The organism is Pseudomonas flavocrustae (genome assembly GCF_029872515.1).
Taxonomy (GTDB): Bacteria; Pseudomonadota; Gammaproteobacteria; order Pseudomonadales; family Pseudomonadaceae; genus Chryseomonas; species Chryseomonas aestiva.
On the sequence record NZ_JAPDIQ010000008.1, the window covers coordinates 112,568 to 167,290 of the forward strand.

Annotated in this window: 55 protein-coding genes and 1 pseudogene (2 of these 56 only partly in view); 27 read left to right on the forward strand and 29 right to left on the reverse strand. The window is 66.1% G+C overall.

Annotated elements, in window-relative coordinates; translation table 11 throughout:
- From glmU to glmS, 3 genes are all read left to right on the forward strand, one after another.
- A protein-coding gene (glmU, locus tag OMP44_RS18000; protein ID WP_187980750.1) for a bifunctional UDP-N-acetylglucosamine diphosphorylase/glucosamine-1-phosphate N-acetyltransferase GlmU crosses the window boundary here: on the forward strand, positions 1-37 show its final stretch. 1,331 nt of this gene lie to the left of the window's left edge; 37 of the gene's 1,368 nt are visible here — the last part of the coding sequence; the start codon falls outside the window, past its left edge; it ends in the stop codon at positions 35-37.
- A gap of 54 nt (positions 38-91) precedes the next feature.
- Entirely contained in the window at positions 92-862 is a 771-nt protein-coding gene (locus OMP44_RS18005; RefSeq protein WP_187980749.1) for a DeoR/GlpR family DNA-binding transcription regulator, read from the forward strand.
- 66 nt (positions 863-928) lie between these two features.
- The gene (gene glmS / locus OMP44_RS18010) at positions 929-2,764 is read left to right on the forward strand and encodes a glutamine--fructose-6-phosphate transaminase (isomerizing) (protein WP_280310128.1); all 1,836 of its coding nucleotides are present in this window, start codon (positions 929-931) and stop codon (positions 2,762-2,764) included.
- Positions 2,765-2,782: 18 nt separating this feature from the next.
- Here the strand turns inward: glmS and OMP44_RS18015 are convergent, their stop codons facing one another.
- Positions 2,783-3,133 carry an NADH:ubiquinone oxidoreductase gene (locus OMP44_RS18015; protein ID WP_158890705.1) on the reverse strand — a complete coding sequence of 117 codons (351 nt, stop codon included), beginning with the start codon at positions 3,131-3,133 and terminating at the stop codon, positions 2,783-2,785.
- 51 nt (positions 3,134-3,184) lie between these two features.
- Here OMP44_RS18015 and OMP44_RS18020 point away from each other — a divergent pair, with 51 nt between their 5' ends.
- The gene (locus OMP44_RS18020) at positions 3,185-4,141 is read left to right on the forward strand and encodes a GTP-binding protein (protein ID WP_280310130.1); all 957 of its coding nucleotides are present in this window, start codon (positions 3,185-3,187) and stop codon (positions 4,139-4,141) included.
- A gap of 131 nt (positions 4,142-4,272) precedes the next feature.
- Positions 4,273-5,235 carry an energy transducer TonB gene (locus tag OMP44_RS18025; protein WP_280310132.1) on the forward strand — a complete coding sequence of 321 codons (963 nt, stop codon included), beginning with the start codon at positions 4,273-4,275 and terminating at the stop codon, positions 5,233-5,235.
- 133 nt (positions 5,236-5,368) lie between these two features.
- Here the strand turns inward: OMP44_RS18025 and OMP44_RS18030 are convergent, their stop codons facing one another.
- The 4 genes from OMP44_RS18030 to OMP44_RS18045 form a co-directional block, all read right to left on the reverse strand.
- Complete coding sequence (locus OMP44_RS18030; protein WP_133860207.1) at positions 5,369-5,851, reverse strand: acyl-CoA thioesterase; 483 nt, start codon at positions 5,849-5,851, stop codon at positions 5,369-5,371.
- A gap of 59 nt (positions 5,852-5,910) precedes the next feature.
- The gene (locus OMP44_RS18035; protein WP_027598710.1) at positions 5,911-6,669 is read right to left on the reverse strand and encodes an SDR family NAD(P)-dependent oxidoreductase; all 759 of its coding nucleotides are present in this window, start codon (positions 6,667-6,669) and stop codon (positions 5,911-5,913) included.
- A gap of 68 nt (positions 6,670-6,737) precedes the next feature.
- A complete protein-coding gene (locus OMP44_RS18040) occupies positions 6,738-7,139 on the reverse strand; it encodes an SMI1/KNR4 family protein (protein WP_133860206.1) in 402 nt (133 codons plus the stop codon).
- 180 nt (positions 7,140-7,319) lie between these two features.
- On the reverse strand, positions 7,320-8,177 hold the full coding sequence (locus tag OMP44_RS18045) for a Tim44 domain-containing protein (protein ID WP_280310137.1): 858 nt from the start codon (positions 8,175-8,177) through the stop codon (positions 7,320-7,322).
- Positions 8,178-8,448: 271 nt separating this feature from the next.
- Between OMP44_RS18045 and OMP44_RS18050 the strand changes: the two genes are divergently transcribed.
- Entirely contained in the window at positions 8,449-10,209 is a 1,761-nt protein-coding gene (locus tag OMP44_RS18050; protein ID WP_280310139.1) for a cation:proton antiporter, read from the forward strand.
- A gap of 180 nt (positions 10,210-10,389) precedes the next feature.
- Here OMP44_RS18050 and OMP44_RS18055 read toward each other — a convergent pair whose 3' ends face one another.
- The 3 genes from OMP44_RS18055 to OMP44_RS18065 all read right to left on the reverse strand — a co-directional run bounded on the left by OMP44_RS18055 (position 10,390) and on the right by OMP44_RS18065 (position 13,641).
- On the reverse strand, positions 10,390-10,818 hold the full coding sequence (locus OMP44_RS18055; RefSeq protein WP_273860988.1) for an EamA family transporter: 429 nt from the start codon (positions 10,816-10,818) through the stop codon (positions 10,390-10,392).
- Positions 10,819-10,820: 2 nt separating this feature from the next.
- Positions 10,821-12,989, reverse strand: a complete 2,169-nt coding sequence (gene uvrD, locus OMP44_RS18060) for a DNA helicase II (RefSeq protein ID WP_273860989.1) — start codon at positions 12,987-12,989, stop codon at positions 10,821-10,823.
- A 133-nt stretch (positions 12,990-13,122) separates the two neighbouring features.
- Positions 13,123-13,641, reverse strand: coding sequence for an Hcp family type VI secretion system effector (locus tag OMP44_RS18065; RefSeq protein WP_017639168.1), 519 nt, complete (start codon positions 13,639-13,641; stop codon positions 13,123-13,125).
- A 340-nt stretch (positions 13,642-13,981) separates the two neighbouring features.
- Here OMP44_RS18065 and hexR point away from each other — a divergent pair, with 340 nt between their 5' ends.
- Both hexR and OMP44_RS18075 read left to right on the forward strand, forming a co-directional pair.
- The gene (gene hexR, locus OMP44_RS18070) at positions 13,982-14,851 is read left to right on the forward strand and encodes a transcriptional regulator HexR (protein ID WP_017639169.1); all 870 of its coding nucleotides are present in this window, start codon (positions 13,982-13,984) and stop codon (positions 14,849-14,851) included.
- Between the two features lie 74 nt (positions 14,852-14,925).
- Positions 14,926-15,147, forward strand: coding sequence for a PA3496 family putative envelope integrity protein (locus OMP44_RS18075; protein WP_081594569.1), 222 nt, complete (start codon positions 14,926-14,928; stop codon positions 15,145-15,147).
- Here OMP44_RS18075 and OMP44_RS18080 read toward each other — a convergent pair.
- Positions 15,077-16,051 carry a LysR family transcriptional regulator gene (locus OMP44_RS18080; RefSeq protein WP_280310339.1) on the reverse strand — a complete coding sequence of 325 codons (975 nt, stop codon included), beginning with the start codon at positions 16,049-16,051 and terminating at the stop codon, positions 15,077-15,079. The genes OMP44_RS18075 and OMP44_RS18080 overlap by 71 nt on opposite strands.
- Positions 16,052-16,189: 138 nt before the next feature.
- On the opposite strand from OMP44_RS18080, the gene OMP44_RS18085 reads away from it, so the two are divergent.
- Together OMP44_RS18085 and oadA are read left to right on the forward strand one after the other, a co-directional pair.
- Positions 16,190-17,605 carry an acetyl-CoA carboxylase biotin carboxylase subunit gene (locus tag OMP44_RS18085; protein WP_158890719.1) on the forward strand — a complete coding sequence of 472 codons (1,416 nt, stop codon included), beginning with the start codon at positions 16,190-16,192 and terminating at the stop codon, positions 17,603-17,605.
- A gap of 13 nt (positions 17,606-17,618) precedes the next feature.
- The gene (oadA, locus tag OMP44_RS18090; protein ID WP_280310147.1) at positions 17,619-19,424 is read left to right on the forward strand and encodes a sodium-extruding oxaloacetate decarboxylase subunit alpha; all 1,806 of its coding nucleotides are present in this window, start codon (positions 17,619-17,621) and stop codon (positions 19,422-19,424) included.
- Between the two features lie 57 nt (positions 19,425-19,481).
- Here oadA and OMP44_RS18095 read toward each other — a convergent pair whose 3' ends face one another.
- The 3 genes and pseudogenes from OMP44_RS18095 to OMP44_RS18105 all read right to left on the reverse strand — a co-directional run bounded on the left by OMP44_RS18095 (position 19,482) and on the right by OMP44_RS18105 (position 20,919).
- A complete protein-coding gene (locus tag OMP44_RS18095) occupies positions 19,482-19,796 on the reverse strand; it encodes an SDR family oxidoreductase (protein WP_280310348.1) in 315 nt (104 codons plus the stop codon).
- A gap of 103 nt (positions 19,797-19,899) precedes the next feature.
- Positions 19,900-20,349: pseudogene (locus OMP44_RS18100) on the reverse strand (SDR family oxidoreductase); the annotation flags it as partial.
- 12 nt (positions 20,350-20,361) lie between these two features.
- Entirely contained in the window at positions 20,362-20,919 is a 558-nt protein-coding gene (locus OMP44_RS18105; protein ID WP_280310149.1) for an NAD(P)/FAD-dependent oxidoreductase, read from the reverse strand.
- Between the two features lie 135 nt (positions 20,920-21,054).
- Between OMP44_RS18105 and OMP44_RS18110 the strand changes: the two genes are divergently transcribed.
- The 6 genes from OMP44_RS18110 (at position 21,055) to OMP44_RS18135 (ending at position 25,235) form a co-directional block, all read left to right on the forward strand.
- Positions 21,055-21,186, forward strand: a complete 132-nt coding sequence (locus tag OMP44_RS18110; protein WP_256664437.1) for a hypothetical protein — start codon at positions 21,055-21,057, stop codon at positions 21,184-21,186.
- 197 nt (positions 21,187-21,383) lie between these two features.
- Positions 21,384-22,277, forward strand: a complete 894-nt coding sequence (locus OMP44_RS18115) for a metal ABC transporter substrate-binding protein (RefSeq protein ID WP_280310152.1) — start codon at positions 21,384-21,386, stop codon at positions 22,275-22,277.
- A complete protein-coding gene (locus OMP44_RS18120; RefSeq protein WP_187980738.1) occupies positions 22,274-23,035 on the forward strand; it encodes a metal ABC transporter ATP-binding protein in 762 nt (253 codons plus the stop codon). Before OMP44_RS18115 ends, OMP44_RS18120 begins: the two co-directional genes overlap by 4 nt.
- A complete protein-coding gene (locus tag OMP44_RS18125) occupies positions 23,035-23,889 on the forward strand; it encodes a metal ABC transporter permease (protein ID WP_187980737.1) in 855 nt (284 codons plus the stop codon). Before OMP44_RS18120 ends, OMP44_RS18125 begins: the two co-directional genes overlap by 1 nt.
- Entirely contained in the window at positions 23,889-24,734 is an 846-nt protein-coding gene (locus tag OMP44_RS18130; protein ID WP_280310155.1) for a metal ABC transporter permease, read from the forward strand. The genes OMP44_RS18125 and OMP44_RS18130 overlap by 1 nt, the downstream gene beginning before the upstream one ends.
- 66 nt (positions 24,735-24,800) lie before the next feature.
- Positions 24,801-25,235 carry a CBS domain-containing protein gene (locus OMP44_RS18135; RefSeq protein WP_007160094.1) on the forward strand — a complete coding sequence of 145 codons (435 nt, stop codon included), beginning with the start codon at positions 24,801-24,803 and terminating at the stop codon, positions 25,233-25,235.
- A 4-nt stretch (positions 25,236-25,239) separates the two neighbouring features.
- Here OMP44_RS18135 and OMP44_RS18140 read toward each other — a convergent pair whose 3' ends face one another.
- The 3 genes from OMP44_RS18140 to OMP44_RS18150 are packed head-to-tail and all read right to left on the reverse strand — an operon-like array spanning position 25,240 to position 27,004.
- Entirely contained in the window at positions 25,240-25,911 is a 672-nt protein-coding gene (locus OMP44_RS18140) for a GNAT family N-acetyltransferase (protein ID WP_273860997.1), read from the reverse strand.
- A complete protein-coding gene (locus OMP44_RS18145; RefSeq protein WP_280310159.1) occupies positions 25,908-26,357 on the reverse strand; it encodes a GNAT family N-acetyltransferase in 450 nt (149 codons plus the stop codon). The genes OMP44_RS18140 and OMP44_RS18145 overlap by 4 nt, the downstream gene beginning before the upstream one ends.
- 14 nt (positions 26,358-26,371) lie before the next feature.
- Positions 26,372-27,004, reverse strand: a complete 633-nt coding sequence (locus tag OMP44_RS18150; RefSeq protein WP_273860998.1) for an FMN-binding negative transcriptional regulator — start codon at positions 27,002-27,004, stop codon at positions 26,372-26,374.
- A gap of 90 nt (positions 27,005-27,094) precedes the next feature.
- Between OMP44_RS18150 and pdxR the strand changes: the two genes are divergently transcribed.
- The 4 genes from pdxR (at position 27,095) to OMP44_RS18170 (ending at position 32,747) form a co-directional block, all read left to right on the forward strand.
- Positions 27,095-28,513, forward strand: a complete 1,419-nt coding sequence (gene pdxR, locus OMP44_RS18155; RefSeq protein WP_280310161.1) for a MocR-like pyridoxine biosynthesis transcription factor PdxR — start codon at positions 27,095-27,097, stop codon at positions 28,511-28,513.
- Between the two features lie 231 nt (positions 28,514-28,744).
- Positions 28,745-30,214, forward strand: a complete 1,470-nt coding sequence (locus OMP44_RS18160; RefSeq protein WP_280310163.1) for an OmpA family protein — start codon at positions 28,745-28,747, stop codon at positions 30,212-30,214.
- Between the two features lie 15 nt (positions 30,215-30,229).
- Entirely contained in the window at positions 30,230-31,912 is a 1,683-nt protein-coding gene (locus OMP44_RS18165; RefSeq protein WP_280310164.1) for a hypothetical protein, read from the forward strand.
- A gap of 1 nt (position 31,913) precedes the next feature.
- Positions 31,914-32,747, forward strand: coding sequence for a hypothetical protein (locus OMP44_RS18170; RefSeq protein ID WP_280310166.1), 834 nt, complete (start codon positions 31,914-31,916; stop codon positions 32,745-32,747).
- Positions 32,748-32,862: 115 nt separating this feature from the next.
- Here the strand turns inward: OMP44_RS18170 and OMP44_RS18175 are convergent, their stop codons facing one another.
- The 4 genes from OMP44_RS18175 to OMP44_RS18190 form a co-directional block, all read right to left on the reverse strand.
- Positions 32,863-33,180 carry a hypothetical protein gene (locus tag OMP44_RS18175; protein ID WP_273861003.1) on the reverse strand — a complete coding sequence of 106 codons (318 nt, stop codon included), beginning with the start codon at positions 33,178-33,180 and terminating at the stop codon, positions 32,863-32,865.
- A 61-nt stretch (positions 33,181-33,241) separates the two neighbouring features.
- Positions 33,242-33,415, reverse strand: coding sequence for a DUF6434 domain-containing protein (locus OMP44_RS18180; protein ID WP_348529684.1), 174 nt, complete (start codon positions 33,413-33,415; stop codon positions 33,242-33,244).
- 72 nt (positions 33,416-33,487) lie between these two features.
- Positions 33,488-34,294: an amino acid ABC transporter permease gene (locus OMP44_RS18185; RefSeq protein WP_017639191.1), complete on the reverse strand. Its 807-nt coding sequence runs from the start codon at positions 34,292-34,294 to the stop codon at positions 33,488-33,490.
- Entirely contained in the window at positions 34,291-35,112 is an 822-nt protein-coding gene (locus OMP44_RS18190) for a transporter substrate-binding domain-containing protein (protein WP_280310170.1), read from the reverse strand. The genes OMP44_RS18185 and OMP44_RS18190 overlap by 4 nt, the downstream gene beginning before the upstream one ends.
- Positions 35,113-35,211: 99 nt before the next feature.
- On the opposite strand from OMP44_RS18190, the gene OMP44_RS18195 reads away from it, so the two are divergent.
- Positions 35,212-36,114, forward strand: coding sequence for a homocysteine S-methyltransferase family protein (locus OMP44_RS18195; RefSeq protein WP_273861005.1), 903 nt, complete (start codon positions 35,212-35,214; stop codon positions 36,112-36,114).
- Between the two features lie 77 nt (positions 36,115-36,191).
- Here the strand turns inward: OMP44_RS18195 and OMP44_RS18200 are convergent, their stop codons facing one another.
- Positions 36,192-36,944, reverse strand: a complete 753-nt coding sequence (locus OMP44_RS18200; RefSeq protein WP_133860179.1) for an SDR family oxidoreductase — start codon at positions 36,942-36,944, stop codon at positions 36,192-36,194.
- A gap of 100 nt (positions 36,945-37,044) precedes the next feature.
- Between OMP44_RS18200 and OMP44_RS18205 the strand changes: the two genes are divergently transcribed.
- The 4 genes from OMP44_RS18205 (at position 37,045) to OMP44_RS18220 (ending at position 42,267) form a co-directional block, all read left to right on the forward strand.
- Positions 37,045-37,986, forward strand: a complete 942-nt coding sequence (locus OMP44_RS18205; RefSeq protein WP_280310173.1) for a LysR family transcriptional regulator — start codon at positions 37,045-37,047, stop codon at positions 37,984-37,986.
- Positions 37,987-38,228: 242 nt separating this feature from the next.
- A complete protein-coding gene (locus OMP44_RS18210; protein ID WP_133860177.1) occupies positions 38,229-39,563 on the forward strand; it encodes a CitMHS family transporter in 1,335 nt (444 codons plus the stop codon).
- A gap of 116 nt (positions 39,564-39,679) precedes the next feature.
- A complete protein-coding gene (locus OMP44_RS18215; protein WP_133860176.1) occupies positions 39,680-40,432 on the forward strand; it encodes a TerC family protein in 753 nt (250 codons plus the stop codon).
- Positions 40,433-40,596: 164 nt separating this feature from the next.
- On the forward strand, positions 40,597-42,267 hold the full coding sequence (locus tag OMP44_RS18220; RefSeq protein ID WP_027600470.1) for a Na/Pi cotransporter family protein: 1,671 nt from the start codon (positions 40,597-40,599) through the stop codon (positions 42,265-42,267).
- Positions 42,268-42,569: 302 nt separating this feature from the next.
- On the opposite strand, the gene ampC is transcribed toward OMP44_RS18220, so the two are convergent.
- Positions 42,570-43,724 carry a class C beta-lactamase gene (gene ampC, locus OMP44_RS18225; RefSeq protein ID WP_187980725.1) on the reverse strand — a complete coding sequence of 385 codons (1,155 nt, stop codon included), beginning with the start codon at positions 43,722-43,724 and terminating at the stop codon, positions 42,570-42,572.
- 171 nt (positions 43,725-43,895) lie between these two features.
- Between ampC and OMP44_RS18230 the strand changes: the two genes are divergently transcribed.
- A complete protein-coding gene (locus tag OMP44_RS18230; RefSeq protein WP_187980724.1) occupies positions 43,896-44,798 on the forward strand; it encodes a D-hexose-6-phosphate mutarotase in 903 nt (300 codons plus the stop codon).
- A gap of 425 nt (positions 44,799-45,223) precedes the next feature.
- Here the strand turns inward: OMP44_RS18230 and OMP44_RS18235 are convergent, their stop codons facing one another.
- Together OMP44_RS18235 and OMP44_RS18240 are read right to left on the reverse strand one after the other, a co-directional pair.
- Entirely contained in the window at positions 45,224-46,207 is a 984-nt protein-coding gene (locus OMP44_RS18235; protein WP_280310180.1) for an asparaginase, read from the reverse strand.
- A gap of 87 nt (positions 46,208-46,294) precedes the next feature.
- Positions 46,295-47,749, reverse strand: a complete 1,455-nt coding sequence (locus tag OMP44_RS18240) for an alanine/glycine:cation symporter family protein (protein WP_158890251.1) — start codon at positions 47,747-47,749, stop codon at positions 46,295-46,297.
- A 271-nt stretch (positions 47,750-48,020) separates the two neighbouring features.
- Here OMP44_RS18240 and OMP44_RS18245 point away from each other — a divergent pair, with 271 nt between their 5' ends.
- The gene (locus OMP44_RS18245) at positions 48,021-48,809 is read left to right on the forward strand and encodes a helix-turn-helix domain-containing protein (RefSeq protein ID WP_183632252.1); all 789 of its coding nucleotides are present in this window, start codon (positions 48,021-48,023) and stop codon (positions 48,807-48,809) included.
- On the opposite strand, the gene OMP44_RS18250 is transcribed toward OMP44_RS18245, so the two are convergent.
- The 6 genes from OMP44_RS18250 to aspA all read right to left on the reverse strand — a co-directional run.
- Positions 48,806-50,011: a GGDEF domain-containing protein gene (locus OMP44_RS18250; protein WP_280310187.1), complete on the reverse strand. Its 1,206-nt coding sequence runs from the start codon at positions 50,009-50,011 to the stop codon at positions 48,806-48,808. The genes OMP44_RS18245 and OMP44_RS18250 overlap by 4 nt on opposite strands.
- A 144-nt stretch (positions 50,012-50,155) precedes the next feature.
- A complete protein-coding gene (locus OMP44_RS18255; protein WP_280310189.1) occupies positions 50,156-51,256 on the reverse strand; it encodes a polyamine ABC transporter substrate-binding protein in 1,101 nt (366 codons plus the stop codon).
- Between the two features lie 23 nt (positions 51,257-51,279).
- A complete protein-coding gene (locus OMP44_RS18260) occupies positions 51,280-52,311 on the reverse strand; it encodes a histone deacetylase family protein (RefSeq protein ID WP_280310190.1) in 1,032 nt (343 codons plus the stop codon).
- A 114-nt stretch (positions 52,312-52,425) separates the two neighbouring features.
- Positions 52,426-52,785, reverse strand: coding sequence for a cupin domain-containing protein (locus OMP44_RS18265; RefSeq protein ID WP_280310192.1), 360 nt, complete (start codon positions 52,783-52,785; stop codon positions 52,426-52,428).
- A gap of 46 nt (positions 52,786-52,831) precedes the next feature.
- Positions 52,832-53,833, reverse strand: coding sequence for an AraC family transcriptional regulator (locus OMP44_RS18270; protein ID WP_273861016.1), 1,002 nt, complete (start codon positions 53,831-53,833; stop codon positions 52,832-52,834).
- Positions 53,834-53,932: 99 nt separating this feature from the next.
- Positions 53,933-54,723, reverse strand: the 3' portion of a protein-coding gene (aspA, locus tag OMP44_RS18275) for an aspartate ammonia-lyase (protein ID WP_133860164.1). 643 nt of this gene lie beyond the right edge of the window; the window shows 791 of its 1,434 coding nt (coding positions 644-1,434); its start codon lies beyond the right edge, outside the window; its stop codon occupies positions 53,933-53,935.

A 54,723-nucleotide genomic window follows, 5' to 3' on the forward strand; every position in this document is an offset into this window, starting at 1 on the left:
CGGCTGGCAGCGACCGAAGAAGGCCCCCAAGACTTGACGGCCGCTCGCTATTAGGTTTTGATTCGATCAATTATATTTCGAATCGAAATTTATGACCCGTCGCAATACCGCGCAGCGCCGTCATGCCATCCTCGCCCAGCTTCAGGAGCAGGGCGAGGTCAGCGTGGACGGGCTGGCCCGTCAGCTGGAGACCTCCGAGGTCACCATCCGCAAGGATCTGGCCGCCCTTGAGCGCAATGGCCTGCTCCTGCGTCGCTACGGCGGCGCGGTGGCCATGCCCCAGGAACTGCTGGTCGAGGCACCGCCTCAGGCGTCGCCCTTCAAGCAGGCCATCGCCCGGGCTGCGGCCCAGCGCCTGCGCGAACATGCACGGATCATCATCGACTGCGGCAGCACCACGGCGGCGCTGATTCCCCAGCTCGATCGCCGCCCCGGGCTGGTGGTCATGACCAATTCCCTGCAGGTGGCCATGGCGCTGCGCGAGCTGGAGCAGGAACCCATGCTGCTGATGACCGGCGGCACCTGGGATCCGCATTCGGAATCCTTCCAGGGCCAGGTCGCCGAGCAGGTGCTCAGATCCTACGACTTCGACCAGCTGTTCATCGGCGCCGACGGTCTCGATCCGGAGCGCGGTACCACCACCTTCAACGAGCATCTGTCGCTGTCGCGAGTGATGGCCGAGGTAGCGCGGGAAGTGGTGGTCATGGCCGAAGCGAGCAAGCTGGGCAGGCGAATTCCCAATCTGGAACTACCTTGGGAAAGGGTGGACGTGCTCATCACCGATGAGCGCCTGCCCGCCGAGGCAGCCCGGGCAATCGAAACCCGGGGGGTGCAGGTGGTCTGCGCCCCTGTGGAAAACTAGACAATCAGGTCATCCACAGGCGGCCCTGCCGGGTCGCTGTGGATAAGACGGCAACGGGAGGTAAGCATGTGTGGAATCGTCGGCGCCATTGCCGAGCGTAACATCACCGCCATTCTGGTCGAGGGTCTCAAGCGCCTGGAATACCGTGGCTACGACAGCGCCGGCTTGGCCCTGCTGGATGGCCAGGGCGAGTTGCAGCGCCTGCGCCGCATCGGCAAGGTCAGCGAGCTGGAAGCGGCGCTGCTGGCCGATCCCCTGGCCGGTCGCCTGGGCATCGCCCACACCCGCTGGGCTACCCATGGTGCGCCCACCGAGGCCAATGCCCACCCGCATTTCTCTCAGGGTGACGTGGCCGTGGTGCACAACGGCATCATCGAAAACCACGAAGCCCTGCGCGCCCAGCTCAAGGCTCAGGGCTATGTCTTCACCTCCCAGACCGACACCGAGGTCATCGTCCACCTGCTGCACCTCAGGCTGCAGGACAGCGGCGACTTGACCACGGCGCTCAAGGCAGCGGTCAAGGAGCTGCACGGTGCCTACGGCCTGGCGGCGGTCTGGCGCCAGCAGCCGGATCGCCTGGTGGCGACCCGCAGCGGCAGTCCCCTGGTGATCGGCCTCGGCCTCGGCGAGAACTACCTGGCCTCCGACCAGCTGGCGCTGCGTCAGGTCACCGACCGTTTCGTCTATCTGGAAGAAGGCGACGTGGCCGAGATCCGCCTGGATCAGGTCCACCTCTGGGACGTGAACGGCGTGCCGGTCCAGCGCGAGACGGTGCAGTACCACGAAGGCAGCGAGGCGGCCGACAAGGGCGCCTATCGCCACTTCATGCTCAAGGAGATCCACGAGCAGCCCAGCGTGGTCCAGCGCACCCTGGAAGGGCGGCTGGGTGATGGGCAGGTGCTGCCCGAGGCCTTTGGTCCCTCGGCGTCCGCGTTGTTTGCCAAGGTGCGCCAGGTGCAGATCGTCGCCTGTGGCACCAGCTTCCACGCCGGTTCGGTGGCGCGCTACTGGATCGAGGAATACGTAGGGATTCCCTGCCAAGTGGAGGTGGCCAGCGAATTCCGCTATCGCCGCGTCGCCGTCAGCCCGGATACCCTGTTCGTCACCATCTCCCAGTCCGGCGAGACCGCCGATACCCTGGCCGCGCTGCGCATGGCCAAGCAATCCGGCTATCTGAGCAGTCTGGCGATCTGCAACGTGGCGACCAGCTCCCTGGTGCGCGAATCCCAGCTGAGCTTCCTGACCCAGGCCGGTCCGGAGATCGGCGTGGCCTCGACCAAGGCCTTCACCACCCAGCTGGTCTCCCTGCTGTTGCTGACCCTGAGTCTGGGACGCTGCCAGCAACGCCTGGATGCCGGTGTCGAGGCCGAGCTGGTGGCCGAGCTGCGCCGGCTGCCGGCGCGTCTGGATGAGGCGCTGGCCATGGACAAGACCGTCGAGAAGCTCGCCGAGTCCTTTGCCGAGAAGCACCACACCCTGTTCCTGGGGCGCGGCGAGCAGTATCCCGTGGCGATGGAAGGCGCACTCAAGCTCAAGGAGATCTCCTACATCCACGCCGAGGCCTATCCGGCCGGCGAACTCAAGCACGGTCCGCTGGCGCTGGTGGATGCCGATATGCCGGTGGTGACGGTGGCGCCCAACAACGAGCTGCTGGAAAAGCTCAAGTCCAACCTGCAGGAGGTGCGGGCGCGGGGTGGTCAGCTGATCGTCTTCGCCGACGAGCGCGCCGCTTTCGAGGAAGGCGAGGGCACCCGCATCGTGCCCATGCCGCACATCCACGATGCCCTGTCGCCGATCCTCTACACCATCCCGCTGCAGCTGCTGTCCTACCACGTGGCCGTGTTCAAGGGCACCGATGTGGATCAGCCGCGCAACCTGGCCAAGTCGGTAACCGTGGAATAAGCGGTTCCACGTGGAACCTCAGGGTACGCGCCAGCTGCCCTGATTCTGCTGACTGCAGGCGACGGCCAGGAAGCGGCCGTCGCCGGGCTCACCGTAATAGTGGATGTCCTGCCGATAGGGCACACCCGGGCTACGCGCACCCTGGCAGATCCCGATCTCGCCCACCGGGCAGCGGTCGACGAAGCGCACCTCGGTCTGCTGACCCTTGAGCTGCGGCTGGCAGAAGCCGTCACGAAACAGCTGGGCGGGGATATCGATGTTGCTCTGGCAGATCTGCACGTCCACACTGGCCTGACGACTGCGGATCACGCAGGCATCGGCGAGTGCCAGTGACGGCAACAGCAGCAGCGGGATCAGCGATCGCCACATTCCAGCCCCTCTCCTCGATCAAATCGCCACTCTAGCATTCGACCTACCGCCATGCGCCTCGCCGATATCAAGACCCATGTGATCGCCGGTCCTCTGGGGGCCGGCAAGACCACCCTGATCCGCCAGCTGTTCGCCCAGCGTCCCGCCCATGAACGGTGGGCGATCCTGGTCAATGAATTCGGCCAGGTCGGACTCGATGCGGCGCTGATGACCCCGGACGACGAGGGCCTGAGTATCGCCGAGGTCCCGGGTGGTTGCCTGTGCTGCGTCCAGGGCGTACCCCTGCAGGTGGCCCTCACACGGCTGTTGCGACGCGCTCGGCCGCAGCGGCTGTTCATCGAGCCCTCCGGTCTCGGCCATCCCGCCAGCCTCTATCGGCAACTCCAGGCCTCGCCCTGGGCCGGGGTGCTGAGCCTGCAACCCCTGATCTGGGTAGTGGATGCCCGGCAGGTGCTGCAAGGCCAGCCCCTGCCGGAGGCCCAGCAACAGGCGCTGGAGCAGGCCGGTCTGGTCGTGCTCAACAAGAGCGCCGGTCTGGACCGGACACTCCTGCCTGCGCAACTGGGCGACACACCGCTGTACTGGACCGAGGGCGGGCGGATCCCCCTGGCCGAACTGCCCCTGGCAAGTGCCGAGCCATCGGCTGGCGGCGAGCTGCCCGAGCCTGGCGCCGTCATCAGCCCGCAGGCACTGCTGCTGCCGGGGCGTCCGCTGCGCTTCAGCCATATCCAGGAGGGACACCAGGCCGTCGGTTGGCGCTGGCATTCCAGTCACAGCTTCGATGGGCCGGCGCTGCTGACCCTGCTGGGTGGGCTTCCTGGCCTGCTCAGATTGAAGGCGGTCCTGCAACTGGCGGACGGCTGGCAGGCCTACAATGGTCTCGCCGGAGAAGGGCGCTGGGAACCGACGCCATGGCGGCGTGACAACCGGCTGGAGCTGATCCTGAAGGAGAGGCCGGATCTAGAGGCTCTCGAAAAGGCGCTGCGCGGGACCATTCGCGACATTTGAGGTTGCCAAATTTCTTCAGTTAATGATAATGATTATTAAATTTACTTCCTCTGCGTATTGTTCCCATGGCTCCGACGTCGCTTGCCAAGCCTGACCCCCTCGTAATCGCTGCACGTTTCGACGGCGATGAGGTGGAATCCGTCCAGGGACCCGTCAGGGCCGCCCTGACCGGCGACGTGGAGCCGGTGGCAGGGGTCAATGCCGAGCGAAGCGAGCCTTCGGCCACCATCCTGTCGTTCCGCATGCCCGAGCGTAACGAAGAGATCCTGACACCGGTACTGACCCCGGTCGGTGCGGCCGAGCCGGGCGAGCAGCCACCGCGTGGCCGTGGCTGGGGCGCCGCCTCGGCGCTGTCGCTGATCATGCATGCCAGCATGGCAGCGGCGCTGTTCATGGTGGTCCAGGCGCCGCCGGAGTTGAAGATCGCCAAGGGTGACGAACCCATGCAGGTCAGCTTCATCCAGTTGCCCAAACCGGTTCCTGAACCCCCGGCGCAAACCCCGGCACCGCCCGCGCCGCCGCCGCCACAACCCGAACCGCCGCCCCCGGAGCCTCCCAAGCCCGTGGAACCACCGAAGCCGGTGGAGCCGCCCAAGCCAGTGGTGGAAAAGCCCAAACCCAAGCCGAAGCCCAAGCCGGTCGAACACAGCCAGCAGAAGCCGCTGCCGAAAAAGGTCGAGCCTGCACCGGAGCCCGTCGCCCAGGCCGCGCCGTCACCGGCACCCGCGCCTGCGGCCACCGCTGCACCCAGTCAGCCGGCGCCGGCCGCGGCGCCTTCCGGCCCGCCAAAGACCGCGGGTCTGCCTACCGGCAGCATCGACGACGCCGATATCCGGCCGGTCAAGATGACACCGCCGGAATACCCGGAAATGCTCCGTCGTCGCGGTGTGGGTGGCGAGGTGCGGGTGATGTTCACCGTGACCGCTGACGGTCGACTGGCCGACATCCAGGTGCTGGAAGCCTCCAACAAGCAACTGGAGCGCGCCGTGCTCGAGGTGCTGGGCGAGTGGCGCTTCGCCCCGCGGGTCTCCGGTGGTCAGATCGTGCCGCGCAAGGCGACCAAGACCTTCAACTTCAAGATCCAGCGCCGCTAGGTCGTCAGATCGCGCAGTCCCTGTTCGCTGGACCGCTCCAGGTCTGGATAACGGGACGCGCCATGGTCGAGCATTGCCCGAGCCCGAGCCCGAGCCCGATGCCGTCGAACGACGGCGATCTAACCGGCAAAACTCAAAAGGTTTCCTTGAGCGCCTGATAGCGCTCTTGAAGTTCCCGGCGGATCTGCCGGCGCTGCTGGGCCTGCACACAGCGTCGCTTCTCGTCCGTCGTCGCCGGTTCGAGTTGGGGAACCGGGCAGGATTTGCCGTCTTCGTCCACGGCGACCATGGTGAAGAAACAGCTGTTGGTATGGCGTACCGAGCGTTGCTGGATGTTCTCGGTGATGACCTTGATGCCGATCTCCATGGAGGTGGTCCCGGTGTAGTTCACCGAGGCGAGAAAGGTCACCAACTCGCCGACATGGATAGGTTCGCGAAAGATCACCTGGTCCACCGATAGCGTGACCACGTAGCGCCCGGCATAGCGGCTGGCGCAGGCATAGGCCACTTCGTCGAGATACTTGAGAAGCGCGCCCCCGTGGACCTTGCCGGAAAAGTTGGCCAGGTCCGGGGTCATCAGGATGGTCATGCTCAACTGGTGGTTGCCGGCTTCCATGGGCGAATCCTCGAGGGGAAATCCTGTAGACGGCGCAGCGGCGCCGTCTGTCACAGCCATCAACGGCCGGCGGAGAGACCGAAGTCGATGGGCAGGTCGGCGCCGGAAATGGCTGCCGCCTGGGGCTGACAGAGGAAATAGACGAACTCGGCCACCTCTTCCGGCTGGATGAAACGCGCGGTTTCGCCCTGCGGATAGCGATTGAGCAGGTTGCGACGATAGCCCGCCGGATCGCCGCTGCCGTAGTGGGCAGCCTGGAAGTCCAGCATGGGGGTGTCGATGTCGCCTGGCGAGACGGCGTTGACCCGTACGCCATCGCGCGCCAGCTCCACCGCCAGATTCTGGCTGAAGAAGCGCACCGCCGCCTTGGCGGCACCATAGGCTGCCGCACCGGCGATGGGCTGACGCCCGGCGCCGCTGGCGACATTGATGATGACGCCGCGATTTTCCTTGAGGAAGGGGATGGCCGCCGAGCACATGAAGAAGGTGGCCTTGAGATTGACCGCCATCACCAGGTCGTAGTCGTCCTCGGTAAAGGTCTCCACCTCGCCTTCGCGCCAGATGCCCGCGGCATTGATCAGGGCATCCAGGCGCCCGGTACGGGCCATGACCTTGCTGACCAGGGAGCGGCAGCCCTCGGCGCTGGAGATATCGGCGGTCACGCTGGAATCCAGGCCGACGATGCCGTTCAGCCCATGCAGGCCCTCGGCATCGCGGTCGGCGGCGGCAACGCGCCAGCGACTCTGGGCGAAGCGTTGCGCCAGGGCGCGGCCGAGGCCGCCCGCAGCGCCGGTGATCAGGACGACGGGAGTGCTCATGACGCTTCCTCCGGAGTGATGGCCTTATCCAGACCCGTGTCGGGCGGGGTCGTTCAGTACCGGCCCGGTCAGCCTTCCAGCCAGACGTCGCGCGCCCAGATCCACACCGAATCCCAGGATTCGTCGGTCAGGTCGCCGTCTTCCCACAACAGTACCTCGCCTTCCTGACTGACGCAGTAGTAGCCGTCGTCGCTGGCGCAGAGGGGAATGTACTCCCGTGGCAGGCCTTCGTCCCAGGCAGTGGCGGCCACTTCCGGCAGATAGGTGTGGGACTGCGGATCGGTGACGGTCACCGGCTCGATACGGCCATAGACCACGTCGCTGACGGTCAGCAGGAATTCACGGAATTCCGGCGGCAGACTGATGAGCAGTTCTTCCTCGATCTCGACCAGCAGGTCTTCGTCGGGCAGCTCCAGGGGTACGGGAACGGGTTCGTTTTCTTCACGCAGGCGTTCGATGACGTCTTCCATAGCAGGCCTCTCTCGAAATGCGCACCGGATAAAGGGAAAAGAGGCGCGCAAGGTTAGCAGTTCAGTCTGGGATAACGGCAGCTTCCGTGCGGACTTGATAGCGGTTTCGAGAGATGTTCGGCAGGCGGCGCCCATGAAAAAGCCCGGCGTAGAGCCGGGCTTTTCGGTAAAGCGCCGTTATCAGGCGTTCTGGCGGATACCGGCCAGCAGCCAGGGCTGGTTCTCGCCGGCCACGCGCTCCATGCGCCAGCTTTCGCTGAACGGCTGGCCCTGGTCGAAGCGCGATTCCTTGGATACACCGTTGAAGGTGATGGTGGCGATGGTCTTACCTTGCAGATCCTCGACACCGTCCAGGGTAGCGTTCAGGTTCTCGATGTAGGTGGACTGGAAGCCTTCGCCCAGCGCAGCGCGCTCGTCACGCAGCCACTGCAGCATCTGCGGGGTGACGAACTCGGAGATCTTGTCCATCTCGTTGGCGTCCCAGTGCTGCTGCAGGCTCATGAAGTGATCACGACCGGCTGCCACGAAGCGCTCGGCATTGAACCAGCTCGGTGCGTTGATCACCGGCGCGGCACCGGTAGCGGCACCCCCGAACATACCGCCATTGCTGGGCTGGTTGGGCATCTCGCGCTGCATGGGCGCATGACCGGCCACGGCGGGCTGCGGACCGGCCTGCTGCTTGCGACGGGCGATCAGGCGGAAGATCACGAAGGCGATGAGGGCCAGGATCAGGAAGTCGAAGAACTGGAAGCCTTCGAAGCCGTCACCCATGAACATGGAGGCCAGCAGACCACCGGCGGCGATACCGGCCAGCGGGCCGAGCCAGCGCGAGGCGCCACTGGGACGGGCAGCGGCGGCGGCGCCAGCACCGGCGGCAGGAGCGGCCATGCCCGGCTGCTGGGTCGGCGCGGCCTGGCGGGTCTGGTGGATGGGCGCGGCGCCAGCGGACTTGCCGGCGCCCATGCGTTTGGCATTGGCATCCAGGCTGAGCGTGAGGCCCAGGCACAGGATCATGAAGATGCTCATCAGGCGTTGCATGTGGTGTTCTCTCTGTGAAGAGTCTGGTGTTGGATACATCTTGCGCTGCCCGGTCAAGTACAGCCAGCGTGAATTGTTTCGGTATTTTGCCCTGTCGGCGTTCCCTGGAAGCAGGCCGCCAAGTGCCTGCGACCGTTGAAAATTTCCAAGCACATCAATCTATTACAGATTTTTGCAAAATCCGTCACAAGAGTTTGCAGATGCTAGTCTTGGTCTCCAGTCAGCGCAGGTGTCGGGAGAGTGCCCGGCCCGTCAGAGGAGGGCCCGGCCGATGCATGCTCTAGCTTTTATCCAGGACATGGCCGTCATCATGCTGGTGGCCGGCGTGGTGACCATCCTCTTCCATCGCCTCAAGCAGCCCGTGGTCCTGGGCTATATCCTCGCCGGCTTCATCATCGGACCCCACACCCCGCCATTCGGTCTGATCCACGACGAAGAAAGCATCAAGACCCTCGCCGAGGTGGGGGTCATCTTCCTGATGTTCAGCCTCGGTCTGGAATTCTCGCTGCGCAAGCTGTTCCGGGTGGGCGCCACGGCCTTCATCGCCGCCTTCCTAGAAATCAGCCTGATGCTCTGGCTGGGTTACCAGGTGGGGCAGATGTTCGGCTGGTCGCACATGGATTCGCTGTTCCTCGGCGCCATCCTGGCCATCTCCTCGACCACCATCATCGTCAAGGCGCTCAACGAGCTGAAGATGAAGCACGAGCGCTTCGCCCAGCAGATCTTTGGCGTGCTGATCGTCGAGGACATCCTCGGCATCGGCATCATCGCCCTGCTGTCGGGCCTGGCGGTGAGCGGCTCGGTGGAGCCGGGCGCGGTGGCCTCGACCCTGGGCAAGCTGAGTCTGTTCATGATCGTGGCCCTGGTCATCGGCATCCTGCTGGTGCCGCGCCTGCTGGCCTACGTGGCCACCTTCGAAAGCAACGAGATGCTGCTGATCACGGTGCTGGGACTCTGCTTCGGCTTCTGCCTGCTGGTGGCCAAGCTGGAGTACAGCGTGGTGCTGGGTGCCTTCCTGATCGGCGCCATCATGGCCGAGTCGCGCCAGCTGCTGCAGATCGAAAAGCTGGTGGAGCCGCTGCGCGACATGTTCAGCGCCATCTTCTTCGTCGCCATCGGCCTGCTGCTCGACCCCAAGGTGCTGGTGGAATACGCCTGGCCGATCACCGTGATCAGCGTCGCCGTGGTCCTGGGCAAGATCCTCGCCTGCAGCCTGGGGACCCTGATCGCCGGCAACGACGGCCGGACTTCGCTGCGGGTCGGCATGGGTCTGGCGCAGATCGGCGAGTTCTCCTTCATCATCGCCACCCTGGGGATCACCCTGGGCGTCACCAGCCATTTCCTCTATCCGGTGGCGGTGGCCGTGTCGGCGGTCACCACGCTGCTCACCCCCTATCTGATCAGGGCCGCCGATCCGCTGGCGTTGTGGATCGGCCGCTGGCTGCCGCAGCCCCTGCAGCGGGTACTGGGCATCTATGGCGAATGGCTGCGCAGCATCCAGCCCCAGGGCGAGAAGGCGGTTTTGGCCGGCATGATGAGGCGCATCCTGCTGCAGATCGGCATCAACCTGTCGCTGGTCATCGCCATCTTCCTCGGCGGGGGCTATTTCGCCGGCGGCCTGGCGAGCTGGCTCAGCGCCTGGATCGCCGATCCCGATCTGCAGAAGGCCTGCATCTGGGGTGGCGCGTTGCTGCTGTCGCTGCCCTGCCTGATCGCCGCCTATCGCAAGCTCAAGGCCCTGGCCATGCTGATGGCCGAACTCAGCGTCAGGCAGAACCAGGCCGGGCGCTATACGCAGCCGGTGCGGCGACTGGTCAGCGAGTTGATCCCGCTGCTGTCGCTGGCCGGCATCCTGGTGCTGCTGGCGGCCCTGAGCAGCAGCATCCTGCCGCGCGGCGAGCTGTTGCTGCTGATCGGCCTGGTCGCGGTGGTGGTGATCGCGGTGCTGTGGCGCTGGTTCATCCGCGTCCATTCGCGGCTGCAGATCGCCTTCATCGAGACCCTGGAACAGGACAAGGGCGGACAGCATTAGGCCGCTTTTGCGCAATCCTGCCATTGCCGGCTGGGGATCGACGCGGCAGAATCGCTCTAAGTCGCCCGTTTGAATGAACGGGGCGATGGCAAGGGAATGCGCAATGCAGGAAATCGGCTTGGCCGCTTTCTGCCGTCCGGCAATCTCCCACCGGCGGTCAGGCCCTTTTCCTGCGCCCCTTCAAGGTCGCCAGGCGAGCAGCAGCACGCCCCCGCCGATGGCGGCGATGCCGCACCACTGGCGCAGGTCCAGGCGCTCACCCAGCAGCGCCACGCCAAAGATCGCCACCAGCACCACGCTCAGCTTGTCCACTGGCGCCACCAGCGACGCCGGGCCCAGCTTGAGCGCCCGGTAGTAGCACAGCCAGGACAGGCCGGTGGCCACGCCCGAGAGCAGCAGGAACAGATAGCTGCGCCCGGCGATGCCGGCCAGGGGTTGCGCCTGCCCGGTGGCCAGGACGATGGCCGCCAGGACAACCACGACCACCAGGGTGCGCAGCAGGGTGGCAAAATCGGCGTTGACGTGTTCCACGCCCAGCTTGCCGAAGATGGCCGTGAGGGCGGCGAAGGCCGCTGCCAGGAGCGCCCAGAACAGCCAGGAGGCGGTCATCGCTAGAGGGGTTCGAGCTTGGCGTAGCTCACCATCAGCCACTTGCTGCCTTCGGACTTGAAGTTGACCTGCACCCGGGCATGGGCGCCGGAGCCCTCGTAGTTGAGGATGACGCCTTCGCCAAACAGGGCATGACGCACCGGCTGACCGAGGCTGAAGGTGGTTTCCGGCACCGGCGCCTGGGCGAAGAGGTTGGGACGACTACCGGCGAAGGGCTGCTTGACCGCATTGGACAGGCGCACCTCCTGGATCAGGCCGTCCGGTACCTCGCGGACGAAGCGCGACACCTTGTTGTAGGTCTCGCTGCCGTAGAGACGGCGGGTCTCCGCATAGCTCATCACCAGGCGGCGCATGGCGCGGGTGATACCCACATAGGCCAGGCGACGTTCCTCTTCCAGACGGCCGGGTTCCTCCAGGCTCATCTTGTGCGGAAACAGCCCTTCCTCCATGCCGGCGAGGAACACCAGGGGGAATTCCAGGCCCTTGGCGCTGTGCAGGGTCATCAGCTGGACGCTGTCTTCGTGGCTGTCGGCCTGGGTGTCCCCGGATTCCAGGGCCGCGTGGTCGAGGAAAGCCGCCAGGGGCGTCATCTCCTCGTCACCGCTGAAATCGAAGGAACGCGCGGCGCTGACCAGTTCTTCCAGGTTTTCCACCCGTGCCTGGCCTTTCTCGCCCTTTTCTTCCTTGTGGAAGGTGACCAGGCCGGTCTGCTCGATGATCTGCTGCACCAGGTTGTGCAGGGACAGGTCCTCGGCCTTGAGGGCCAGGGTATCAACCAGCTCGACGAAGACGTTGAGCGCCGAGGCGGCGCGACCCGACACCGCGCGGGCGCCGACCAGGTCGTGCAGCGCCTGCCACAGTGAGGTGTTCTGCGCCCGGGCCGCGCTGCGCAGCGCCTCCACGGTCTTCTCGCCGATGCCCCGCGGCGGCACGTTGATCACCCGCTCCAGAGCCGCGTCGTCATGGCGATGCTGGATCAGCCGCAGGTAGGCCATGGCGTTCTTGATCTCGGCGCGCTCGAAGAATCTCAGACCGCCATAGATGCGATAGGGGATCTTCTCGCGCAGCAGCGCCTCTTCCAGCACCCGCGACTGGGCGTTGGAGCGGTAGAGGATCGCCATCTCGCTGCGCCGGCTGCCCTTCTTGAACTCGCTCTCGATGGTTTCGACGATGTAGCGGGCTTCGTCGTGCTCGTTGAAGCTGGCATAGAGGGTGATGGCCTCGCCTTCGCCGGTATCGGTCCACAGCTCCTTGCCGAGACGGCCGAAGTTGTGGGCGATCAGGCCGTTGGCGGCCTTGAGAATGGTATCGGTGGAACGGTAGTTCTGCTCCAGGCGGATGATCTCGGCCGAGAAGTCCTCGTTGAACTGCTGGATGTTCTCGATCTTGGCGCCGCGCCAGCCATAGATGGACTGGTCGTCGTCGCCCACCACCATGAGGCTGGCGCCGTTCTGGGCGAGGTGCTTGAGCCAGGCGTACTGGACGGCGTTGGTGTCCTGGAATTCGTCGACTAGGAGATGCTGGAAACGCCGCTGGTAGTGTTCCAGCAGGCTGGGATTGTTGCGCCACAGATCCAGTGCGCGCAGCAGCAGCTCGGAGAAGTCGATCACTCCAGCACGGGCGCAGGCCGCCTCGTAGGCTTCGTAGATGCTGCGCATGGTGCTGAGGAAGAGATCGCCGGCGGCCTGGATATGCTGCGGCCGCAGGCCTTCGTCCTTCTGACCGTTGATGAACCACTGCGCCTGGCGTGCCGGCCAGCGCTGCTCGTCGAGGCCCAGCTCGCGGATCACCCGCTTGACGATGCGCTGCTGGTCGTCGCTGTCGAGGATCTGGAAATTCTGCGACAGCCCCGCTTCCTGCCAGTGGGCCCGCAGCAGACGGTGCGCGAGGCCGTGGAAGGTGCCGACCCACATGCCCTGGGGACTCATGCCGAGCAATTGCTCGATGCGGTGGCGCATCTCGGCGGCGGCCTTGTTGGTGAAGGTCACCGAAAGGATGGAGTGCGGCGAGGCGCGCTCGACCTGGATCAGCCAGGCGATGCGGTGCACCAGCACCCGGGTCTTGCCCGAGCCGGCACCGGCCAGGACCAGTTGGCGACCCAGGGGCGCGGCCACGGCCTGACGCTGGGCATCGTTGAGGGAATTGAGCAGCAGGGAGATGTCGTCATTCATCGCCGCATTCTACCGATGCGGTAGAAGGAGCGCCAAACCGGACGGATGGGAGGCGAGGCGGGTGGCGCGGGGCAGCCGAACCCCCGGCCAGCAGGGCTGGCCGGGGATAAGGGGAAGGCTTGGGAGCGGCGCGTCAGGCGGCGATCGGCGAGCGCCAGTCATCGGAACCGGAGGTGCCGGAGACCTCGTGGGTCCAGACGATCTTTCGGTAGGTGAAGTAGACGTCTTCCAGGTGGGTGAAGTGCGCCATGCTCGGGTCCTGGCAGTTGGGCATGCGCGACTGGACATCGACGATGATGGCGTCCTCCAGCTCGATGGTGAAGTAGTGCTCCTGGGTGCCGGTGGCCGAGGTGCGGTACCACTCCAGGCGGCACTTGCCGAGGCGTTCGCCGGAGGTGAGGGCGTTGAAGATCAGCGGCGAGGCCTTGTCGAAGACCTTGGTGATCATCAGCGGCTTGTGCACGCGCTGGCCGGTGGGCTGACCCGACTGGGGATCGCGGGGAATGATCACCTGGTGATTGAAGGCCTGGACCAGGATCTGGTCTTCGTGGCCTTCCTGGAAGATGTTGCCGACCGAGTCTTCGGTAAAGGTGCCGGCGGTGATCAGGCCTTGCTTGGTGCCTTCGAGGGACAGATACGCGGGGGTTGGCATGGTGCTCTCCTTGCCTGGTGATAGGGCTTCATGGCCCGGGTACCAGGTCTTAACAAGGGCCGTGCCATAACCGAAAAGTCCTTTCTGATCAGTGACTTGTAAAAGGACTACAAGACATGGGCCGGACTACTGTGCGCCACTGCTCGGGAATCTGCGCAAGGCCTTGCGCAGAGCGGTTCGAAAGCTGCTAGGGCTCAGGTAGTTGCCTGTCCGGGCGACTACCTGGTGCTGGCGGGAGGGCGAAAAAGACCCTGCTGAATCGTAATGACCAAGAGCCTTGGCGACCGTTATGTAGTATAAGTGCGACGCACTACATCCGCCCGCTAGACGAGATACGCCTGTGAACCTCATGCAACACATTGCTCAATCCCGCCACCTGCTGCGCAAGTCGGAGCTCAAGGTCGCCGAGCAGGTCATGGTGGATCCGGCTGCCGTCATGCACAGCTCCATGGCCGATCTCGCCCACAACGTTGGCGTGAGCGAGCCCACCATCGTGCGTTTCTGCCGGGCCATCGGTTGCGATGGCTTCCAGGATCTCAAGCTGCGCCTGGCGCAGAGCCTGGCGGCGGGGGCCAGTTTCGGCCAGTTCGCCATCCACGAGAACGACGCGGTGGAAGACTTCAGCCTGAAGATCTTCGACACCACCCTGCACACCCTCATGGACGTGCGCGAGCGCCTGGACATGCGGGCGCTGGAAACGGCCATCGAGGCGATCGCCAAGGCCCAGCGGGTGATGTTCTACGGCTTCGGCGCCTCGGGTTCGGTGGCCAACGACGCCCAGCACAAGTTCTTTCGCCTGCAGCTCAGCGCCACCGCCTATTCCGATCCGCACATGCAGGCCATGTCGGCGGCGACCCTGACGCCGTCCGACGCCGCCATCTGCATCTCCCAGTCGGGGCGTTCCAAGGACCTGCTGATCACCGCCAATCTGGTGCGCGACAACGGCGCCGCGCTGATCACCATCTGCCCGGGACAGACGCCGCTGGCCGACCTGTCCACGGTCAACATCGCCATCGACGTGCATGAAGACACCGACATCTATGTGCCCCTGACTTCGCGCATCGCCCACCTGGTGGTGATCGATGTGCTGGCCATGGGCGTGGCCATGTCCCGTGGTCCGGCGCTGGTCGAGCATCTCAAGAGCGTGAAGCGCAGCCTGCGCAGTCTGCGGCTGTCGTCGAAGTCGACCAAGCACAGCGACACCCAATAGTCGTCTCGCTGTCGCCAAACCGTCACCTGATGGGGTGAAGCTGCCCATTCCGATCCCAGCCCGGAGGAATTGGCATGACCGCTCTCATCCAGCAATCCAGCGTTCGTCTCGACAGCAAGACTCGCAGAAAGCTACAGGATCAACGGCGGATGAAATTCCGCCGTGCCATCGAGGCCCGAGCCGAAGAACAGCGGCTTGCCGTGGAACTCGATGAACTGCTGTTTCTCAATCAGCTGCTGGACGAACGCCAGGCCCAGCGCCGGCAGCAGGCTCCAGGGCAATACCTAACGCATTGATCAGGCTGCGCTGGCCGCGCAGATAGTCGACGAAGGCCTGGGCCACTGGCGACAGCGGCTTGCCGCGTACCTGGACCACGCACCAGGACCGGCGCAACGGCAGCTCGGCGACGTCCAGCTCGACCAGGCTGCCGGCGGCGAGATCGCTGCGAATGGCCTGGCGCGGCAGCAGCGCCAGCCCGAGTCCGGCGCGGACCGCCTCGCGTTGCGCTTCGAAGGCACCGATCTCCAGCTGTTCGGCGAAGTGCGCGCGCTTCTGCTTGAGATAGTCCTCGCAGGCCTGGCGCGTGCCTGAACCGACCTCTCGCACCAGCAGCGGATAGGCCGTCAGATCGCGCAGGCTGAGGCCGTTGCGTTCGGCCAGGGCATGGCCGGGACGCGCCACGGCGACGATGGCATTGTCCAGCAGTGGCAGGAAATCCAGGTCCGCGTTGCTCGGCACCCCGGACATCAGTGCCACGTCTTCGCGATTCTCCGTCAATCGACGCAACACCCGGGCATGGTTGCCCACGGTCAGCGCCAGGTCGACCTGGGGATGGCTGCTGCGGAACTGGCTGAACAGGTGCGGCGCCAGGTACTGGGCACTGCTTTCCACTCCCAGGCGCAGCTGGCCGTGCAGGGCGCCGCGCAGATTCGACAGCTGCATGTCCAGGCTGCCCAGCCGGGCGAAGAGATCGCGACCGGTCTGGCGCAGGGCCTCGCCCGCCTCGGTGAGGTAGAGGGTGCGATTGAGGTAGTTGAACAGCGGTGCGCCCACCACCTCTTCGAGCTGACGCACCTGCAGGCTCACCGCCGGCTGGGTCAGCGCCATGATGTCGGCCGCCCGGCTGTAGGAGCGAGCCTCGCAGACGGCCTCGAACACCTGCAACTGGCGAAAGGTGAGTCGCATCAATGGCTTGCGCATAGGCATCGGCGAGATCCATAAGGAATGACTTATGGAGTATCCAACAATTATTTATTTTCCATAAGAGAAGCCCTGGCGTAGCTTCAGGTCACCGGCAATAACAAGCGGCTGCACGCTGCAGCAGACAAGGAGCCAGGTGTGATCAAGAAGATACTTATCGCCAATCGGGGCGAGATCGCCGTGCGCATCGTGCGTGCCTGTGCCGAGATGGGCATTCGCTCGGTGGCGGTCTACTCCGACGCCGATCGCCAAGCGCTCCACGTGAAACGTGCCGACGAAGCCCATGGGATCGGCAGCGATCCGCTGGAGGGTTATCTCAATCCGCGCAAGCTGGTGAACCTTGCCGTGGAAACCGGCTGCGATGCCTTGCATCCCGGTTACGGCTTCCTTTCCGAGAATGCCGAACTGGCGGAAATCTGCGCCCAGCGCGGCATTCGCTTCATCGGACCGTCCGCCGAGGTCATCCGCCGCATGGGCGACAAGACCGAGGCGCGGCGCAGCATGATCGCCGCCGGCGTGCCCTGCACCCCTGGCACCGAGGGCAACGTGGCGGACATCGCCGAGGCCCTGCGCGAAGGCGATCGTATCGGTTACCCGGTGATGCTCAAGGCTACCTCCGGCGGCGGCGGTCGCGGTATCCGCCGCTGCAACTCCCGCGAGGAACTGGAGCAGGCCTATCCGCGGGTGATCTCCGAGGCGACCAAGGCCTTTGGCTCGGCCGAGGTGTTTCTCGAGAAGTGCATCGTCAATCCCAAGCACATCGAGGCGCAGATCCTCGCCGATAGCCACGGCAATACCGTGCACCTGTTCGAGCGTGACTGCTCCATCCAGCGGCGCAACCAGAAGCTGATCGAGATCGCGCCCAGCCCTCAGCTGACCCCCGAGCAGCGCGCCTATATCGGCGACCTGGCGGTACGCGCGGCCAAGGCGGTGGGTTACGAGAACGCCGGTACCGTGGAATTCCTGCTCGCCGAGGGCGAGGTGTATTTCATGGAGATGAACACCCGGGTGCAGGTGGAGCACACCATCACCGAGGAAATCACCGGCATCGACATCGTTCGCGAGCAGATCCGCATCGCCTCGGGGCTGCCGCTGTCCTTCGCCCAGGAAGACGTCCTGCACCGCGGTTTCGCCCTGCAGTTCCGCATCAATGCCGAGGACCCGAAGAACAACTTCCTGCCGAGCTTCGGCAAGATCACCCGCTACTACGCGCCGGGGGGACCGGGGGTGCGCACCGACACGGCCATCTACACCGGCTACGTGATCCCGCCGTACTACGACTCCATGTGCCTCAAGCTGATCGTCTGGGCGCTGACCTGGGAAGAGGCCATGGATCGCGGCCTGCGCGCGCTGGACGACATGCGCGTGCAGGGGGTGAAGACCACCGCACCCTATTACCAGGCCATCCTGCGCGATCCGGAATTTCGCAGCGGGCGCTTTAACACCAGCTTCGTGGAAAGCCATCCGGAGCTGACCCAGTACTCGATCAAGCGCAACCCGACGCACCTGGCCATCGCCATCGCCGCCGCCATCGCCGCCCACGCCGGTCTGTAAGGACGACAGAACAATGAAAAGCATCCAGATCACCGACACCATCCTGCGCGACGCCCACCAATCGCTGCTGGCGACCCGCATGCGCACCGAAGACATGCTGCCGATCTGCGCCAAGCTCGACCAGGTCGGCTACTGGTCGCTGGAAGTCTGGGGCGGCGCCACCTTCGACGCCTGCGTGCGCTTCCTCAAGGAAGATCCCTGGGAGCGCCTGCGCCAGTTGCGCCAGGCCCTGCCCAACACCCGGCTCCAGATGCTGCTGCGCGGCCAGAACCTGCTCGGCTACCGGCACTACAGCGATGACGTGGTCGAGGCCTTCGTCGAGCGCGCCGCGGCCAATGGCACCGACGTCTTCCGCATCTTCGATGCCATGAACGATGTGCGTAACCTGGAAACCGCCATCCGCGCGGTCAAGGCCAGCGGCAAGCATGCCCAGGGCACCCTCTGCTACACCACCAGCCCGGTGCACACGGTGGCGGCCTTCGTCGAGCAGGCGCGGCGCATGGCCGACCTGGGCGTGGACTCCATCGCCATCAAGGACATGGCCGGTCTGCTGACGCCCTATGCCACCGGCGAACTGGTCAAGGCGCTCAAGGCGGCCCTGAGCCTGGACGTGGTGGTGCACTCCCACGACACCGCCGGGGTGGCCGCCATGTGCCAGCTCAAGGCGGTGGAAAACGGCGCCGATCGCATCGACACGGCGATCTCCAGCCTGGCCTGGGGCACCAGCCACCCGGGGACCGAGTCCATGGTCGCGGCCCTGCGCGACACGCCCTACGACACCGGCCTGAACCTGGAACTGCTGCAGGAGATCGGCCTGTACTTCCATGCGGTGCGCAAGAAGTACCACCAGTTCGAGAGTGAATTCACCGGGGTCGACACCCGGGTACAGGTCAACCAGGTACCGGGCGGCATGATCTCCAACCTGGCCAACCAGTTGCGCGAGCAGGGCGCCCTCAATCGCATGAACGAGGTGCTGGAAGAGATCCCGCGGGTACGCAAGGACCTGGGCTACCCGCCCCTGGTGACCCCGACCTCGCAGATCGTCGGCACCCAGGCCTTCTTCAACGTGCTGGCCGGCGAGCGCTACAAGACCATCACCAACGAGGTGAAGCTCTATCTGCAGGGCCGCTACGGCAAGGCACCGGGCGCCATCTGCGAGCAGCTGCGCAAGCAGGCCATTGGCCAGGAAGAGGTGATCGAGGTGCGTCCGGCCGATCTGCTCAGCCCCGAGCTGGCGCGACTGCGTGCCGAGATCGGCGACTTGGCCAAGAGCGAAGAGGACGTGATGACCTTCGCCATGTTCCCCGACATCGGGCGCAAGTTCCTCGAGGAGCGCGCCGCCGGGATCCTGGTGCCGGAAGCCCTGCTGCCCATGCCGTCGGCCGATGGCGTGGCCGCGGTGGGTGGCCAGGGCGTGCCGACCGCGTTCAGCGTCGACGTGCATGGCGAGACCTATCAGGTGGACATCACCGGTATCGGCCTCAAGAGCGAGGGCAAGCGGCACTTCTACCTGTCCATCGACGGGGTGCCGGAAGAGGTGGTGTTCGAAGCCAGCGGTGAGTTCGTCGCCGAGGGCGGCCAACGACGCCGTCAGGCGGAGCGTCCGGGCGACGTCAGCACCACCATGCCGGGCAACATCGTCGAGGTGCTGGTCAAGGAGGGTGATCAGGTCAAGGCCGGGCAGGGCGTGCTGGTCACCGAAGCCATGAAGATGGAAACCGAGATCCAGTCCCCCATCGCCGGCACCGTCACCGCGGTACGGGTGGCCAAGGGCGACCGGGTCAATCCGGGCGAGGTGTTGATCGAAATCGAAGGCTGAGATCACTTCGATTTCCCTTGGGGCCCTCGGGCCCCTTTTTTTGTTTCCGCCGGCGGGCTAGTCGGGCCGGTCGTCCGGGCGCAGGCGCCAGGCGCCCTCGTGGCGTTCGGCCAGGCCGCGCTGCTCCAGGTCGCTGAGATAGCGGCGCAGACCGCGTTCGCCGCGACGCTGAAAGAACGGCAAGACGCGCGGCAGCAGGTCGGGGACCAGCATCGCCAGCCGGCTCAGCCAGAGTTCGCCGGCGCGCGGGGCGCTTTCCAGCCGCGGTCGATCCAGCACCCGGACCAGCAGCCGCGCCACCGTCTCGGGCGACTGGGGCGGATCCATGAATTGCAGGGCATTGCCGCCGGCGATGGCTTCGTGGCGCAGCATCGGGGTGTCGGTGGCCGACGGCAGGACACAGCAGACGCGGATGCCCCTGGGGCGCGAGATCCTGGGCCAGGGCGAGCATGGCGCCGCGCAGGCCGAACTTGCTGGCGCAATAGACGGGGCTCTCCGGGGTGGGAAAGATGCCCGCCAGGGATACGGTGGTGACCAGCCGGGCATTGGTCGAGCGCCTGAGCAGGGGGATGGCCAGGCGCGCGAGCAGCAGGGGCGCCAGCAGGTTGATGTCGAGCTCCTGGCGAATGCTGGTCGGACTGCGTTCGGTCAGGGGGCCGACGCGAACGATGGCGGCGTTGTTGACCAGGGCGTCGAGGCGACCGCAGCGCTGCTGGACAAAGTCGATCAGGGCGGCGAGCTGGTCTTCGTCGCAGAGATCGGCGGCGTAGGTCAGGGTGGCTTCGCCCAGTTCGGCGCGCAGGGCGGCCAGGCCCCTGGCGTCGCGGTCCACCAGGACCAACTGGACGGGCCGGTGGCTGAGTTGCCGCGCCAGGCATTGACCAATGCCGCCAGCGGCACCGGTGATCAGGATGACGTCGCTCATGGGCAGGCTCGCTCAGGACGGGGTGGCCAGGCTGGCCGGAAGCGGCTCGGGCGCCTGGCGCAGGGGATCGAAATAGCCCGGGGTCAGGTCGCTCCAGCCCAGCCGGCGGCGCAGCTGGCGCAGGTAGGTCTGCAGGGCGTGCACCTCCAGGTAGACGGCGTGGCGCGGCGAGTCGACGAAGCGGATGCCGCCGGAGAGGTCTGGATCGTCCTGCTGGATCAGCGCCTGGAATTCGCGCGCCTGGTGCGGCCGTTGCAGCTGGTCGGCCAGGTGGCAGGCGATCAGGTGGGCTTCCTGGTCGAACAGCTTGTAGGCGCTGGAATTGGTCTCCAGGTAGCCGATGCCGAACAGGTTGCGGTGCTCGCGACTGAAGATGGACAGGTAGAGCTGCGGCCGGCCGTGCTGCCAGGTGAAGTAGTCGGCAGCGTAGCGGCAACTCCAGCGATAGCCGGTGGCATAGAGCACCAGGTCGAGACTCTCCCGGCTGCCATCGCGAAACACCACCTGGTCGCCCTCGAAGTGGGCGATGTCCGGACGCGCCTGGATGTTGCCGTGCTGCAGATGGTGCAACAGCACGTCCGAGCGCGCTAGCGCCTGCTGTTTAGGGCGCCTCTATTTATCTGATTGAGAAAAAGCACTAACACCTCTCGATAGGGTCTGCTATTTAATATAGCCAAGGCTATAACGATCCCGGGAGGATTCGCGATGCTGAAAGATCTCAAGAAACGCGCCCTGCGTGGTCTGCTGGACAAGCTGCTCGACGGGCACGCCGAACGTCGCCCACTGGAGACCCAGCCCGAGCGCTCTCGCGGCATGACGGTCCACGCCGCGCACTGATCCCTGCCGATCAGGCAGGGGCCGGGCGGCCTCTGCCCCCTTCATCAGTGCCTCCGTTGCGTCTTGGGCGAGGCACCTTCCCCCTGTTCGTCTCTGTCTTGGACCCCTCTCATCCCAGGTTACAAAGTCTCCCTGCACCTCTGATAGGTTGTGCTATCTAATTTAGCCAAGGCTATAACCACCGAGAGGCGGGCCGGATGCTGGAGAAGACGAGACGCTGGACCCTGGCGGGTCTGCTGGGAGTGCTGCTGGGCAACGCCGCCCAGGCCGCGGAGCCGTTCAAGGTAGTCACCACCTTCACGGTGATCGCCGACATGGCGCGCAATGTGGCTGGTGATGCCGCACGGGTGGAATCCATCACCAAGCCCGGCGCCGAGATCCACAACTACCAGTCCACCCCGGGCGATCTGCTCAAGACACGCGATGCCCAGCTGATGCTGTGGAACGGCCTGAATCTGGAGCTCTGGTTCGAGCGCTTCTTCAGCCGCATGAAGGACGTGCCCAGCGCGGTGGTCTCGCGGGGCGTCGAGCCCATCGCCATCGCCCAGGGCCCCTATGCCGGCAAGCCCAATCCCCATGCCTGGATGTCGCCCCGGGCAGCACTGATCTACGTCGACAACATCCGCGATGCCCTGGTGGCGCATGACCCGGGCCAGGCCGACACCTACCGGCGCAACGCCGAGGCCTACAAGACGCGCATCACCGCCACCCTCGAACCCCTGCGCCAGCAGCTGCAGGCGATTCCCGAACAGCGACGCTGGCTGGTGTCCAGTGAGGGCGCCTTCAGCTACCTGGCGCGCGACCTGGGGCTCAGGGAGCTCTATCTCTGGCCGATCAACGCCGATGCCCAGGGCACGCCGCAGCAGGTCCGCCGGGTGATCGAGACGGTACGCGCCGAGCGGATTCCGGCGGTGTTCAGCGAAAGCACGGTTTCCGCCGCCCCGGCCGAGCAGGTGGCACGGGAGAGCGGCGCCCGCTACGGTGGGGTGCTCTATGTGGATTCCCTAAGCGCCGCCGAGGGACCGGTGCCCACCTATCTCGACCTGCTGCGGGTCACCACCGAAACCCTGGTCAAGGGGCTGGCGCCATGATCGCCCTCGACGGGGTCGGCGTGACCTATCGCAATGGCCACACCGCCCTGCGCGACGCCAGTCTGGTGGTGCCCGGCGGCTCCATCACCGCCCTGGTGGGCGTCAATGGCAGCGGCAAGTCGACGCTGTTCAAGGCGATCATGGGTTTCGTGCCCCTGCGCACTGGCCAGGTACGGGTCGATGACCTGCCGGTGGCCCAGGCGCTCAAGCGCAACCTCGTCGCCTACGTCCCCCAGAGCGAAGACGTGGACTGGGACTTTCCGGTGCGGGTGGAAGACGTGGTGCTCATGGGTCGCTATGGCCGCATGAATTTCCTGCGCCTGGCCCGCGCCGCCGATCATCAGGCGGTGGACGCCGCCCTGGCCCGGGTGGGGCTGACCGAGTTGCGCAAGCGGCAGATCGGCGAACTCTCCGGCGGCCAGAAGAAGCGGGTCTTCCTCGCGCGCGCCCTGGCCCAGGACAGCCGGGTGATCCTGCTGGACGAACCCTTCACCGGGGTGGACGCCACCTCCGAGCGCGCCATCATCGAATTGCTCCAGGCCCTGCGCGGCGAGGGTCGCTCGATGCTGGTGTCGACCCATGATCTGGCCAGCATCGAGCGCTTCTGCGACCGCACCGTATTGCTTGATCGCACCGTGCTGGCCCAGGGACCGACGGCCGAGGTCTTTACCCGGGAAAATCTGGAACGCACCTTTGGCGGCGCGCTGCGCCTGTTCGAGGCGGGCCAGGCGGCGCCGCGGCGCCGGGAGCGTGCCTGATGGAAGGGCTGCTGGAACCCCTGGCCTACGGCTACATGAGAAACGCCCTGGGCGCGGCGGCGCTGGTGGGCGGGCTGTGTGCCTTCCTTTCCGCCTTCCTGATGCTCAAGGGCTGGTCGCTGATCGGCGATGCCCTGTCCCATGCCGTGGTGCCCGGCGTGGCCGGCGCCTATCTGCTCGGCCTGCCGCTGGCCCTCGGCGCCTTTCTCGCCGGTGGCGCGGCGGCCGGGGCCATGCTCGGTCTGCGGCAATACACCCGGCTCAAGGAAGACGTCATCATCGGGCTGATCTTCAGCGCCTTCTTTGGCGGCGGGTTGTTCCTGGTCTCGCTGGCGCCGGTCGCGGTGGACATCCAGACCATCGTCTTCGGCAACATCCTGGCCATCACCCCCGAGGCCAGTCGCCAGCTGCTGATCATCGCCACCCTCTCCCTGCTGGTTTTGCTGCTCAAGTGGCGCGATCTGCTGCTGGTGTTCTTCGACGAGGGCCAGGCGCGTGCCTGCGGCCTCAATCCCACGGCATACCGACTGCTGTTCTTCACCCTGCTGGCACTGAGCACCGTGGCGGCGATGCAGACAGTGGGCGCCTTCCTGGTCATCGCCCTGGTGGTGACGCCGGGGGCGACGGCCTATCTGCTCAGCGACCGCTTCTCCCGGGTGGTGCTGATCAGCGTCGCCATCGGCGTCGGCAGCGGGCTGCTGGGCACCTATTTAAGCTACTTCCTCGACGGCGCCACCGGTGGCTGCGTGGTGGTCTTGCAGACCCTGATCTTCCTGCTGGCCTTCGTCCTGGCGCCGCGTCACGGCCTGCTGGCCAACCGCCGGCGGGCGCGGCAGACGGCGGAGGCGGGCTGATGGACTGGCTGTGGCTGACCCTGGAAGTCGACTTCATGCGCCAGGCACTGCTGATGGCCGTGCTGGTGGCGGTGCCCGCGGCACTGCTGTCCTGCTTTCTGGTGCTCAAGGGCTGGGCGCTGCTGGGCGATGCCATTGCCCACGCGGTGTTTCCCGGCCTGGTGCTGGCGTCGGCGCTGGGCGCGCCGCTGGTGGCGGGCGCCTTTGTCGCGGGACTGGGCTGCGCCCTGGCCACCGGCTATCTCAAGCGGCACAGCCGGGTAAAGCAGGACAGTCTGATGGGCGTGGTCTTTTCCGGCATGTTCGGCCTGGGCCTGGTGCTGCACGCCAGGCTGCCCACCGAGCTGCACCTGGACCACATCCTGCTCGGCGACCTGCTGGGGGTGACCCCGGAGGCCTTCTGGCAGATGGCGGTGATCGCCGGCCTGGTGGTGCTGGCGCTGGCCTGTCGCTGGCGCGACCTGCTGGTGCTGGCCTTCGATGCGGCCCAGGCACGGGCCCTGGGCCTGCGGGTAGGGCTGCTGCACTACGGCCTGCTCGGCCTGATCGCCCTGACCGTGGTCGGCGCCCTGCAGGCGGTGGGCATGGTGCCAGTGGTGGCGCTGTTGATCGCCCCCGGCGCCACCGCCTTCCTGCTGACCCGCTCCTTTGGCTGGATGCTGCTGGTGGCCACGGCGCTGGCCGTGACGGCGGCCCTGGGCGGGGTGCTGCTGAGCCTGGTCTGGGACAGCGCGCCGGCGCCCACCCTGGTGGTGTTGCTGACGGCCGGTTTCCTGTTGGCCCTGGCATGGCGCCTGTGGCGGGATCGACGTCGTTCGGGCGACAAGGGCGTTCAGGTGGCCTGATGTAATCGGCTGACCGGCCCTGCCAGGCGTTTCCGGTCACGCTCGCCTTACCTCAGGAGAACCACAATGAAAACCGTCGCCCAGTTGCTCGCCCTGAAGACCCAGCAGGACGTCTACACCATCGCCCCCGACGCCTGGGTGCTCGACGCCCTGCGGCTGATGGCGGAAAAGAACGTCGGGGCGCTGCCGGTGATGCGCGACGGCGAGCTGGTGGGCATCGTCAGCGAGCGCGACTATGCGCGCAAGGTGGCCCTGCAGGGACGTTCCTCCTATGCGACCCCGGTCAGCGAGATCATGACCGAGGCGGTCATCATCGTGCTGCCGCAGCAGACCGTGGGCGACTGCATGCAGATGATGACCGACCACCACCTGCGCCACCTGCCGGTGATGGGCAACGGCAAGCTGATCGGGCTGCTGTCCATCGGCGATCTGGTCAAGGCCACCACCGTCCAGCAGGCGGAGCTGATTCGCCATCTGGAGGGTTATATCCGCGGCGAGTGACGGGTCAGCCGGTCCGTCCGGCGCTTACAGCCAGGGCGCTCAGCTGGCGCCCTTCGGCGTCGAAATTCTCCGCCGCCAGCCAGTGCCGGAAGCCGGCGTCCACCGTTGGCCATTCGTGATCCAGCAGGCTGAACCAGGCGGTATCGCGGTTGCGGCCCTTGACCACCCGGTGCTGCCGGAACAGCCCCTCATGGCGCATGCCCAGCCGTTCGGCCGCGCGTTTCGAGCGGGCATTGGCATCGTCGCACTTCCACTCCAGGCGCCGATAGCCGAGGGCGAAGGCTTCCTGCATCAGCAGATAGAAGGCTTCGGTGGCCAGGGGCGTTCGCTGCAGGCGCCCGCCAAAGGCGACATGGCCGATCTCGATGCTGCCGTGTTCGGGGACGATGCTCATCAGGCTGAGTTGTCCCAGGGCGCGGCCATGGTGGGGATCCACCACAACGTAGAACAAGGGATCGCGCCCCTGGGCCAGGCCCGCCAGCCAGCTGTCGAAGACCGCCCGCTCGGTGAAGGGGCCATAGGGCAGATAGTCCCACAGGGCCGGGTCCTGGTCGTGCAGGGCCTCCCAGAGATCGTCGCCGTGGCGCTGAGGGTTCAGGGGTTCCAGGCGTACATGGCGACCCTGCAGCAAGCGGGGCTGGGGCGGAAGGGCCGGGGTCCAGTCGAGAGGGGTCATGGTCTGTCTCCTAGCAGGTGGCGGTACTGGATGAAACCGGAGCGGGTGGCGATGCGATCATAGAGCTGACGCCCCGGGTAGTTGGTCTCCTGGGTCAGCCAGTGCACCCGGTCGCAGCCGTCCGCTGCGGCGCGGGCATAGACGTGCTCGATCAGGGCGCGGCCCAGGCCGCCGCCGCGGTGATCCTCGGCGACATAGAGATCCTGCAGGTAGCAGTAGTCGGTTTCGGTCCAGCAGGACGGGTGATAGATGAAGTGCACCAGGCCCAGGGGGCGCTCGCTGTCCCAGGCCAGGGCGCCGTGCAGGGGCTGGGCGGGGTCAAGCAGCCGTTGCCAGGTGCGGGCATAGGTGGTTTCCGGCAGCCGGGTCTCGTAGAAGGCCAGGTAGGCCTGCCACAACGCGTGCCAGACGGCGTGATCGGCTTCGCTCAGGGGGCGGATGGTCATGGGTGGCTCCAGGGTCAGGCGAGAGAGGGGATCAGGACGGCCAGCGCCTGGTCGCCGGGTACCAGGCTGGCGGCCAGTCCCTGGCGGACGCCTTCGCGATCGGCGGCGTTGCGATTCTGGCTGAGCTTGGCGATGCCCTGGAGACTGTCCAGCGGCAGGCGCAGGCCGCGGATGGCGCGCAGCATGCCCTGGACATAATCCGCGGGCGCATCCGCGACCTGCCAGGGGCGGACACGCCCGGCTTCGTGCTGGTCGGTGAGGCGTTCCAGCAGCTGTAGCAGTCGCTCGGGGTCATCGAACACCTCGACGCTGCCGCGGGCGTGCACGGCCTGGTAGTTCCAGGTCGGCACCACCCGGCCATGTTCGGCCTTGCCGGGATAGAAGGCCGGGCTGACGTAGGCCTGGGGGCCCTGAAACACCGCCAGCACCTGACCTGCCTCGACCAGCGCCTGGGCCTGGGGATTGCTGCGCGCCAGATGGCCGTAGAGGGTGCCACAGGGACCCTCGTCGGGCGCCAGCCAGAGCGGCAGATGGCTGACCAGCGGACCGGCGTCGGTCTGGCTGATGAGCAGCGCCAGGGCGTGATCGCGCAGGTGCTGGTGCAGCCTGGGCAGGTCGTCGAGACAGAAGGCGGGATTGGGATACATGGGCAGGAACTCCAGCGACGTCCAGCCATGCTAAGGTCGACTTTGGCTCCCTGTAAGAGCCAATTTCCATGACTTTCAGGGTGCCAATCCATGCTGGGATTCGAGCCGTCGGGGCTGTTGCTGGAGCCGGGTCAGGGCCTGGCGCGCCAGCTCTACCAGGGCCTGCGCGAGCGCATCCTGGCCGGTGAGCTGGCCGCCGGGGTACGGCTGCCGGCCAGTCGTGAACTGGCGCGGTTGCTTGGGATCTCGCGCAATACCGTGACCGCCGCCTACGAGCAGCTCCTGGCCGAGGGTTTTCTCGACAGTCGCCTGGGCGACGGTACCTATGTCGCGCCCGTGACCCGGGCGCTGGCCGCTCCCGAAGCCACGGCCAGGACGACACCCGTGCCCCTGGCCAGCGTGCCGCCCGGCGCACCGTGCGCCTTTCGGGTCGGCCTGCCGGCGGTGGATCTGTTTCCCTTCGCCACCTGGGCGCGGCTGCAGCAGCGTTTCTGGCGCCAGCCGGAGCCGGCGCTGCTGGGCTATCGCGAACCCGGCGGCGAACCGCGACTGCGCCGCCTGCTCTGTGCCTACCTGCGCCAGGCGCGGGGCCTGGTCTGCGCACCCGAGCAGATCCTCATCACCAGCGGCGCCCAGCAGGCCATCGAACTCTGCGCCCGGTTGCTGCTGGCGCCCGGAGCCCGGGCGGCCATGGAGGATCCCGGCTATCGCGCCGCGGGTCTGGCCTTGCAGAGTGACGGGGCGCGGTTGCAGCGCGTTGCGGTGGATGGGGCCGGGCTGATGGTGGAGCAGCTGGCAGGACTGCCGGACTGCCGGCTGGTCTATGTCACCCCGTCGCACCAGTATCCCACCGGTGCGGTACTGTCCCTGCCGCGCCGCCTGGCGCTGCTGGACTGGGCGCGGCAGGCCGACGGCTGGATCGTCGAGGACGACTACGACGGCGAATACCGCTACCAGGGCGCGCCGCTGGCGCCCCTGGCCGCCTTGGATCGCCACGGTCGGGTGCTCTATGTCGGCACCTTTTCCAAGATCGCCTTTCCCGGCCTGCGCCTGGGCTATCTGGTGGCCCCGCCCGCGCTGCTGCCGGCGCTGCTGGAGCTGCAACGGGCCGGCATCCGCCATCTCGACAGCGCCACCCAGACGGTCATGGCCGATTTCATCGAACAGGGCCACTTCCAGCGCCACATCCGCCGCATGCGACGGGCCGCGCGCAATCGCCGCGATGCCCTGCTGGCCGGCTGGCCAGAGGTTGCCGGCTGCGCCCCGCCGGGCGTCCCGGTGGCCGGCCTGCATCTGTGCCTGCCGGTCACCCACCTGGCCCGCGAAGCCGAGCTGGTGACCCGGGCGGCCGCGGTCGGGGTGGAACTCAATGCGCTGTCGCGCTACTGGCTGCCCGAGGGCCCGACCCCGCCCGACGCCCGTGCCGGACTGGTGCTGGGCTTCGCGGCGGTGCCGGAGACGCGGATCGTCGAGGCGCTGGCCAGGCTGAGGGAAGCCTGGATGGAGTAGTTATGCCGGCAATAACATTAGTTATGATATTGCCGTGAGATTATTAGACTGACCCAAGTTTGGCTGTCATTGCAATTGAGCCTACTTCTGCTTCACTTGCCATCCCTGATATCGGGATATAATCCAGGCTTCTATCCTGCTAGATAGAGCACCCGCCGTTTTCATGGATGAAACATCATAGGTCGTTTCATCCTGGTTATCCGTTATCTCCAGTAACCAGGAGTCACTTACGTGAGTCAGGCTTCTTTGCTTCCTTCCCGGCCAGTACGCCTCGCTGCGCTGGCCGTAGCCATTTCCTTGGGCGTTACCGGCTGCGCCACCGTCGATAATTTTTCCAGCGGCCAAAGTCGCACCGTCAACTGCCTGGCCGGCGGTTTTCTCGGTGCCGCTACCGGGGTCGCCGCTGCTGCATTGGCCAAGGGCGATGGGGCAACGCTGATCGCCGGGGCGGTGGTCGGCGCCTCGGTTGGCTGTGGCGCCGCCCTGGCCTACAAGAATCGTCTTGAGCGACTCAAGCAGATCGCCGAGCAGGAGAAGATCCCACTTCAGGTGGAAACGTTGCAGACCGCCGCTGCTACGCCTTCGGCCGCGCCCCAAGAGGCGGGTCTGGTGGCCCAGATCGCCGATGAAGGCATGTTCCCGATAGGGAGCGCCCAGCTCAACGACGAAGGTCGCCGCAAGATCAGCAAGTTGGCCAGTGCCTATGTGGGCAAGGAAGCCACGCCCATTCTTATCGTTGGCCATACCGACGCTACCGGCACACCGGCCATCAATCAGGCATTGTCGGAGCAGCGGGCGCGCGCGGTGGCGAGCATTCTGGTCGAGCAGGGCATTTCGCGAGATCGCATGTACTTCCAGGGCGCCGGTGCCTCACGCCCCATCGCCGACAACAGCGATCCGCTCGAGCGCGGCAAGAATCGTCGCGTCGAGATCGTCGAGTTGAACGACAAGGCGACGCTGGTCAAGCGCATCAACGCGGAAAAGAACAATGCCAAGTATCTGGCCCATGGCACCGCCACGGAAGCTGTAGCCAAACCCGAGGTTAAAAAACCGGTTGTTGCCACGACGTCTTCGAAAGCGACCAGGACGGCTGATACCGAGGCGCCTCGGCAGGCAAAACAGAGCCTGGCAAAAATCGACTTCGGCGGTCAGCCGGTTGATAGCGGTGCCTGGAAGCTCGGTCAGGCCCTGCGTCCGAAAAGCGGTGGATTCGCGCTGATCTCCAGTGCCTACGCCCAGGTACCCATGAGCAGCTGTCAGCAGGACGCCCCGCGCATCAGCGGCGAAGTCAAAAGCTTCGCCACAGGCGCTGCGCTGTCTGACCACGCCACGCGCGAATACCTGCCAGGCATGAACGGGCGTGCCTGGGCGGGTCTGGTCAATGGCCATCTGGTAACCCTGTCGCCGGTTGCCGTGCTGCGTGATAACGCAGCGCTGGTGAAGGATCCGAAAGTCTTCGTCACCCAGAATTATGAAAAAAACAAAGGCGGACCCAGCGATGCCTACACGGCCATCGCCAATACCTATGAAGGTGAAGACGCCATTCTCTACCGGGTCTTCCTGGAAAAACCCGAGCAGGCACCGGTAAGTTGTATTGATGTAGTGATTAAAAAGACCGGCGACAAAAGTATCGACGGCGACCTGTTCTACGACAATGGCACCAAACCTTACATAGCGACTTATGCGCCTGTGCGCGGCTGATTCCGGGGACGAAACATGGAACTTTTCGAGACATTGACGACAGCGCTGGCGGCTTATCGCTACGCGATCTGGCCACTGATCAGTCTGCTGGTCCTGGTCGTGGTAATCATCCGCTGGTGGGAAGAGGTCAAGTACTTCTTCCTCAATCTAGGCGTCAGCTTTCCGGTCGTGGGCTTCATTGCCAAAGCCTCCAAACGCGATCTCATGCAGGATCGCGAAGAGGGCGGGACAGCCTGGTACAAGGCTGAACGCGAACTGTGCGCGAAATATCACCGCTATTACGAGCGTGTGAACAAGGACGCAGCCTTTTACGACAAGTGCGCCAACTACCTGAACAAGGTGGAAGAGCGCGGCCGTAAACCGACGGGATTGCCCCTGTGGATCGGCAGCATCTTTCTGGTGATCCTCGAGGCGTTCATCTTCGCCCTGGTACTGGCGCCTTTCATTGCCAACAACATCTCCGCCAATCAGGCGGAATTCTCGGCCATCGTCATCTCCCTGCTGATCGGTACCATTCTGGTTCCCGCTACCCACCTCATGGGCGCCGAGATTCACCGCAACGGCCTTATCCGCAAAGCCCGCGAATGGCATCGTCAGGCCAGGCGCAACAACAATGCCAAGGATCTTCAGGCGGATGCCGGCGTCGATCTGGACCGTACCGGCCTCGATGATAGAGAGCCCAAGTACCTGCATATCATCAACCGGGTAAAGCATAACGCCACGGTCTCCCCAACCTGGTGGACCACGGTCATTGCCACCGCGCTTATTCTGACGCTGGCCATCGGTGCCTATTTCATCCGGGCGTCCACCATCAACGAATTGGAAACCCAGCAGGTAAACGGTTCACCCTATGCGTCGGCCAGCAATTCGGCGCTTACCCCAGACGCCTCGCCTTTCCAGTTGCCCAGCGAAGCCACTGCCGATGGTCAGGCGGCTGACCAGCGTGCGGCCAGTGAGGTCGCTGGCGATCGGATCTTCGCCTACAAACTCACCTTCTTCATCCTGTCGGTCATTTTCATCGGCGTGCAGATCATCGGCATCCTGATCGGCGTCTTCCGTTCGTTCGCCGGCACCCAATCACGGGAAGCAGCGGGCTATATCTCCGGCTTCAGCAGTGCCAGCGAATTCGCGGCCTATCAGCAGAGTCAGCGTGATCGAGTCGCCCGAGATGCCGAGGCCAAGCTCAGCAGTCTGCAAGAGCGGATCGAGCACCGGCATTCTCTAGGCGGTAGTGCTGACCGTGGGCCGCGCCGGAGCTTTGCGCTCTATGCCAACGAGAAAGAGCGGCAGAACAGCGAAAGTCAGCGCCAGAAAAAAGCGCATGACGCCGCCAGCGAGCTGGAAGAGATGCGTGAGGCACTCGATACCGCCAAGAAAAAGCAGGCGTTGCAGCGTGAACTGGCTGCGCTCAACAACGCGGCGGCCAGTGCTGAAACCTTAACGCCTGAGCGCTCGTCGAGTGCGACCGTTGAAGCACCAGCACCAGCACCAGCACCAGCACCAGCACCAGCACCAGCACCGGTACCCGCAGCTGCGTTGGATCAGAACGCCTTGATCGCCAACCTGGGTGACCTCACCGTCTATTCCCCCGAAGAACTGACCGCCATCGGCGAAGAGCTGGGTATCGACAGCGCCGCGCTGCTGAGCAAGCAGAAAGTGCAGATGGCGATAAAGCGCGCCAAGAAAGAGGGTGCCTGAGATGCGTCTGACCGTAACCCTGGCAATCGCTGGCCTGTTGTTGGCGCCTGCGGCAATGGCGGCTGAACGTAACGACCTGCCGAGCTGTTACCGCTATGCGCAATTGGCCAGCGAACAGCCAGCCGCGTCGGGGCGAGCGTTGACGGTGGTCATCGATGAAACGGTCAATATGCCCCAGGCGCTGAAAAGCAGTGCCTGGGAGCACACCCTGAGATACCTGCAGCCAGGCGACAGCATCAAGCTCTATCAATTTTCGGCTTTGTTGCAGAACAACTACATGAAGTTGCAGTTCGCCGGCATCCTGGAAAAGCCGTTGGTTGGCAAGGTGCGTAACCATATTGGCAACGCCAGTCTCAAGAAGCTCGATACCTGTCTGCAACAGCAGGCTGGCTTCTTTCAAAACGCGTTCGGCAAGCAATTCGTCGACAGTTTCGGCAAGCCGAACGAGGAGATTTCGCGCAGTGAAATCTTCGCCAGCCTCAAGAAAATTGGTGAAGACCTAGGCCAGGAGCCCAGCGAGGATCAGGTCATCCTGCTGGTATCCGACATGCTGGAAAACAGCGACTTCGGCAGCTTCTATCAAGCCAACCGCATTCGTGGAATCGACCCCGCAGCCGAGCTGGCCAAGGTAGAGAAGAAGGCGCTGTTCGCCGAACTGCACGGTGCCCGGGTTTATGTCATGGGTGCGGGGCTGATCGGCGACGATGCCAAGGGCGCCTATCGTTCAGGCAAGGTACTGCAGAGTCTCGAACGTTTCTGGCAGGGCTATTTCGAGCGTTCCAATGCCAGGCTCGTCAGCTTCGGTACGCCGGAGCTGACGACCGATCTCAAGTAAGCCGCTGGATCCTGCTGCCTCAGCGGCGATTTCAAAGGATCAATCCTCCTTTACCAGGTGCGATCCTTTGAAGAGCCGCTTTTCCCACGCTGACGTCATCAAACACGATCGGCATTCATCCCGGTTGGCGCCCAGTCAATCGGCTTGCACCAGAATCCGATCTCTCTGTCTGCCGAAGAGCGGCTTTTGCCTGGGGGCCATAGGTGGCTATGGCGTCCTCGATCTGCCTTCGATCGTCGAAATCCAGATCGTTACGAAGTCTGCGGTATTCGCGACGCCTGACCTTCAATTGATCGATACAGGCCTGATCCCGCTCTGGTTTTGCCTCTTCTGCCTGGATCAACCGCGAACAGTTGGCCATCAGCGCTTCCAGACCAAAGCGCGCCGTTTCAAAGCGGGCCAGCTTTTGGATAGTAGTGTCCGTATCAGTCATGTGACCTCCGGTTCTGCTTACCAATGGCAAGGATCAGCGATTGATTAGAGGCGAAAAGATTCTATCGAGCGCGCTGCCGACGTTGCCGTTCATCCATCACATCGCCCAAGGTCTTGGGTATTTCACTGCGGATCCACGCCTTGAGGTCGCGATCGAAGCGGCGAACGTTCTGCGTGTGCCTATAGTGCCGATCGATGACGGTGGCGCGAGTCAGCTCGGCACCATGCCAATCCACTTTTATTCCGGCTACTTCGGTAGTGGGGAGTGATCGGGCGTCGGTCGTTTACCTCGGCCCGGCCTAGCCTCGCTAACGCCCCCGATACGCCTTCCCGTAGTGCCGCTCCAGGCGCGACTGCATGAATTCCATGGCCAGGGACATCAGCCAGTAGAGCACCGCCGCGGTGGTGAGCATTTCCAGGTAGCGGTAGCTGGAGCGGCCATAGGACTGGGCGAGGAACATCACCTCCCAGACACCCATTACCGAGACCAGGGAGGAGTCCTTGAGCATGGAGATGAACTGGCTGGTGGTGGGCGGGATGATGCTGCGCATGGCCTGGGGCAGGGTGACGCGCCAGAAGATCACCCGCGGCGACAGGCCCAGCGCCCGGGCCGCCTCGCGCTGACCGGCGGGGACGCCGAGCAGGCCGGCGCGGAAAATCTCGCTGAGGTAGGCGCCATAGTTCAGCGACAGGGCGAGGATGCCGGCGCTGATGGCGCCGGGCACCACGCCGATCTGCGGCAGGCCCAGGTAGATCAGCAGGATCTGGATCAGCAGCGGGGTGCCGCGAAAGAAGGAGGCGTAGAAGGTCGCCACGCCATAGGCCAGGGCGCTGGACGACAGCCGCCCCAAGGCCGCGGCGAAGCCCAGCAGCACCGACACCAGGATGGAGCTGAGGCTGAGGAACAGCGTCAGGGCCGCGCCCTGGAGGAAGCCGTTGGGACCCAGGCGCCAGCCCACCAGGTTGGGCAGGCGCGGCCAGACGCTGGCGAACTTGAGGTCGAAGCCGAGCACGAAGACCACGCCCCCGGCCAGCAGCGCCAGCCAGGTCAGCCAGACACGGGTACGAAAGCTCAGCAGCGGACGCGATTCGACCGGGGGCGGTAACTGACTCATTGGCTGATGTCGGCACCGATCCACTTGTCGGAGATCCGTTTCAGGGTGCCGTCCTGGCGCAGCCCCTCGATGATCTCGCGCAGCTTGGCGGCGAATTCCGCATCACCCTTCTCGATGGCCACGGCGTTGGGCTCGGCATAGAGCGGTGCGCCCGCCAGCTTGAACTTGCTGTCCTGGGCCAGGCGCGGCTGGGCGGTCACCAGGTTGGTCAGCACCGCGTCCAGGCGTTTGCCGGCGCCCAGGCCCAGGTCCTGGAAGGCGACGTTGTCGTCGGGGAAGGGCACCACCTGCACCTGGTCGAAGGGGTAGCTCAGCGGCTGGTCTTCCTGGCCTTCGATGGTCAGGTCCTTGTTCAGATAGCTTTCGTAGGAGGAGGCGCTGGTGACGCCGACCTTCGTGCCGGAGAGGTCCTTGGCACCGTGGATGCGGTCGTCACCGGCGTTGACCACGATCACCGCTGGCGAGGCGTAGTAGTTGACCGGGAAATCGAACACCTGGGCGCGCGCCTGGCTCGGCGTCATGGAGCAGATGCAGACGTCGTAGCGACCGCTCCAGCGACCGGCGGCGATCACGTCCCAGGAAGGGGTTTCCAGTCGCAGTTTGACGCCGAGCTTGTCGGCCACCGCCTTGGCCACGTCCACGTCGAAGCCTTCCAGCTGGTTCTGGGCATTGAGCTGGGAGAAGGGCGGATAGCTCTCCATGAGCACATTGACCAGCTCGCCCTTGGCCTTGATGCGGTCCAGGGTGGTACCGGCCGAGGCCGAGGTGGCGACCAGCGCCAGGGTCAGGCCGAGGGCCAATAGCAGAGCGGTTCTCATGGGGCGTCCTTTGCAAAGGGAAAGAGGGCCTGGTATTAGAGAGATATGAGAACCGATATTGAACTCTGTTTTGGTTATAAGGAAAAGTGAAATAGCTATATGGCCAACATGAATCTAGTTCTGCTCGACGGTGGCATGGGCCGCGAACTGCAGCGCCGTGGCGCGCCCTTTCGTCAGCCGGAGTGGTCGGCCCTGGCCCTGAGCGAGGCGCCGGAGCAGGTGGAGGCGGTGCATCGGGCCTATATCGAGGCCGGTGCCCAGGTGATCACCAGCAACAGCTATGCGGTGGTGCCCTTCCATATCGGCGAGGAGCGCTTCGCCGCCGAAGGCGAGGCCCTGGCCGCGCGGGCAGGTCAGCTGGCGCGGCAGGCGGTGTTGGCCAGTGGTCAGCCGGTGCGGGTGGCGGGTTCGCTGCCGCCGCTGTTCGGCTCCTATCGCCCCGATCTGTTCGAGCCGGCGCGGGTGGACGAGGTGCTGCAGCCGCTGATCCGCGGCCTGGCGCCCCATGTCGATCTCTGGCTGGCGGAAACCCAGAGTTCCCTGGCCGAGGTGCGTGCCATCGCCGCCGGGCTGCCCGGGGATGGCAAGCCGCTGTGGCTGTCCTTCACCCTGAAGGACGAAGACGTCGACGAGATCCCACGGCTGAGATCCGGCGAGCCGGTGGCCGCGGCCGCGCAGCTGGCGGTGGAACTGGGCGCCGGAGCGCTGCTATTCAATTGCAGCCAGCCCGAGGTGATGGCCGCGGCGCTGGATACCGCGCGGGCGACCTTTGCCGCGGCGGGGATCGAGATTCCCTTTGGCGCCTATGCCAACGCCTTCCCGCCCCAGCCGGAAGAGGCCACCGCCAATGATGGCCTCGACCCCCTGCGTCCGGACCTGGATCCGCCCGGCTACCTGAGCTTCGCCCAGGACTGGCAGGCGCGTGGCGCGAGCCTGATCGGCGGCTGCTGCGGCATCGGCCCGGAGCATATCGCCGTGCTCAACACGCGACTGCGTGGCTGACGCCCGCATTCGGTCGGCAAAAAAAAGCGGACAGCGCTCAGGGCGCTGTCCGCTTTTTTCTTGCCGCCAGACGCCGTTCAGACCTGCGCCTGGCCACCATCGGCGAAGAGTTCGGCGCCGTTGACGAAGCTGGAATCGCTGGAGGCCAGGAACAGGGCAACCCTGGCGATTTCCTCCGGCTCGCCGACGCGACCCAGGGGGATCTGGCTGGCCAGGTGGTCCAGCAGACCCTGCTGCTGGGCGGCATCCGGACCGGCCAGTTCCACCAACCCCGGGGTGCGGGTGGCACCCGGGCTCAGGGTGTTGATGCGGATGCCGCGGCCCTGCAGCTCCAGGATCCAGTTGCGGGCGAAGGCGCGTACGGCGGCCTTGGATGCGCCGTAGACGCTGAAGGCCGGGGTGCCGGTACTGGCGGCGGTGGAGCCGGCCAGGATCACCGAGGCATGGTCCGCCAGCAGCGGCAGGGCCTTTTGCACGGTGAACAGCACCCCCTTCACGTTGCGATCGAAGGTGTCGTCGTAGTGGGCTTCGGTCACCTCGGCGAGGGGCAGCATGCTGCCACCCCCGGCGTTGACGTAGAGCACGTCGAGGCGTCCGTGTTCGCGGCGGATGCGCGCATAGAGGGCATCGAGCTGGTCCAGGCGCGAGGAGTCCACGGCGATGCCGGTGGCGTTGCCGACCTGGGCGACCGCGGCGTCCAGTTCCGCCTGCCGCCGGCCAGTGAGGATGACATGGGCGCCCTGCTGGGCGAAGAGTTTGGCGGCGGCCAGGCCGATGCCGCTGGTGGCGCCGGTGACGAGGGCGATCTTGTCGGCGAGCTTGAGGGTCATGGCTGAATCTCCGAGTGGTTGTGATCAGGTGGAGTCAGCCTATCGACCCTGGCTTCCTTGCAAAATAGAATGATTGGCAAGTCATCGTTGCAGAAATGAAATGAGCAGATTGCCGGATTTCGAAGGCTTGGCGATGTTCGCCAGGGTCGCCGAGGAGGGCTCCTTCGCCGCCGCGGCGCGGGTGCTGGGCGTGTCGGTGGCCACTGTCTCGCGGGCGGTGACGCGCCTGGAGGAGCGCCTCGGCGGGCGGCTGTTCAATCGCACCTCGCGGCAGTTGGCGTTGACCGAATTCGGCCGCGAGCTGGCCGCCCAGGCCGGTGATCTCTATCGCCAGGCGGAGGCGACCGAAAGCGCTGCCCAGGCGCGCGCCGTGCAGCCCCGCGGCCAGGTGCGGCTGGCGGTGCCCATGGCCTTCGGCCTGCGCTGGGTGGCGCCGCTGCTGCCCGAGCTGCTGCGTCGCTATCCCCAGCTGACGGTGGATCTGCACCTGTCCGATGCCACTGTGGATCTGGTGGCGGAGGGCTTCGACGCCGCCCTGCGCATCGCCGCCTTGCCCGACTCCTCGCTGGTCGCCCGGCGGCTCTGCGCGGTCAGCCAGCTGCTGGTGGCGGCGCCGGCCTACGTCGAGCGCCATGGCCATCCCCACCATCCGCAGGAGCTGAGCGAACATGCCTGCCTGAGCTACGCCTACCGGGCGCGCAGCCAGGTGTGGCGCTTCAGCGGGGACGACGGTCGCGAGGCAAGCGTGCTGCCGCGTGGTCCCCTGCGCGTCACCAATTCCGAAGCCCTGCTGCCGGTGCTGCTGGAAGGCCTGGCCATCGCCGAGTTGCCGGACTTCATCGCCGCCGACTACCTGGCCGATGGCCGGCTGGTGCCGCTGCTGCCGGACTGGCAGCTGACCCGTGGCGGCCTCTATTTCGTGACCCCCTCGGCGCGCAGTCGCCCGACCAAGATCCAGGTGCTGCTCGATTTCTTCGTCGAGCATCTGAGCACCCCGGGCTGGCAGCGAGCCGAACAGCCGCCGTCCGTGTCGGCTTCGTGACATCCCGCAACATCCACTCGCCACCACGCAAGGCTGGCGAAAGGTTGACCTCTTAGGATCCGCTCAAGACCCGCCCCCGTGAGCGGGCGACGTGCCTACAAAAATAACCAGGATTCTTGCCATGTCGTATCTGTCCCTCCAGGCGTCCCCGCGCGCCCGTCTCCCCTGGATTTTCGCCCTCTCCGCGCCGCTGCGCCGCGGCTGAACCCTCCTTCTCTTCGCGAAAATCCAGAGGTATTCCCATGCTGACTTTCCTCGGCTTCGCCATGGTCATGACCTTCATGTACCTGATCATGACCAAGCGCCTGTCTCCGCTGATCGCCCTGACCATGGTGCCGATCGCCTTCGCCGTGCTGGCCTGGGCGCTGTCCAGCGAATTCGCCAGCCTCGGCAGCGTCAAGCTCGACGCCCTCGGCCCGATGATGCTCGACGGCATCCGCAAGCTGGCGCCCACCGGCGTGATGCTGCTGTTCGCGATCCTCTACTTCGCCGTGATGATCGACACCGGTCTGTTCGACCCGGCGGTGCGCTGGATCCTCAGGCTGGTCAAGGGCGATCCGCTCAAGGTGGCCATGGGCACCGTCTTCCTGACCCTGGTGGTCTCCCTGGACGGCGACGGCTCGACCACCTACATGATCTGCGTGGCGGCCATGTTCCCGCTGTACAAGCGCCTGGGCATGAATCCGCTGATCATGACCTGCCTGATGCTGCTCTCCAGTGGCGTGATGAACCTGACCCCCTGGGGCGGTCCGACCGCCCGCGCCGCCAGTGCCCTGCACGTGGATCCGGCCGACGTCTTCGTGCCCATGATCGCGCCCATGCTGCTGGCCATCGCCTGGCTGTTCTTCCTCGCCTACCTCTATGGCCGCAGCGAGCGCGCCCGCCTGGGCATCCTGCAGATCGGCGAGACCGAAGGCGCCGACGTCACCGTCTCCCAGTGCGCCGAGGCCCGCCGCCCGCACCTGCGCTGGTTCAACGGCCTGCTGACCCTGGCGCTGATGGCCGCGCTGATCGTTGGCGTGCTGCCGATGCCGGTGCTGTTCATGATCGCCTTCGGCATCGCCATGACCGTCAACTACCGCTGCCTGAACATGCAGAAGCAGCGCATCGCCGCCCATGCCGAAAACGTCCTGGCGGTGGTCTCGCTGATCTTCGCCGCGGGCATCTTCACCGGCATCCTCTCGGGTACCGGCATGGTCGACGCCATGTCCAAGGGCCTGCTGGCGGTGATCCCGGATGCCCTGGGTCCGTACATGGCGGTGATCACCGCCCTGGTCAGCCTGCCGTTCACCTTCTTCATCTCCAACGACGCCTTCTACTTCGGCGTGCTGCCGGTGCTGGCCGAGGCCGCCGCGGCCTATGGCATCAGTCCGGTGGAGATCGCCCGGGCCTCCATCGTCGGTCAGCCCGTGCACCTGCTCAGCCCCCTGGTGCCCTCGACCTACCTGCTGGTGGGCCTGGCCAAGGTGGAGTTCGGCGACCACCAGCGCTTCACCCTGAAATGGGCCACCGTGACCTGCATGTTCCTGCTGGGCGGTGCTTTGTTACTGGGTGTGTTTCCGCTGTACAGCCGCTAGAGTTTTACCATTTGTACGACTAGCCTTGCCGGCTGTTCGAAAATGGCGCGTCGCCTGACGCGCCTTTTCCATTGGAGCGCGCGCCCGAGCGCGTCTCAGCTAAAAGAGGATTTGCAATGGACTGGCTGACCAACCCGGAAATCTGGGTCGCCTTCTTTACCCTGACGGCCCTGGAAATCGTTCTGGGCATCGACAACATCATCATGATCTCCATCCTGGTCAGCCGTATGCCCAAGCACATGCAGGCGCGGACCCGTTTCTTCGGTCTGGCCCTGGCCATGGTCACCCGCATCCTGCTGCTGCTGTCCATCACCTGGGTGATGCGTCTCACCGCCGACCTGTTCTTCGTCTTCGGCCAGGGCATCTCCGGGCGTGACCTCATCCTCTTCTTCGGCGGCCTGTTCCTGCTGTGGAAGAGCAGTGCCGAGATCTACGAAGGCCTGGAAGGCGAAGACGAGCACGACGAGGACGCCCCCCAGAAGAAGGGTGGCGGTTTCATCGGCACCATCATCCAGATCGCCATCATCGACATCGTCTTCTCGCTGGACTCGGTGATCACCGCGGTGGGCATGGTCAGCCACGTGCCGGTGATGGTCGCGGCGATCATCGTCGCGGTGCTGGTGATGATGCTGGCGGCCGGCGCCATCAGCAATTTCATCGACAAGCACCCGAGCCTGAAGATGCTGGCGCTGTCGTTCCTGATCGTGGTCGGTACCGTGCTCATCGCCGAAGCCTTCGAAGTCCATGTGCCCAAGGGCTACGTCTACTTCGCCATGGCCTTCTCGCTGGCGGTGGAAGCCATCAACATCCGCCTGCGCGGCAAGGCCAAGGCGCGCGAAGCGGTCAAGCTGCGCAAGGAGCAGATCTGATCGCGGCGGCGGAACCGACCCGGCTCTCCGCCGCCTAAACCAGCAAGTCCCCACGAGCCCGAAGGTGCCCTGCCTTCGGGCTCGTGCGTCTGTGCAGAACGGTCATTACGATTTTGTGACAAGCTCGCCAGGAGCTCTTGGACACGCGCCGGGAGGGCGCCACGATGCTGACACTGCTCAATCTGCTATCCGCCGTTGCCCTGCTGGTGTGGGGCACCCATATCGTGCGCACCGGTATCCTGCGGGTATACGGCGCCAGCCTGCGCCGGGTGCTCAGCCGCAGCATGCAGCGCATGCCGCTGGCCTTTCTTTCCGGCATCGCCGTCACCGCCCTGGTGCAGAGCAGCAACGCCACCGCGCTGCTGGTGACTTCCTTTGTCGCCCAGGGCCTGGTGCCGCTGACCCCGGCGCTGGCCATCATGCTCGGCGCCGACGTGGGCACCGCGCTGATGGCGCGGGTGCTGACCTTCGACCTGTCCTGGCTGTCGCCGCTGCTGATCTTTCTCGGCGTGGTGTTCTTTCTCGGCCGCAAGCAGACCCGCGCCGGCCAGCTCGGCCGGGTCGCCATCGGCCTGGGGCTGATCATCCTGGCGCTGCAGCTGATCGTCGAGGCGGCCTCGCCCATGACCCATGCGGCCGGGGTCAAGGTGCTGTTCTCTTCACTGACCGGTGACCAGTTGCTCGACGCCCTGACCGGCGCGGTGTTCGCCATGGTCTCCTATTCCAGCCTGGCGGCGGTGCTGCTGACCGCCACCCTGGCCGGCTCCGGGGTCATCTCGCTCAAGGTGGCGCTGTGCCTGGTGGTGGGGGCCAACCTGGGCAGCGGCGTGCTGGCGCTGATGGGCGCGGCCAAGCAGGGCGTGGAGGCGCGGCGGGTGGCGGTGGGCAGCCTGCTGTTCAAGCTCGCCGGCTGCATCCTGGTGCTGCCCTGGATCGGCCTGCTGGCCGACTGGCTGCAGGGCTACGACTTCAACGACGCCGAGGTGGTGATCGGTTTCCACGTCGCCTACAACCTGGTGCGCTGCCTGCTGTTCCTGCCGCTGACCGGGCCCCTGGCGCGCTTCTGCACCGCCATGCTGCCGGCCAAGGACAGCGCCGAGACCATCCTGCGGCCGCGCCACCTGGACACCGCCGCCCTGGATACCCCGGCCCTGGCGCTGACCAATGCCTCCCGCGAGCTCCTGCGCATGGGCGATGTCATCGAGCAGATGCTGCAGCACCTGCTGGTGCTGATCAATGCCGGCGACAAGCAGCTGGCCCGCGAGGTGCGCCGTCTCGACGACGATGTCGACGCCCTCTACACGGCGATCAAGCTGTACCTGGCGCGCATGCCGCGCGACGACCTGGACGAGCGCGACAGCCGGCGCTGGGCGGAGACCATCGAACTGGCGATCAACCTGGAGCAGGCCGGCGATCTGATCGAGCGCATGGCCAGCGACGTCGACAGCAAGAAGATCGCCGCCCGGCGCTCGTTCTCGGCTTCCGGGGTGGACGAACTCTCTGCCTTGCACCGGCTGCTGGTCGACAGCCTCAAGCTGTGCCTGTCGGTCTATCTTTCCGGCGACCTGGACGCAGCGCGCCGCCTGCGTCGGCTCAAGCAGCGCTTCCGCCTGCTGGAGCGGCGCTATGCCCATGCCCATGTCGAGCGGCTGCACCAGCAGGTGGTGGAGAGCTTCGAGACCAGCTCCCTGCACCTGGGCCTGCTCAGCGACATGCGCCGGGTCAATTCGCTGTTCTGCAGCATCGCCCACGGCGTGCTGGAGGCGGCCGATGCCGGCTACGCCACCGAGCACGAGCTGCCGGTGGAGGGGCGCGAGGAGTCGGGTGGGGCTTGAGGTCGCGGTTTGACGTGCGGGTTCGTGGATGAGGCTGCGCCGTCATCCACGCAACTGATCTGATCTTGTCATCGCCAATGAAGTTGAGCGCCACTTCGGATGGCCCCCGCTCCCCTGGGGAGAGGGCTGGGGTGAGGGCGCCCCCCCTGCTGCGAACTCCCAGTGGAAAAGGCTGTGCCGTTTTCCACGCCATGGCACTGTGCGCCTAAGCCTTATCGCGGCCATGGCTGTCCGCCGCTGCGGCCGCTCCTACAGAAGCATCACACCCTGTAGGAGCGGCCCATGGCCGCGATTGGGGTACCTCATTGCGCCCGACTATCGAGCTGCTGCAGGATCCGCCAGGCCGTCTCGATCCGCGCGGCATTCGGGTAGTTGCGGTTGGCCAGGATCACCAGGCCGAGCTGGCGTTCGGGGATGAACAGCGCATAGGCGCCGAAGCCGTTGGTGGAGCCGGTCTTGTTCAACAACCGGGCGCCGCTCGCCGGCAGTGGCGGGTGCTGCCAGTCCAGCGGTTGCGGCTGCAGGGCCATCGCCGGGGTGTTGCCGGCCAGCAGCTGGGCCTTGGGCAGCGGATAGGCGTAGGCCTCCCAGGCCAGACCCTGGGTCATGGGGCCGCTGCGATAGTAGCCCTGCTGGGTGGCGTCGAGCGCCTTGGCCAGGGGCGCCGGCAACCGGCCGGGATGCAGATTCGCCTCGACGAAGGCGAGCAGATCGCCCGCGGTGGTCTTGATGCCATAGGCCTCTTCGGCATAGGCGCCCGGATTGACCCGCAGCGGCTGGTCGTTCCTGCCATGGCCCCAGGCGTAGTGGGCCTGCTCGGCCGCCGGCACCTGCAGATAGGTATGGCCGAGGCCGAGGGGCTTGAGCACGTGGCGCTGCAAGGCCGTGGCGAAGGGTTCATCGAGCCGCTGGGCCGCCAGGGCGCCGAACAGGCCGATGCTGGGATTGGAGTAGAGGCGGCGGCTGCCGGCGGGGAAGGGCGGCTGGAAGGCGCGGTAGAAGGCCGTCGTCTGATCGTCGCGGGTGACGCCGTCGGGAAATTGCAGCGGCAGGCCGCCGGCGCTGTAGGTGGCCAGCTGCAGCAGGCTGGCCTGGCCGATGGCGCTGCCGGCCAGAGCCGGGCGGACCTGAGCGGCGGACTCGTCCAGCCGCAGGCGACCGGTCGCCGCCGCGTAGCCGCCCAGGGCGGCGGTGTAGGTCTTGCTCAGGGAGCCGATCTCGAACAGGGTGGCCGCGTCCACCGCCTGGCCGCTGCGGCGATCGGCGGTGCCGAAGTAGTAGAGCCGGCGCAGGCCCGGGGCCGTGACACCCACGGCCAGGCCCGGAATGTCCTGCTCGGCCATCACCGTACGGGCGGCGGCGCGGATCTCGTCGTCGAGGGGATTGGCGGCGTTAGCCAGGAGCGGCAGGGTCAGGCCCAGGCCGAGCAGCAGGGAAAGACGCGGGAAAGCCGACATGCGGGAGCCATTCCTGAGGAGGAGAGGCCAGGAGTCTAGCCGAGCGTTGCTGCTCAGGTATGAGACGCGGCCATCGTTGGAAGATTTTGCCGCCGGCGCTGTCCATGGCTGGCTGGAGCCCGATCCTCGACTGGACTACAGTCGCCTCTCACCTTTTCCAGGAGTCATCCCATGTCCGCTGCCCCCCTCGTCGAACAGATCCAACTGGGCCAATTGCCCGTCTGGCGCATCCGCGTCGGCCAGGCCGAAGCCCTGGTGGCCTGCCAGGGCGCCCATGTGCTGCGCTACGGCTTCGACGGCGAGCCGGACATCGTCTGGGGCAATCCGGAAGCCGTGTTCGAGCCCGGTACCCCGATCCGTGGCGGCATCCCGGTCTGCTGGCCCTGGTTCGGCGACCTGCTGAAGAATCCGGCCGCGGTCCAGGCCATGTGCACCACCACTGCGGACGCCCCGGCCCACGGCCTGGCGCGCCAGGTCGCCTGGCAGGCCGGCGGCGTCGAGGTGGACACCGATCGGGTGCGCCTGGACTTCCACCACCGCACCTCCGCCGAGACCACCCCGGGCTGGCCCCATGCCACCGAGCTGACCCTCAGCCTAAGCGTGGGCGAACGCCTGGAGCTGACCCTGAGCGTGCGCAATCTGGAAGATCACCCGCTGGTGCTGAGCCAGGCGCTGCACACCTATTTCGCCGTGAGCGACGTCCGTGAGGTGGGCATCGAAGGCCTGGCCAACGCCGACTACTACGACTGCCTGGACGGCTGGACCCGCAAGCGGCAGAACGGCGAGCCGACCATCACCGCCGAGACCGACCGGGTCTATGTCGGCCTGCCGGCACGCCTGGCGATCCGCGATCCCCAGTGGCAGCGCCGGCTGTTCGTGGAGACCCGTAACAGCCATTCGGCGGTGCTGTGGAATCCCTGGATCGACAAGTCCGCGCGCCTGAGCCAGTTCGCCGACGACGCCTGGACCGGCATGCTCTGCATCGAGACCGCCCGGGTGATGGACGACGTCCTCAGCGTGGCGCCGGGCGCCTCGGCCGAGATGGCGGTGAGCCTGTGGCGCGAGGCGCTGTAGGGGCTGCTCAGGCGTCCGGGCTGGCCCTCACCCCGGCCCTCTCCCAGAGGGAGAGGGGGGTGCTCAGGGGAGAGTTTGGTGCGTTAGGACTTGGGGCGCTCAGGGGAGTTTGATGCGCAGGACTTGGGGCTGTCAGGCTTCAAGCGCACCCTCACCCCGGCCCTCTTCCGGAGGGAGAGGGGGCGCTCAGAGGAGTTTAGTGCGCAGGACTTGGGGCTTTCAGGCTTCAAGCGCACCCTCACCCTGGCCCTCTCCCAGAGGGAGAGGGGAGGCTCCGATAGGCTTTGGCGTGTTGGATATTGGAGAGTGCGCAGGACTCACTCCTGGTTTGGCAGAGTCACTGCCTTGCTGCGGCGTCTACCCAAACGCCCCCTCTCCCCCTGGGAGAGGGCCGGGGTGAGGGAGCCCCGGCACCTAGCCGAAGATCACAACTCCTCGCACAGATTTCGCCCGATCCACTCGGCCACCGCCGTGCGCTCCAGGCCGCAGCCGAGCAGACTGTGCAGCTTGCCCAGGGCGGCTTCACGGGTCATGCCGCGGCCGGAGATCACCCCGGCATCGGCCAGGCCGCTGCCGGCGGCGTAGGTACCCAACTCCACCGTCCCGCGAGCGCCCTGGCTGAGGGCGACCACGGGGACGCCGGCAGCGCGCCATTCGGCGAGGGCGGCGAGGAAGTCGGCGTCATCCGCCGGACCCGTGCCGCTGCCATAGCACTCCAGCACCAGCCCCTGCACCCCACTGCCCGCCAGGGCACGCAGGGTGGCGCCGTCGATGCCCGGAAACAGCGGCAGCACCGCTACCCGCACTGGCTGACGCGGCTGATCGAAGCGTAAGGCGGCCGGCGTGGCCACCAGGGTGTCACCGCTGCGCGGCCGGGCGCTTTCCACGAAGGCCTTCCAGCCGCTGCTGGCCTGCTTGGTGCAGCGCGCCGCCGGCAGGCGTTCGCCATGGAATTGCACCTGCACCCCCGGCGTCAGTCCGCTGGCGAAGGCGGCGAAGCTGTCGGCCAGGTTGCCGTCGGCATCGCTGTCCGGCACGCCGGCCGGCAGCATGGAGCCGGTCAGCAGCACCGGAATGGCCAGGCCCAGCAGCCGGAAGGCCAGGGCGGCGGCGCTGTAGGCCAGGGTATCGGTGCCGTGCAGCACCAGCACGCCGCGGCAGGCGGGGTCGGTGGCTGCCGCCAGGATCGCCTGGGCCATGCGCTCCCAGGCGGCGGGGGTCATGTTGGCGCTGTCGATCAGCGGCAGCAGCTCCTGCAGCCGCCAGGCCGGATTGCCCAGCTCCGGACGGCTGGCCAACAGGGCGTCGATGCGCGCCTCGAAACCAGCGGCGGGGGCCAGGCCGGCGGCGGTCGCCTGCATGCCGATGGTGCCGCCGGTGTAGAGGATGTGCAGGTAGGGTGAGCTCATGAGGGACTTCCTGATAGGACTGCCCCCACACGGGGTGGGGGCAGGAAAGCGGTCGCGGTCCGGGTCAGCGCGACCCGGTGGCGGCGGTCAGTGCGCCTGGCGCGGCTGGGCGGCGCGGGCTTCGGCGACGGTCTCTTCCAGACGCTCCAGCGCCGGCCAGGCCTGGCGATCCAGGTCCAGGTCGCGGAACTGGTCGGCATCGAACACCGGCTGGTCGACCCCGGCACGGCGCTGGGCGTCGTAGTCGTTGAGGATGCGCATGCCGACCTTGATCAGCATGGCCAGGGCGATCAGGTTGACGAAGGCCAGGCAGGTCATGGTGATGTCGGCGAAGGCGAACACCGTGGTCAGGTTCTGCATCGAGCCCCAGCAGATCAGCACCAGCACCAGGCCGCGATAGCCGAGCAGCACGGCCTTGCCGCGGCCGAGCAGGTAGCGCAGGCCGTTCTCGCCCAGGTAGATGTTGTAGAGGATGCAGGTGAAGACGAACAGCGACAGGGCGACGCTGATGAAGATGCGGCCCCAGTCACCGACCACCGCGGCTAGGGAGTTCTGGGTCAGGACGATGCCGTCACCTTCGAAGCCCGGGGTGTAGAAACCCGAGAGCAGGATCAGCAGCGCGGTACAGGTGCAGATGACGAAGGTGTCGAGAAAGACGCTGAAGGCCTGCACCACGCCCTGGGCGGCCGGGTGCTTGACCGCGGCCACCGCGGCGACGTTGGGTGCTGCGCCCAGGCCGGCTTCGTTGGCGAAGACGCCACGCTTGACGCCCATGGTGATGGCGGCGCCGAGCAGACCGGCAAAGGCCGGCTCCAGGCCGAAGGCGCTCTTGACGATGGTCAGCAGGGTGCCGGGGACCAGGTCGATCTGGGTGATGATCACATAGAGGGTGACGGCGATGTAGGCCAGGGTCTTGACCGGCACCAGGATGTCGGAGACCGCGGCGATGCGCTTGATGCCGCCGATGAACACCAGGCCCAGCAGGATGGCCAGGGCGATCCCGGTGTACTGCACCGGCAGGCCGAAGGCGTTTTCCAGCGAGTGGGTCACGGTGAAGGACTGCAGGCCGACGAAGGCGAAGCCGTAGGTCACCAGCAACAGGCCCGAGAAGATCAGGGCCATCCAGCGCTTGTTGAGGCCGTGCTGGATGTAATAGGCCGGACCACCGATGTAGAGGCCGTCGCCGTCGGCGCGCTTGTAGACCTGCGCCAGGGTGCACTCGAAGAAGCTGCTGGCCATGCCGACCAGGGCGGTCACCCACATCCAGAACACCGCACCGGGGCCACCCAGGGTCACGGCCAGGCCCACACCGGCGATGTTGCCGGCACCGACGCGACCGGCCAGGCTGAGCATCAGCGCCTGGAAGGAACTCAGGCCGTCGCCGCTGTTGCGCAGGGAGTCCTTGAAGACGGTGAACATGTGCGGGAAATGGCGCACCTGCACGAATCGCGAACGCAGGGTGAAATAGCTGCCCAGGCCGACGATCAGCACGATGAGCACATGGCCGGACAGGAAGTCGTTGAGCATTTCTAGGTAGTGCATGAAGAATCCTCGAGCATGCTAGTGATGCTCCAAGGCCGGCTCGCAAGCCTTGGGGCTATTATTGTGGAATATCCCGCCAGGGCCTGCCCCCGGCGTGGGGAGACGACGGCAACAGGCTCTGGAACGGGTCGGTCCGGGTGGAACGGGCAGTAAGACGGACCGGGCGCCTAGATTCGGCTATCCCACCGGCGTGAACAATTCCGCGCCTCGCTTCAAAATGGCGCGACTTGATGCTAGTTTTCTGGCCGTCTGTCAAGCTCGGGCCGGATTCATGAGCGACTTTTCCGCCAATTTGCAGCTGCTCTGCCAGCGCCACCGCTCGATTGCCGCCGTCTGTCGCGCCGTCGGCATCAACCGTGCCCAGTTCAATCGTTACCTCAACGGGCAGAGCCGTCCGTCGCCTTACAACCTGCAGCGCCTGGCGGAGTTCTTCGGGCTGCCGGTGGGCGATCTGCAGCTGCCGCAGCGGCAATTCGCGGCGCGCCTGGGCGCGCCGGTTGGTCAGGAGACGGGCTGGGCGGGGCAGGCCCTGGCCCTGTTCGGCGAGCGTCAGGAAGGCCTGGCGCGCTACCAGGGCTATTACCACGAATACTATCCGTCGCTGTCCACGCCGGGTGTGGTGCTCTGCGGACTGGTCTGGCTGTTCGCGGAAGCGGGCGTCTTCCGCTACGTGCGTTTCGAGCGCCTGCGCCGGCGCGACGAAGCCACCAGCCAGGCGCGCTTTCGCTACCTGGGCCTGGCCATGAGCCTGGAAAGCCGGCTGTTCTTTACCGACTACGAATCCCTCACCGGCAACGAGTTGTCGCAGACGGTGCTGCTGCCCAGCGCGCGCAACCGCATCGATCGCCTGAACGGACTCAAGCTCGGCGTCAGCGCCTCCGACCGGCGCGAGCCGGCCTGCACCCGGGTGGTCTGGGAGTACCTCGGCACGCGGCCACCTCGGGGTCGGGCCTATGCCCGCATCGGCCTCTACGACTGGCAGGACCCTGGTCTGGACGAGGATCTGCGCCAGCGCCTGGCCAGCGTGGCCCTGGTCGATCGGGTCTATCGCCTGGGCTAGAGGGGTTCCTCGATCGCTGGGTGGCAGCGATCGCAGTCTTCGAGGATGGCGCGGTCGCGCCCGGCCTGCTTGGCCCAGTAGAGCTGGCGATCGGCGGCTTCGATGAAGGTTTCGGCGCAGTCGTGATCCGGCCGGGCGCAGGCGCCGCCGATACTCACCGTCACGCGCGGACCGGCATGGGGCCCGAGATGGGGGATCTCCAGGCGCCTTACCGCGTCTAGCAGGCGCTGTGCCAGCTTGCCGGCATCCTCCTCGCGCGAAGGCGTGCAGAGGATGGCGAATTCCTCGCCGCCGTAGCGGGCCAGGCAGTCACCGGCGCGCAACTCGTCGGCCAGGGCGGTGGCGACCTGTTGCAGGCAGCGATCGCCGGCCGGATGCCCGTAGCGATCGTTGAAGGCCTTGAAGTGATCGACGTCGATCATCAGCAGGAGCAGCGGGCGGGGCGGGGGATGAGCCAGGGCGTTGGCCAGGGCCTGCATCAGCGCCCGGCGATTGGCCACGCCGGTCAGGGGGTCGGTGGCGGACTGCTGTGCCAGGAAGCGATTGGATGCGGTCAGTTCTTCGTTGCGCAGGCGGTCGCGCAGGATCAGCAGATAGCCCTGACGACGCGCGCGCTCCATCCAGAAGTTGTTGAGCAGGGTGAAGCTCGCGGTGGCGAACGCCAGGGTCATGACCAGCGACGCCTCCAGGGCAGGCAGGGCGTGCATCTGGGTGGCCAGGCCGATGGCCAGCAGGGCGACCAGGCTGTGTACCGCCGCCTGGCGCAGGGGCGGGGCGATGCAGCTGTTGGTGAAGAGGGTCATCAACGGCATGGTGGCCAGCCAGAGGGCGCGATGCGCGGCATCGGTGGCCTCGACGTCCAGCAGCGGCGGCGCATAGGCCAGCAGACAGGGCAGGATACCCACCCATTCGCGTGCCGGATGCTCGGCTGGCATCAGCCTGAGCGCCAGCAAGACCAGACCGCCGCCAACCACCACCAGTGCGCTGAGCAGGCTGATGAGCCAGAAGGCATCGGTCATCAGGATCCAGTCCCAGATCGAGAAGCTGGCATAGGCCAGGATGGCCACGGTCAGGCTGATGCGCAGGTGCCGCCGGCGCGAACGGGCGATGTCGCGCTGATAATGCCGTTCCAATACCGGTTCGAAGCGCAGGGCCCAGAAAGGGCGAGCCAGCGCTCGGGCGAGGGCGAGACTGAGGGACATGGATGCCGTACCTGGCGGGAAAATCTGAGGATCACTTCAGCACAATAAGTCCCTTAGCACGATAGAGGGTTCCCGGACGCGGGAATGTAACCGCCGAATGGTAGCCATTGGCTACCATTCGGAAGGCCGTAAACGCCGCGGTCGCTAGTTGCCGGCCTTGATGCGACTCCAGGCGCGCGTCCGCACCCGCTCGATGGGCTGCGGCAGCGGTTGCACCACATAGAGCTTCTTGAGCATGTCCGGAGTGGGCACCAGGTCGTGGTTGTCGCGGATGGCGGCGGTCACCAGCGGCATGCCCGGCTTGTTGGCGTTGGGGTAGCCGAGATAGTCGCTGATCCCGGCGATCACCTTGGGTTCGAGCAAGTAATTGATGAAGGCATGGGCCTGGTCGACGTTGGCGGCGCTGGCCGGAATGGCCCAGGTGTCGAACCAGATGGGCGCGCCCTCGCGCGGCAGGCGCCAGTCCACCACCACGCCGTTGCCGGCTTCCTTGGCCCGGTTGCCGAACTGATAGAAGCTGCCCGAATAGCCCACCGCCACGCAGATGTCGCCGTTGGCGATATCGGTCATGTACTTGGTGGAATTGAAGTAGGCCATGTAGGGGCGGATCTTCAGCATCAGCGCCGTGGCCTTCTCGTAGTCCTTGGCGTTGGCGCTGTTGGGGTCCAGGCCCAGGTAGTGCAGCACCACCGGCAGGATGTCCGAGGGCGAGTCCAGCATGGCCACGCCACAGCTCTTGAGCTTGGCCATGTTCTCCGGCTTGAACACCAGGTCCCAGCTGTCCACCGGTGCGTCCGCCCCCAGCGCCGCCTTGACCTTGGCCGGGTTGAAGCCGATGAGGATGGTGCCGTACATGTAGGGCACGCCGTACTGGTTGCCCGGGTCGTTGACCTCCAGCAGCTTGAGCAACTCCGGATCGAGATTCTGCCAGTTGGGCAGCTTGCGCTTGTCCAGCTTCTGGAAGACCCCGGCCTTGATCTGGGTTTCCAGGAACTGGTTGGAGGGAATCACCAGGTCATAGCCGGAGCGCCCGGTGAGCAGCTTGGCCTCCAGCGACTCGTTGCTGTCGAAGGTGTCCCAGGTGACGCGGATGCCGGTCTGCTTGGCGAAGTCCTTGGGCGTCTCGGGCAGGATGTAGTCGGCCCAGTTGTAGACCCGCAGTTCGCCGGGATCGGCGGCCTGGACGGCGGTGGCGAGCAGGGCGCCACCGAGCAGGGTGGTGAGCGGACGCAGGAGGCTGTGCATGGTCGGATTCCTCGCGATAGGGATCAGGCGCCGTCGAAGGCGGCCAGGACGTTCACCGTGTTGATGCCGATCTCCGCCACGGCGTAACCGCCTTCCATGACGAACAGGGTCGGCAGGCCGAGCCGCGCCAGGCGTTCGCCCAGGCGCAGGTAGTCGTCGCTCTCCAGCTTGAACTGGGAAATGGGATCGGCCTTGAAGGTATCCACGCCCAGGGAGACCAGCAGCAGGTCCGGGGCATAGTCCTGCACGCGCGTCAGCGCTGTTTCCAGGGCGGCGCTCCAGCTGTCCCAGGCGCTGCCGGCGGGCAGCGGCAGATTGAGGTTGAAGCCCTGGCCCGCGCCGCTGCCGGTCTCGTCGGCATAGCCGAGGAAGAAGGGGAATTCGAAACCCGGATCGCCGTGCAGCGAGAGGAACAGCACATCGTTGCGCGCATAGAAGATGTCCTGGGTGCCGTTGCCGTGGTGGTAGTCGACATCGAGGATGGCCACCCGCCGGGCGCCGCCGTCGAGGGCGGCCTGGGCGGCGATGGCGGCGTTGTTCAGATAGCAGTAGCCACCCATGACATCGGCCGCGGCGTGGTGGCCCGGCGGGCGGCAGAGGGCGAAGGCGCTGCGCGCGCCCGCGGCGACCTCGGCCCCGGCACTTAGGGCCACCTGGGCGGCGCTGTAGGCGGCCTGCCAGGTGCCGGCGGTGATGGGCGCGCCGCCGTCGAAGCTGTAGTAACCGAGGCGTCCGTGCAGGCTGGTGGGCGGCAGCACCTGGCGCAGGGTACGCGCCGGCCAGGTATAGGGCAGCAGATCCACGGTCTCGCCGCGGGCTGCCCATTCGTCCCAGGCGCCGGCGAGAAAGTCGAGATAGGCCGCGCTATGGACGCGTGCCAGCGGCGCCCGGCCGAAGTCCCTCGGCGCCACCACCTCGCCGAGCTGCCGGCGGTGACACTCGGCGAGGATGAATTCGACGCGCTGGGGTTTTTCGAAACAGGGCTGCAACTGGCCATCGATCAATTCGCAGCGACCGTGGTGCAGGGCGTGATCGGGACTGTGGTGGATGCGCATGGCGACTCCGGGCGGCGGGCTCTCCCCTGATTCTTGCCAGCCCGGCGACCCGCGACGAGAGGCGCAGCGGCCAAAAGGGGATAGATCCGGCCAGATTGCGCCCGGCGTCGGCCATCAACCGCCCTTGGCTTCGTAGACCACGAAGCGCTTCAGGGTCGGCTCCAGCACCTCCCAGGTGCCCTGGAAGCCGCGCGGCACGACGAAGCTGCTGCCGGGACCGAGCCGGGTGGCGTGGCCCTGGTCATCGGTGACCAGACTCACCCCTTCGAGAATCTGGCAGTACTCTTCCTCGGTGTAGTTCACCCGCCAGGCGCCCACCTCGCTGTGCCAGTGGCCGACGGCGAAGACACCGCTGCCATCCTCGTAGTCGAGCCAGAGGCTCTGCAGCGGATCGCCGACCAGGCGCTTTTCCGCCGGCAGGCGGTATTGCTGGGTGGGTTGGCCGCGCGCTTCGAGCAGTTTCAGCGAGGGCATGGAAAATCCTCCTTGGGGACGGGAAGCGCTCAGCATACGCTGGCCGCTAGAGCCGATACCCCCGCGGCGATTGTCCGCTCCAGCGGCGGAAGGCATGACGGAAGCTGGCGGTTTCGCTGAAGCCCATCACCTCGGCGATGCGATAGATGGGTAGCCGCTCCTGGGCCAGCAGGTCGCGCGCCCGTTCGAAGCGCAACTCGTCCAGCAGTTGCTGATAGCCGCTGCCGCCCGCCTGCAGGTGGCGGCGCAGGCTGCGCGGGGCCATGCCGAGGTGGCCGGCCAGGGCCGCGAAGGAGGGCGGGGCCGCCAGGTCGGCGCCCAGCAGGGTGCGGATGCGGGCGAGCAGGGCGCGCTGGCGATCCTGCTCGGGGGCCAGGCGACCGCACTGCTCCAGGGCGTCGCGATGGGTCACCGGATCGGCCAGGGGCAGCCCGCGCTCAAGCCAGGCAGCGGGAAAGGCCAGGCCGTTATAGGGCGCGTTGAAGGCCAGGGGTGTGGCGCCGAAGCAGTCGCCATAGCGCGCGCGATAGGCCGGCTCGGCGTGCCGAAAGGCCACCTGCACCAACGGCAGGGGCGTACCGAGGAGGTCGCAGCAGATCGCCAGCAGCGAGGCCAGGCAGCACTCGGCGTTGCAGCGCTCCAGTTCCGGCGCGAAGGGATGGTCGTCGGCCCTGAGCCAGGCCAGCTCGCCGTGGCGCTCCAGGCGCAGGGTGAAATAGGCGCCCAGCAGCCCCTGGTGGGCCAGGGCCGCCTGCAGCGCCGCGCCCAGGGTCGGGGCGCTGAGCAGGGCATAGCCGAGCAGGCCGTAGCCGGAGACGCGCAGCCGCCAGCCCAGCAGCAGCCCCAGTTCGGGCGGGGCGACCGGCAGGGCGTTGGCGATGACCCGCTGTTCCTGGGCCAGGGTGATGAGCCGATGGGGCTGTTCGAGATCGTCCAGCCGCAGGCCGCTGCCGGCCAGCAGCGGCGCCGCCCGGGCGGGCGTGTCGGCCGCCAGTTGCTGGAGCACCAGGGACACCAGGTTGAGATTGATCAGACCGGACTGACGCATGGGCAAACTCCCCGGGGCGGTGGCAGCCTTCCAAGCAAGAAGGATACCGCGCCCGCGGGGCGTTGCCGTCGGTTACCGCTCAGGTCTGGCGTGCGGGACTCAGACCTTGGCCTTCAGCGGTACGAGCCGCGGGGCGATCATGTTTTCCGGGCGCAGGATGTCGTCCAGGGTCGCCTCGTCCAGCAGATTTTCCTCGCGCACCAGCTCCAGCACGCCGCGACCGGTTTCCAGCGCCGTCTTGGCGATGCGGGTGGAGGTCTCGTAGCCCAGGTAGGGGTTGAGCGCGGTGACCAGGCCGATGGAATGCTCCACCTGACGGCGGCAGTGCTCGACGTTGGCGGTGATGCCGGTGATGCAGTGCTCGCGCAGCATGTCCATGGCGCGCTGCAGCAGGCGGATGGAGTCGAAGATCTTGTAGGCGATCAGCGGCTCCATGACGTTGAGCTGCAGCTGGCCGCCCTCGGCCGCCAGGGTCAGCGCCAGGTCGTTGCCGATGATCTCGAAGGCCACCTGGTTGACCGCCTCGGGGATCACCGGATTGACCTTGCCCGGCATGATCGAGCTGCCCGGCTGACGCGGCGGCAGGTTGATCTCGTTGATGCCGGTACGCGGACCGCTGGAGAGCAGGCGCAGGTCGTTGCAGATCTTCGACAGCTTCACCGCGGTGCGCTTGAGCATGCCGGAAAACAGCACGAAGGCGCCCATGTCCGAGGTGGCTTCGATCAGGTCGGCGGCGGGCTTGAGCGGCTGGCCGCTGATGTCCGCCAGGCGCTGCACGGCCAGCAGCTGGTAGCCGGGGTCGGCGTTGATGCCGGTGCCGATGGCGGTACCGCCCAGGTTGACCTCGGTGAGCAGCTCCGGCGCCAGGGTCTTGAGGCGCGCCAGGTCTT

Bases quoted from the DNA above. Each gene is read 5' to 3' on its own strand.
- OMP44_RS18050 (WP_280310139.1), top strand. From the start codon at position 8,449: ATGCATGCTCTAGCTTTTATCCAGGACATGGCCGTCATCATGCTGGTG.
- OMP44_RS18205 (WP_280310173.1), top strand. From the start codon at position 37,045: ATGAGCAGATTGCCGGATTTCGAAGGCTTGGCGATGTTCGCCAGGGTC.
- OMP44_RS18020 (WP_280310130.1), top strand. From the start codon at position 3,185: ATGCGCCTCGCCGATATCAAGACCCATGTGATCGCCGGTCCTCTGGGG.
- OMP44_RS18270 (WP_273861016.1), bottom strand. From the start codon at position 53,833: ATGCGTCAGTCCGGTCTGATCAATCTCAACCTGGTGTCCCTGGTGCTC.
- OMP44_RS18075 (WP_081594569.1), top strand. From the start codon at position 14,926: ATGACCGCTCTCATCCAGCAATCCAGCGTTCGTCTCGACAGCAAGACT.
- OMP44_RS18175 (WP_273861003.1), bottom strand. From the start codon at position 33,180: ATGACTGATACGGACACTACTATCCAAAAGCTGGCCCGCTTTGAAACG.
- OMP44_RS18250 (WP_280310187.1), bottom strand. From the start codon at position 50,011: ATGTCCCTCAGTCTCGCCCTCGCCCGAGCGCTGGCTCGCCCTTTCTGG.
- OMP44_RS18215 (WP_133860176.1), top strand. From the start codon at position 39,680: ATGGACTGGCTGACCAACCCGGAAATCTGGGTCGCCTTCTTTACCCTG.
- uvrD (WP_273860989.1), bottom strand. From the start codon at position 12,989: ATGAATGACGACATCTCCCTGCTGCTCAATTCCCTCAACGATGCCCAG.
- OMP44_RS18080 (WP_280310339.1), bottom strand. From the start codon at position 16,051: ATGCGCAAGCCATTGATGCGACTCACCTTTCGCCAGTTGCAGGTGTTC.
- OMP44_RS18140 (WP_273860997.1), bottom strand. From the start codon at position 25,911: ATGACCCCTCTCGACTGGACCCCGGCCCTTCCGCCCCAGCCCCGCTTG.
- OMP44_RS18195 (WP_273861005.1), top strand. From the start codon at position 35,212: ATGGCCAACATGAATCTAGTTCTGCTCGACGGTGGCATGGGCCGCGAA.
- OMP44_RS18040 (WP_133860206.1), bottom strand. From the start codon at position 7,139: ATGGAAGACGTCATCGAACGCCTGCGTGAAGAAAACGAACCCGTTCCC.
- OMP44_RS18170 (WP_280310166.1), top strand. From the start codon at position 31,914: ATGCGTCTGACCGTAACCCTGGCAATCGCTGGCCTGTTGTTGGCGCCT.
- OMP44_RS18200 (WP_133860179.1), bottom strand. From the start codon at position 36,944: ATGACCCTCAAGCTCGCCGACAAGATCGCCCTCGTCACCGGCGCCACC.
- glmS (WP_280310128.1), top strand. From the start codon at position 929: ATGTGTGGAATCGTCGGCGCCATTGCCGAGCGTAACATCACCGCCATT.
- OMP44_RS18220 (WP_027600470.1), top strand. From the start codon at position 40,597: ATGCTGACACTGCTCAATCTGCTATCCGCCGTTGCCCTGCTGGTGTGG.
- OMP44_RS18015 (WP_158890705.1), bottom strand. From the start codon at position 3,133: ATGTGGCGATCGCTGATCCCGCTGCTGCTGTTGCCGTCACTGGCACTC.
- OMP44_RS18230 (WP_187980724.1), top strand. From the start codon at position 43,896: ATGTCCGCTGCCCCCCTCGTCGAACAGATCCAACTGGGCCAATTGCCC.
- OMP44_RS18125 (WP_187980737.1), top strand. From the start codon at position 23,035: ATGGAAGGGCTGCTGGAACCCCTGGCCTACGGCTACATGAGAAACGCC.
- OMP44_RS18045 (WP_280310137.1), bottom strand. From the start codon at position 8,177: ATGCAACGCCTGATGAGCATCTTCATGATCCTGTGCCTGGGCCTCACG.
- OMP44_RS18150 (WP_273860998.1), bottom strand. From the start codon at position 27,004: ATGTATCCCAATCCCGCCTTCTGTCTCGACGACCTGCCCAGGCTGCAC.
- OMP44_RS18190 (WP_280310170.1), bottom strand. From the start codon at position 35,112: ATGAGAACCGCTCTGCTATTGGCCCTCGGCCTGACCCTGGCGCTGGTC.
- OMP44_RS18055 (WP_273860988.1), bottom strand. From the start codon at position 10,818: ATGACCGCCTCCTGGCTGTTCTGGGCGCTCCTGGCAGCGGCCTTCGCC.
- OMP44_RS18035 (WP_027598710.1), bottom strand. From the start codon at position 6,669: ATGAGCACTCCCGTCGTCCTGATCACCGGCGCTGCGGGCGGCCTCGGC.
- OMP44_RS18235 (WP_280310180.1), bottom strand. From the start codon at position 46,207: ATGAGCTCACCCTACCTGCACATCCTCTACACCGGCGGCACCATCGGC.
- OMP44_RS18095 (WP_280310348.1), bottom strand. From the start codon at position 19,796: ATGCTGCGCCACGAAGCCATCGCCGGCGGCAATGCCCTGCAATTCATG.
- OMP44_RS18260 (WP_280310190.1), bottom strand. From the start codon at position 52,311: ATGCGCATCCACCACAGTCCCGATCACGCCCTGCACCACGGTCGCTGC.
- OMP44_RS18240 (WP_158890251.1), bottom strand. From the start codon at position 47,749: ATGCACTACCTAGAAATGCTCAACGACTTCCTGTCCGGCCATGTGCTC.
- pdxR (WP_280310161.1), top strand. From the start codon at position 27,095: ATGCTGGGATTCGAGCCGTCGGGGCTGTTGCTGGAGCCGGGTCAGGGC.
- OMP44_RS18165 (WP_280310164.1), top strand. From the start codon at position 30,230: ATGGAACTTTTCGAGACATTGACGACAGCGCTGGCGGCTTATCGCTAC.
- OMP44_RS18115 (WP_280310152.1), top strand. From the start codon at position 21,384: ATGCTGGAGAAGACGAGACGCTGGACCCTGGCGGGTCTGCTGGGAGTG.
- OMP44_RS18120 (WP_187980738.1), top strand. From the start codon at position 22,274: ATGATCGCCCTCGACGGGGTCGGCGTGACCTATCGCAATGGCCACACC.
- OMP44_RS18145 (WP_280310159.1), bottom strand. From the start codon at position 26,357: ATGACCATCCGCCCCCTGAGCGAAGCCGATCACGCCGTCTGGCACGCG.
- OMP44_RS18065 (WP_017639168.1), bottom strand. From the start codon at position 13,641: ATGCCAACCCCCGCGTATCTGTCCCTCGAAGGCACCAAGCAAGGCCTG.
- OMP44_RS18005 (WP_187980749.1), top strand. From the start codon at position 92: ATGACCCGTCGCAATACCGCGCAGCGCCGTCATGCCATCCTCGCCCAG.
- oadA (WP_280310147.1), top strand. From the start codon at position 17,619: ATGAAAAGCATCCAGATCACCGACACCATCCTGCGCGACGCCCACCAA.
- OMP44_RS18245 (WP_183632252.1), top strand. From the start codon at position 48,021: ATGAGCGACTTTTCCGCCAATTTGCAGCTGCTCTGCCAGCGCCACCGC.
- OMP44_RS18130 (WP_280310155.1), top strand. From the start codon at position 23,889: ATGGACTGGCTGTGGCTGACCCTGGAAGTCGACTTCATGCGCCAGGCA.
- OMP44_RS18210 (WP_133860177.1), top strand. From the start codon at position 38,229: ATGCTGACTTTCCTCGGCTTCGCCATGGTCATGACCTTCATGTACCTG.
- OMP44_RS18185 (WP_017639191.1), bottom strand. From the start codon at position 34,294: ATGAGTCAGTTACCGCCCCCGGTCGAATCGCGTCCGCTGCTGAGCTTT.
- OMP44_RS18110 (WP_256664437.1), top strand. From the start codon at position 21,055: ATGCTGAAAGATCTCAAGAAACGCGCCCTGCGTGGTCTGCTGGACAAG.
- OMP44_RS18255 (WP_280310189.1), bottom strand. From the start codon at position 51,256: ATGCACAGCCTCCTGCGTCCGCTCACCACCCTGCTCGGTGGCGCCCTG.
- OMP44_RS18135 (WP_007160094.1), top strand. From the start codon at position 24,801: ATGAAAACCGTCGCCCAGTTGCTCGCCCTGAAGACCCAGCAGGACGTC.
- ampC (WP_187980725.1), bottom strand. From the start codon at position 43,724: ATGTCGGCTTTCCCGCGTCTTTCCCTGCTGCTCGGCCTGGGCCTGACC.
- OMP44_RS18030 (WP_133860207.1), bottom strand. From the start codon at position 5,851: ATGGAAGCCGGCAACCACCAGTTGAGCATGACCATCCTGATGACCCCG.
- OMP44_RS18265 (WP_280310192.1), bottom strand. From the start codon at position 52,785: ATGCCCTCGCTGAAACTGCTCGAAGCGCGCGGCCAACCCACCCAGCAA.